Source organism: Pseudoalteromonas sp. 2CM39R (assembly GCF_023161845.1).
This window is the reverse complement of the sequence record NZ_JALNTM010000005.1, coordinates 186,878-244,548: the sequence shown is the minus strand read 5'-3', so window position 1 is coordinate 244,548 and position 57,671 is coordinate 186,878. Positions and strand designations below refer to the sequence as shown.

At 41.1% G+C, this 57,671-nt stretch carries 38 protein-coding genes (2 of these 38 running past the window's edge); 26 read left to right on the top strand and 12 right to left on the bottom strand.

Features of this window, described 5'->3' with window-relative positions; all coding sequences use genetic code 11:
• From MTF66_RS13550 to MTF66_RS13525, 6 genes are all read left to right on the top strand, one after another.
• Positions 1-1,618, top strand: the 3' portion of a protein-coding gene (locus MTF66_RS13550) for a poly-gamma-glutamate biosynthesis protein PgsC/CapC (protein WP_248527463.1). The gene continues 1,496 nt to the left of window position 1, outside the view; the window shows 1,618 of its 3,114 coding nt (coding positions 1,497-3,114); its start codon lies off the left edge, out of view; the stop codon is at positions 1,616-1,618.
• Entirely contained in the window at positions 1,605-3,869 is a 2,265-nt protein-coding gene (locus tag MTF66_RS13545; RefSeq protein ID WP_248527462.1) for a hypothetical protein, read from the top strand. The genes MTF66_RS13550 and MTF66_RS13545 overlap by 14 nt, the downstream gene beginning before the upstream one ends.
• Positions 3,859-4,602, top strand: coding sequence for a hypothetical protein (locus MTF66_RS13540; RefSeq protein ID WP_248527461.1), 744 nt, complete (start codon positions 3,859-3,861; stop codon positions 4,600-4,602). Before MTF66_RS13545 ends, MTF66_RS13540 begins: the two co-directional genes overlap by 11 nt.
• Entirely contained in the window at positions 4,587-8,861 is a 4,275-nt protein-coding gene (locus tag MTF66_RS13535; protein ID WP_248527460.1) for a hypothetical protein, read from the top strand. Before MTF66_RS13540 ends, MTF66_RS13535 begins: the two co-directional genes overlap by 16 nt.
• A complete protein-coding gene (locus tag MTF66_RS13530; RefSeq protein WP_248527459.1) occupies positions 8,851-12,930 on the top strand; it encodes a poly-gamma-glutamate synthase PgsB in 4,080 nt (1,359 codons plus the stop codon). The genes MTF66_RS13535 and MTF66_RS13530 overlap by 11 nt, the downstream gene beginning before the upstream one ends.
• 246 nt (positions 12,931-13,176) lie before the next feature.
• Positions 13,177-14,421: a DUF642 domain-containing protein gene (locus tag MTF66_RS13525; RefSeq protein ID WP_248527458.1), complete on the top strand. Its 1,245-nt coding sequence runs from the start codon at positions 13,177-13,179 to the stop codon at positions 14,419-14,421.
• Positions 14,422-14,482: 61 nt separating this feature from the next.
• On the opposite strand, the gene MTF66_RS13520 is transcribed toward MTF66_RS13525, so the two are convergent.
• On the bottom strand, positions 14,483-15,013 hold the full coding sequence (locus tag MTF66_RS13520) for a thioesterase family protein (RefSeq protein WP_058585488.1): 531 nt from the start codon (positions 15,011-15,013) through the stop codon (positions 14,483-14,485).
• A gap of 109 nt (positions 15,014-15,122) precedes the next feature.
• Between MTF66_RS13520 and MTF66_RS13515 the strand changes: the two genes are divergently transcribed.
• On the top strand, positions 15,123-15,611 hold the full coding sequence (locus MTF66_RS13515; protein ID WP_248527457.1) for a hypothetical protein: 489 nt from the start codon (positions 15,123-15,125) through the stop codon (positions 15,609-15,611).
• Between the two features lie 66 nt (positions 15,612-15,677).
• Here the strand turns inward: MTF66_RS13515 and tyrR are convergent, their stop codons facing one another.
• The 3 genes from tyrR to bcsE form a co-directional block, all read right to left on the bottom strand.
• Positions 15,678-17,234 carry a transcriptional regulator TyrR gene (gene tyrR, locus MTF66_RS13510; protein WP_054561931.1) on the bottom strand — a complete coding sequence of 519 codons (1,557 nt, stop codon included), beginning with the start codon at positions 17,232-17,234 and terminating at the stop codon, positions 15,678-15,680.
• Positions 17,235-17,328: 94 nt separating this feature from the next.
• Positions 17,329-18,909: a cellulose biosynthesis protein BcsG gene (gene bcsG, locus MTF66_RS13505; RefSeq protein WP_248527456.1), complete on the bottom strand. Its 1,581-nt coding sequence runs from the start codon at positions 18,907-18,909 to the stop codon at positions 17,329-17,331.
• A gap of 169 nt (positions 18,910-19,078) precedes the next feature.
• Positions 19,079-20,704 (bottom strand): cellulose biosynthesis protein BcsE, encoded by a 1,626-nt coding sequence (bcsE, locus tag MTF66_RS13500; protein WP_248527455.1) that lies wholly within the window; start codon positions 20,702-20,704, stop codon positions 19,079-19,081.
• Between the two features lie 122 nt (positions 20,705-20,826).
• Between bcsE and bcsR the strand changes: the two genes are divergently transcribed.
• The 12 genes from bcsR (at position 20,827) to MTF66_RS13440 (ending at position 40,699) form a co-directional block, all read left to right on the top strand.
• The gene (bcsR, locus tag MTF66_RS13495) at positions 20,827-21,039 is read left to right on the top strand and encodes a BcsR/BcsP family cellulose biosynthesis protein (RefSeq protein WP_055021463.1); all 213 of its coding nucleotides are present in this window, start codon (positions 20,827-20,829) and stop codon (positions 21,037-21,039) included.
• A 10-nt stretch (positions 21,040-21,049) separates the two neighbouring features.
• Positions 21,050-21,772, top strand: a complete 723-nt coding sequence (gene bcsQ, locus MTF66_RS13490; protein ID WP_248527454.1) for a cellulose biosynthesis protein BcsQ — start codon at positions 21,050-21,052, stop codon at positions 21,770-21,772.
• Complete coding sequence (gene bcsA / locus MTF66_RS13485; RefSeq protein WP_248527453.1) at positions 21,762-24,428, top strand: UDP-forming cellulose synthase catalytic subunit; 2,667 nt, start codon at positions 21,762-21,764, stop codon at positions 24,426-24,428. The genes bcsQ and bcsA overlap by 11 nt, the downstream gene beginning before the upstream one ends.
• A complete protein-coding gene (bcsB, locus tag MTF66_RS13480) occupies positions 24,425-26,674 on the top strand; it encodes a cellulose biosynthesis cyclic di-GMP-binding regulatory protein BcsB (RefSeq protein WP_248527452.1) in 2,250 nt (749 codons plus the stop codon). The genes bcsA and bcsB overlap by 4 nt, the downstream gene beginning before the upstream one ends.
• Positions 26,674-27,789 carry a cellulose synthase complex periplasmic endoglucanase BcsZ gene (gene bcsZ / locus MTF66_RS13475; protein WP_248527451.1) on the top strand — a complete coding sequence of 372 codons (1,116 nt, stop codon included), beginning with the start codon at positions 26,674-26,676 and terminating at the stop codon, positions 27,787-27,789. The genes bcsB and bcsZ overlap by 1 nt, the downstream gene beginning before the upstream one ends.
• Entirely contained in the window at positions 27,780-31,592 is a 3,813-nt protein-coding gene (locus MTF66_RS13470; RefSeq protein WP_248527450.1) for a cellulose synthase subunit BcsC-related outer membrane protein, read from the top strand. The genes bcsZ and MTF66_RS13470 overlap by 10 nt, the downstream gene beginning before the upstream one ends.
• A gap of 244 nt (positions 31,593-31,836) precedes the next feature.
• A complete protein-coding gene (locus MTF66_RS13465; protein WP_058585497.1) occupies positions 31,837-33,267 on the top strand; it encodes a peptide MFS transporter in 1,431 nt (476 codons plus the stop codon).
• A 115-nt stretch (positions 33,268-33,382) separates the two neighbouring features.
• The gene (locus tag MTF66_RS13460; RefSeq protein ID WP_248527449.1) at positions 33,383-36,106 is read left to right on the top strand and encodes a metallophosphoesterase; all 2,724 of its coding nucleotides are present in this window, start codon (positions 33,383-33,385) and stop codon (positions 36,104-36,106) included.
• A 315-nt stretch (positions 36,107-36,421) separates the two neighbouring features.
• Positions 36,422-37,468, top strand: a complete 1,047-nt coding sequence (hppD, locus tag MTF66_RS13455) for a 4-hydroxyphenylpyruvate dioxygenase (RefSeq protein WP_055021474.1) — start codon at positions 36,422-36,424, stop codon at positions 37,466-37,468.
• A 142-nt stretch (positions 37,469-37,610) separates the two neighbouring features.
• Positions 37,611-38,924, top strand: coding sequence for a fumarylacetoacetase (gene fahA, locus MTF66_RS13450; RefSeq protein ID WP_058585499.1), 1,314 nt, complete (start codon positions 37,611-37,613; stop codon positions 38,922-38,924).
• 151 nt (positions 38,925-39,075) lie between these two features.
• Entirely contained in the window at positions 39,076-40,227 is a 1,152-nt protein-coding gene (locus tag MTF66_RS13445; RefSeq protein WP_248527448.1) for a M23 family metallopeptidase, read from the top strand.
• The gene (locus MTF66_RS13440; protein ID WP_054561944.1) at positions 40,217-40,699 is read left to right on the top strand and encodes a polymer-forming cytoskeletal protein; all 483 of its coding nucleotides are present in this window, start codon (positions 40,217-40,219) and stop codon (positions 40,697-40,699) included. Before MTF66_RS13445 ends, MTF66_RS13440 begins: the two co-directional genes overlap by 11 nt.
• Here the strand turns inward: MTF66_RS13440 and MTF66_RS13435 are convergent.
• Positions 40,696-41,172 carry a hotdog fold domain-containing protein gene (locus MTF66_RS13435; protein ID WP_248527447.1) on the bottom strand — a complete coding sequence of 159 codons (477 nt, stop codon included), beginning with the start codon at positions 41,170-41,172 and terminating at the stop codon, positions 40,696-40,698. The genes MTF66_RS13440 and MTF66_RS13435 overlap by 4 nt on opposite strands.
• A 177-nt stretch (positions 41,173-41,349) precedes the next feature.
• Between MTF66_RS13435 and MTF66_RS13430 the strand changes: the two genes are divergently transcribed.
• From MTF66_RS13430 to MTF66_RS13415, 4 genes are all read left to right on the top strand, one after another.
• Positions 41,350-42,522, top strand: a complete 1,173-nt coding sequence (locus MTF66_RS13430; protein WP_248527446.1) for a multidrug effflux MFS transporter — start codon at positions 41,350-41,352, stop codon at positions 42,520-42,522.
• 222 nt (positions 42,523-42,744) lie between these two features.
• The gene (locus MTF66_RS13425) at positions 42,745-44,586 is read left to right on the top strand and encodes a S8 family serine peptidase (RefSeq protein WP_248527445.1); all 1,842 of its coding nucleotides are present in this window, start codon (positions 42,745-42,747) and stop codon (positions 44,584-44,586) included.
• A 98-nt stretch (positions 44,587-44,684) separates the two neighbouring features.
• Positions 44,685-45,317 (top strand): LysE family translocator, encoded by a 633-nt coding sequence (locus MTF66_RS13420; protein ID WP_248527444.1) that lies wholly within the window; start codon positions 44,685-44,687, stop codon positions 45,315-45,317.
• 8 nt (positions 45,318-45,325) lie between these two features.
• Entirely contained in the window at positions 45,326-45,790 is a 465-nt protein-coding gene (locus MTF66_RS13415) for a methylglyoxal synthase (protein ID WP_054551787.1), read from the top strand.
• A gap of 32 nt (positions 45,791-45,822) precedes the next feature.
• On the opposite strand, the gene yegD is transcribed toward MTF66_RS13415, so the two are convergent.
• The 6 genes from yegD to MTF66_RS13385 form a co-directional block, all read right to left on the bottom strand.
• The gene (gene yegD, locus MTF66_RS13410) at positions 45,823-47,190 is read right to left on the bottom strand and encodes a molecular chaperone (protein WP_248527443.1); all 1,368 of its coding nucleotides are present in this window, start codon (positions 47,188-47,190) and stop codon (positions 45,823-45,825) included.
• 67 nt (positions 47,191-47,257) lie between these two features.
• Entirely contained in the window at positions 47,258-48,097 is an 840-nt protein-coding gene (locus MTF66_RS13405; protein ID WP_248527442.1) for a DNA ligase, read from the bottom strand.
• A 77-nt stretch (positions 48,098-48,174) separates the two neighbouring features.
• On the bottom strand, positions 48,175-48,831 hold the full coding sequence (locus MTF66_RS13400; protein ID WP_062564252.1) for an HAD family phosphatase: 657 nt from the start codon (positions 48,829-48,831) through the stop codon (positions 48,175-48,177).
• A 48-nt stretch (positions 48,832-48,879) separates the two neighbouring features.
• The gene (locus tag MTF66_RS13395; protein ID WP_054561952.1) at positions 48,880-49,179 is read right to left on the bottom strand and encodes a hypothetical protein; all 300 of its coding nucleotides are present in this window, start codon (positions 49,177-49,179) and stop codon (positions 48,880-48,882) included.
• A gap of 110 nt (positions 49,180-49,289) precedes the next feature.
• Entirely contained in the window at positions 49,290-51,551 is a 2,262-nt protein-coding gene (locus tag MTF66_RS13390; protein WP_248527441.1) for a TonB-dependent receptor, read from the bottom strand.
• A 368-nt stretch (positions 51,552-51,919) separates the two neighbouring features.
• On the bottom strand, positions 51,920-53,614 hold the full coding sequence (locus tag MTF66_RS13385; RefSeq protein ID WP_248527440.1) for a mechanosensitive ion channel family protein: 1,695 nt from the start codon (positions 53,612-53,614) through the stop codon (positions 51,920-51,922).
• Positions 53,615-53,769: 155 nt separating this feature from the next.
• Between MTF66_RS13385 and MTF66_RS13380 the strand changes: the two genes are divergently transcribed.
• On the top strand, positions 53,770-54,318 hold the full coding sequence (locus MTF66_RS13380) for an HdeD family acid-resistance protein (RefSeq protein ID WP_062564249.1): 549 nt from the start codon (positions 53,770-53,772) through the stop codon (positions 54,316-54,318).
• A 23-nt stretch (positions 54,319-54,341) separates the two neighbouring features.
• Here the strand turns inward: MTF66_RS13380 and MTF66_RS13375 are convergent, their stop codons facing one another.
• Positions 54,342-55,214: a mechanosensitive ion channel family protein gene (locus MTF66_RS13375; RefSeq protein ID WP_248527439.1), complete on the bottom strand. Its 873-nt coding sequence runs from the start codon at positions 55,212-55,214 to the stop codon at positions 54,342-54,344.
• A gap of 197 nt (positions 55,215-55,411) precedes the next feature.
• Here MTF66_RS13375 and MTF66_RS13370 point away from each other — a divergent pair, with 197 nt between their 5' ends.
• Together MTF66_RS13370 and MTF66_RS13365 are read left to right on the top strand one after the other, a co-directional pair.
• Positions 55,412-55,621 carry a hypothetical protein gene (locus tag MTF66_RS13370; RefSeq protein WP_054561957.1) on the top strand — a complete coding sequence of 70 codons (210 nt, stop codon included), beginning with the start codon at positions 55,412-55,414 and terminating at the stop codon, positions 55,619-55,621.
• Between the two features lie 217 nt (positions 55,622-55,838).
• Positions 55,839-57,671 carry the 5' portion of a M3 family metallopeptidase gene (locus MTF66_RS13365; RefSeq protein WP_054561958.1) on the top strand. 306 nt of this gene lie beyond the right edge of the window, so only the first 1,833 of its 2,139 coding nucleotides appear in the window; the start codon lies at positions 55,839-55,841; its stop codon lies off the right edge, out of view.

The window sequence follows — 57,671 nt, the reverse complement described above, 5'->3', positions numbered from 1 at the left end:
ACAAAGTAAAGCTTTGGTATTTGGTACAAGTAAAACACCACAAAAGACCTTAGCGAAAGAAAATCAACAAAGCCCATTTTATCTGGCGTTTATCTCTGCATTAGAAGGTACAGAGATATTGCAAATTCGAGAGGCCAACCGCCATACTGCTACTTTGTTTTCAGACAAAACAACACATGCAAACAACCAATATTGGATCTATAACCAATTACCAAGCTCAGTAAGTCAACGCGAGTTACATGATTTTGTCGGCAGTGAAACAACCTCTTTTGGCACGGCAACGAGTAGCAGCCTACCTTCTTCAAGCTTTTCTGGTTCAATGTTCGAAATGTTTTTAGATGGTGATAATTACACCAATATTTTAGCCAGTATATACCGTGATAATTTCAATTACAGTAATCTACAGTTGAATGAATTAAATGAAGAAATTAATCAAATAGTTGATATTTATTCGACTCACATAAGCAAAAAAGGCAGTTTTGACTATCTACCACTTTCTAATAGTCAGGTCGCACTTTGGGAGTTTGAAGTCTTAACGCCACTTTACAAGCTGATTGCTCGCATTGGTAATGATGCGCTGACTGAAGATATGCTAAATCAGCTAAAACAAATTAATGGCACCGCACAGCTTTTGAGCTATCAATTAAGACTTGTGAAAAACAACAGTGGCCGTTATTTACTGCTGAGCCCGCTAGATACTCCTGCTGCATTACAACAAGGCCAAGGCATATTCCTATTTAATTTGACCGAGCACGAAGCAATTACCTTAAGTGTCCCTAGACCTTTATTTGAAAGTAATACGTTAAGCTTTGCCAGTGAGTTATTTGCTAAGTCGAACGCTGCTAACCTACTCGTTGCAGGAGCGCACCCTTATGCACATCCACAAGCAAATGTATTAGCTGCAGATAATGTTGATTCTTTATTCAATATTATTCACCAAAGCTTCTTACGATTTACACAAAACCAGCCTAGCTTGAATATTCAAATTCGCAGCCATAGCGCACCTTCATGGATACGTCCAAATGCAATCGCATTCTCAACAACACAAATAAGCGATACAGCGATCCCATTAATGAAGCAGATTGACAATGAACTCAATGCGTTAGGTGTCAATTATCAAACAGTCATGGGGCAACAAGCCACTCGCGGTCTCGAGATTGGTAGCTCTCCGCAATCCGGTTACCAGCAGTTTAATGCCAATAGTGAGCTGGCAACCTTGTGGCTCGCTTCAGACTTTAAACAACAGTTTTCGATGGATCAAAGTAGTGTATTACAGCGTTTATTAGCCATTTCGAGTAACTCTAAGGTTAAGGTAATAAACCTTGCCACTCTATCACCATTTAACTGGCAACCGTTGGATGTAAACAAGAACCAACAGCTACAAACCCTTGTAAATAACTATGTCGCTAATCAGCGTCTCACATCATTGCGAGATTTTTGCTTCCAAATCCCCGCTTGTAGTTTACAAACCATCAAGCTGGAACACCTTGATAAATTCGCACTAATGATAAAGCAGAACAATAACATCCTTGCGATCTATAACCCGACAAACAATCAACTGATTGATGTAAAAGCATTTAACCTGCTAATGGGAGGAGGTCAGCGTGTATTTAATTAAACGCTTATTCGCCCTATTACTTATTTTGACATTACTTTTAGCTATATTTTTTGCAGGGCGCAGCTTTTTAGTGTGGCTAGACTCAGCAGAGCCCGTGGATGCACGTAGCAATACCGAAACGCGATCTAATGTACAGTGGTTAAGTAGCGAAAAGCCACTGCGATTTACATTTTCTAATCAGCGAACTCATTCTTTACGAATTCTCTCGAATGCCGTGTTTGACCAATCTGTGTTTCTTGAATTACCGGTCAATTACGCAATTAAATACGTTCTTTATGACGATAAAGGTAATGTGATTTTAGATAAAATTTACCATCACGCTTCAAAGCTAGTTAACAATAGTGAAGAACAACAGATCAAACAAATAATAGAGAATAAACAATCACTAAACGTTGCTTCTGGACAGTCTTTTTATTTGCCAATCACTCATTATCCAAATGCCAAAAGCCTTGATTTAACGCTGATCCCAGAAGAAAAATCACTACAAGGCGTGGTTGTCCGTGTTCATGCAAAAACTCCTGAGAAAAATATCGACCCACTCAACAGTTGGCTTAAACGCCCTCTAGAAAGGCGAAGACGTGCCACTGACTATTTAACTATGGGTGAAAACACGCTAACCAGCGCTGAAATTAGTAATGCGATGGCATTTTGGTGGCAAAAAATTGCACCTCAAGGGATCCCTGGTATCGACTTTAAATCTGACATTTTGTATGAAACGCTACCTTACAATGTCACTACTTATGACTTTAGCATGCAGCAGCATGACTTAGGCGCTTATTACACTGAACTTGGCCTGTGTGCCAGTATTAAACTTGATGTGACTGACAGCCTTATTTTCACCGTCAACTCAGAGCAGTTATTACCATCGCTAACTTGGTATGATAAGCATCAGTTCAAGGCGCCAATACCCATTAGTGTATCTCCAACCGATAGCAAAAATAGCTATCAGACAGAGCTTATTGATGCTGGCCTAGTCACCATTTGTAGTGAAGAGCCATTACTGACTAATTGGCGAACAGCGTCAAGCACACCAATTTTAACGAGTTATGCAGGCAGCTATTTGGTGAATGAATTTGCCAGTGTAGATTTTGATATAGAGCCAAATAGCAATCTCAATATTGACGTTCGTGCATTGCAAAGTAGTCAGCTTAACGTGGTTATTTATGATGAACGTAACCTAGCAATAGAAGATTACACCGTGACTTTAAAAGGTGAAGTGTCAGACTTCGACCGATTGATCACCGATACAACTCAAAGACAGCGTGTCGGTATGCTCAATAGTTACTATTTACGTGCCCCAGATAATGCTCATCATCTGAAAATTAGCGCTGAAAAAGATGTCTACGTTCGATTAAAATCTCGGTTAGCAGATTTCAATTATCAACGAACAATTTCTCATCAATATCTACCCGAGCCAATCAATAGTTTTTACGATATTGCCGCTTGGTATGAACAAAGAGCTGCAAATCATTATGAGTTAACGCAGCTAGCACATTTTACTAATATCCGTACTTTTACTCCGCCGAAAGAGCCGGATTTAGTGACAACTTTTTATCAATCTAAAGAGCTCTTTGCAAGGCTGCCATTATCAAATGTCGCTTTAGTGTTAAGTCCTGATCGCTATTTTATGCCGAAGTTACCACCGCAGGTGTTTAACTTTGGCTTATATAACAAAAATAACTATGCACCTTATGACGACTCTGAGGACAATAGTTTAGTTTATCGCTTAACTAACAAAAGCAGCAAAGAAGTCGCGATGTCTGAGCTATCGGTTGAGGCATTACAGCAATTACAGTCACAGGCGAAAACTATTTATCAAAATTGGTATGGAGAGCGCCCATGGATAAAGCAACGTATTTACCAGCTTGATAAATACACCCCTTTGACACTTGATTTCACAAAGCAACAGCGCCCTATGAGCGTAGTATTTAAAGTGTTTCGTGCAAATAGCAGCGAACCTGTTGAGTTATCGCTTACACAAAATGCTGACTACAAGTCTGGGCTGACCAGTGAATACAGCATCGCTAAACAACGCTTTATGCTACATCAATCGGCATTACTCGATGCTTTTTTAATTCACCCAAAAAATAGTCAGTTAACAAGCTATCCTAGCGTTACTCAAACAATCACTAATGACATTGCTGAATTACATTCCCTAACACTGCAAACAACTGACACGGTGTGGGTTTCTATACTTGAGGAATATCCTTTGCAGGAGCAAAAAGTAAGGTGGTGGAACCATGAAAACTAAAATAATGATGATTATAGTTTGGCTCTTTGTATCTACATGCCACGCAACACCTAGTTTAAATGAGCTTACCTTGAGCTTAAAGTTATGGCTTGTTGATCAGCAACAGACTCCCACACACTTTAATGTCAACCAAGGTGCTCTATTTGCAAATGAATCTTTAAATTCCGGTGGTGAAATTCATTATAAACAGCAAGGTGAAAAGTGCATTGCTTATGCACCACATCGCTTTTATGACAAACACACACATACTATTGCAAAGGCACTATATGCACACTGCCAAGTATTTTTAAGCAACACTAAACACCGCAACGACCGTGATGAGCATGGAGAACTTATTGACTTTGGTAAGTATAAACCAAGCGCGAGTAATACCTTTATTCTTGCATACTCTGAACATGTTGAGTCATTTTCGATTTATCAGATCCATGGTTACGCAAAAGAAAAAAGGAAGACTCCTGAGGGTAAAAAAGCTGATGCAATTATAAGTAATGGTCATGCAATACCTAGCAAGCGGACGATTGCAATCACAGCCTGTTTAAATGAACAGCTAGATATTACAGCTATGGTTTATGGCCTTGATGTTAAAGAACTTGGAGGCACCACCAATATTCTTGTATCGCTGGCTCCTAACAACAGTCAGTTTTTCCATATCGAGTTAAGTCGCCAGTTGCGTGAGCGATTAGTTTCTAATAACCAGCTACTTAAGTTGTTTAACCAATGCCTTACTTCATAATTGCTATTATTTTACTGCTGCTTTCAATGCAGCCTGCATACGCTGTTGATACCAATAGAGGTGTTCTTGAGCCCGCAAATTGGCTGCAAACTTCGCCAAAGCTCGCGCCCTATACCACCAGCCAAGATATGAGCTTTAGTGCCAAGCAACATCGCTATCTTTGGCTTCCTAAAGGACATTGGCTAGACATTGACCCTGAGCTTCTTAATAAATTCATTATTAGTGCGGGGAATACGCAATACATACAACAACGCCTACAAGTGCATCGCGATTTATTATGCGATACGAAGCGATGCCAACTCCCCGCTATGGGCCATAACCGAATTGTCGCCATCCAAAATCACCTAGATGAGGGTGCCACGTTCAGCGCTATGATTGGCCATATACCACAAAATGTAGATAGCTTTAGACGAGCTTTGTCGCTTGCTAAGCCCTCAGTTGTAACTAAAAACCGCAATGGCAGTGAACGTTATTATCAACTAAGCAAAAATGACGAAGTCACCTTGTTTTTCTCGGCGGCAAAAAAGCTTAAATTATCTGTTCGCCAAAATATGCAACAGCCTGATGAAAAAGGTGTTGTTTATGCGTATCTCGATAAACAATTGGTTGCTAAAATCAATACCATTAATAGCCAAGCATTAGAATATAAAGAACAGTCGTTAGGCCTTGAAAATACTGAGTACCTAGCTATCGCTGCCGGACAATACTTAACGATAAAAAGTAAAACCGATGCATTTATCAAACTGGAGCAAAGTCACCGCGCAATTTATGATGATAATGCTGCAGAAAAAGAACAAGAAAAATTACTGTTACCCTACTGGTATCAAATCGCTGATGATGCCATTACAGCGGTTTATCGCGACCACTCATTGCAGGTGTTTAGTGATGATGTATTTAAAGCAAATAACTCACTTGCCCTAAAACGCCGTACCAACTTGCTATCTATGATGACTGGGCAATCTCAGCTTAAGGGTAGTTATCGCACTTTGAACGCAGTTGAGTCTCAAAATAGTATGGTTACTGAACTCGCTGAGCAACGCTTAGTAGACGATCAGTTTTATCCGCGTATAAATCAACAGCTCCGCCTTATAACCACTTTAAGCCAATCTGCACAGCTATTTGATTTATCTAGTGAAAAACGTGCAACACCTTGGTTAACTTTAATTGCAAGGAGCACTAAAGACAGCCAATTGAAACTATCTGCAGGTGAAAATAGTTGGTTAGTAAACCTAAAAGCAACAAATGACTTTCAAACATTATTTATCTCTGTGCCACTGAGCAGTCAGTCGTTAACAATTCAAAGCTTAAGTAGTCAATCAAATAAAGTTGAGTTTGCGCTGTATGCAAGAACGCTTGCTGATCTGCCCAGCGACGAAGTGATATATCAACAAGCAGTTAATGCTAAGAATATAAGCCCTGCGATATCAAAACTGATTGCAGATGACCTACACAAACAACATGCTGATTATTTAGCGGCCATCGAGCCCTACGCGCCAGCACGTAAAAACGTCTCTGCATTTAATGCCGAACAATCATTATTAACAGCGAAAGACTTAGCTAATAGCGCCCCTCTCGATGCCTTAGCATTTTTAAAACCTCTGACCCAAAATGCGAATACAACAATTGCTAAACAAGCTTGGCAACTTAGAGTCGCAATTTTACGTAAACAGCAACAGTTCCACTTAGCCAATAGTTATTTAGAGGGCCTATACAAAAGTACACAGCAATTAGAGCTGAAGCAATTTGCAGCAAAAGCCTTGATTGATAGTTATCAAACAGAACGTCAAGATATTAAACTATTTGCACTGTGTGCAGGTAACTTAACAACCATAAATGAGTGCCCGCCAGTTTTGATTAATTTAGCGGTAAAACAGCAAAAACATCGATTGGCTGCGTGGCTGGCTCACTCATCAACTGTGCCAACTAAAGTATCTGAAAGCTTTAAAGCGCTTAACTATCAAACTCTCAGTGCCCCTCCCTTCATTGATGAAGCGCGTTATTTAGTAAAAGCAGGTATGCAAGAAACCTTTATTAACAGCCAGGGGAAATATCAAAAGACTGTCATCACACAAACAATGCCATGGCACTTTACAGCCCAAACACCTATTAATTTAGTTATTAAGGCTCGCACAGCAGCCAAGCAGAACGGTGAGTATCAAACCGCTTGGCTTATGGCTGAGAGTCAATATCAGCATAAACTCATGCCTATTTTTAGTGATATACCCGCCACTACTTTGTTTGTTAAAAACCAACAAGCGGCCTCAATTGCAGCCACACTAGTAATTCGCCTTAAAGCTGGTGAAGCGCTAAAAATAACAGCTGACCATACGAGTTATCTTGATGTGAGTTTCATTCCAGACTCTATATTTAGTCAGTTCGATTATGTGTCTGATGCCGCAAATAAATCCCCATCAAATGATATTATGTCGCTTATCTACTCTGCAGACGCTACACAAGCCGAACTTTTATTAAATGGGCTTTATTTACTTAGTAAAAAGCGCCTTACCAATAACCAATACACACAACTTCTTCAGCGCTTAGAAACCTTAGATGCGGATTCTAAGTCGACCTTTTTACAAAACAGAATAGAAAGTTATGGTCAATGGCAGCCATTAGATAGTTTGCTCGACTTTGCTGGTACGCGATTATTTGACATGCAAAGTACAGCACAAAGTAGCTTTGCAGATCGTTTTACATTGCTTAATACACAGGCAGGCTCCAATAAAGGCATACTGCTGCGCCCATTCCACACATTAAACATTGATTTAGCACAAACTGAAGGGCAACAAATTCGCTTTAAATTTAACTTTTCTACTGCTGAATTGGCTCGTGCAAATGTTGCTAACCTGTCATTACAATTAGCAAATGATCAAAAGATCTGGTCAGTCACAGAGCAGCAAAGCATTCCTTTCACATTTAACAAACGTGAATTGGATAACAACATCATTTCTGTCAGGTGGCTGAACCCGTATCTATCGCAGCATCTAACAATTGAAGCTGAACAATATGTTACAGGTCGCTGGCAACACCTAGAGCTGCCGACAACGTTACTCTTTTACACAGTGACACCTGATACGCCTTTAATGGCCAAATTACCTGCTGACAGACTCATTAAGTTAGAACAGATGAATGAGTTTAAGCGAACAGAAAGACGTTTCTTCCACCCTGCGGGTAAGGTTGAAGTGACTGCAGATAAATTACAATACGTTCGTTTGTATAGCTGGCAGCTAAGTGAGCAAAGCAATAAAATTTCACCTTACTCACAGGCAAAAACCCTGTTGCCTGAACTGGTCACTTATCAAGCGCCAGAAAAGCCTTCTATTATCAATAAGCAGATAAACCTACATAGTGACGAGTTAAATTGGCAGGGATTTATTCGCTACGATCAACAAACAATTTTCCAAAGTGCCGAAGATATACCTGCCCGTGAAGAAATAGATATAGGTGCCCGCTTACGCCTCAATGATGATCACCATTGGTATCAATTAGAGGGCTATTACTCTATGAGCGATAACCAGGCTGATATTTTTGCCCTAAATGGTTACCATTCTTGGCAAGATGAAAACAGCCCATGGTATATCGACACGCAAATCAACACACGTTGGCAGCCAAGCCATGATAGTTTTGACTTACAGTATGCATTAGATGCAAGTATCAGTATTGGTCAGTCTTGGCAGCGCGATACTGTGCACCGTCACCAATGGCAAGTAACGCCTTACATTCGCTATAGCAGCGCAGACCTTGATGATTACTTAGCCGATGAGCAACTAAACTCGAGCGTTTTCAACTTCTACCGTGAAAATCATGCACCTGGCTGGTTGAGTTATTACCAGTACCGTTATCAACCTTGGGTTGATAACTACCTTAACTTTGGTGTTTCCTCTGGCTCTAACGATGACTGGATAAGTCTAGACTACTTACGTTTCAACTCAAGCTGGAATCAGTATTATCGTGGCCACATTTTTCAAGTTGGTTTAGATAGCTACTATCGCTTTGCCGATGAGCATAGAGCTACAGCCACATGGCAATACATCACTCGCTTTGCGTGGCAAAAACAAGTCAATTTAGGCAGTTTTACAAATGGCTGGCTGAAACTAAGCTGGCAGCAAGACTGGGTCTGGAACAATCATAATATTAGTCTCGAGTTTTCATCAGGTAATAACCAGCACACCGGCTTTGCACCTTTTGCTCATGATGAAATTATTTTCCCTGCACTTCAACTTAACCATTTGCTAGAGCACAGTGATTATGAGCAGTAAACAACTTAAACAACGCCTAGAAACCTTGCTATTTGCTGATATAGCTAGTTTTTGGCTAGACTTATACCGTCAGAAGTATCATGAACTTGTTGATGAATTAAGCCAATGGGAGCTGATAAAAAATCAACCTGACGATGACGATGAAGATGACTGGCTTTTATTACAAGCGATTGCTTTCCTTACTCACAAGATTGAAACCTTGCAGAATCAGTTACTTAAACTTGATACCGACCATCGCCGTTTTGTAGAGCGTTTGAGCCATGCGGAGTTAAAAGCAGAACGTGAGTTTCACATTCTTGATTACGCATACATTTTAGGGGCAGACCGACTGCAGCTAAAAAAAGATCAAGAGGCTTTTCAGCGCTGGTTTGATGAAGGTGCGATGATTAATCGCTATCAAGATAAAACCTCTGAGCTTGAACAATCACTGAAATTTTTAATTGGTAAACTTGGGGATTTAGCGAATCGCTATTTACGTAGCCACGCTGACGAAATTGCGCAATCATGGCTGACTCTAAATTTAGAAAGCTTTTTCTTGTCGTTATTAGAAAAAACTGACAATGAAGCCATTCGCAACTCAATTTTTCGCGCTTTGGCAAACCAAGTGCAGCTAATAAGTGAATATGTAGATGATCCTGAGTTTAATGCCGAATTAGTAGAAAACTTACTACAGTCTCTTGAAAAAATAACAACCCCGCATGCTGCAAAAGTCGATATCTTAGAAATTTTAATTAATTTAAGGCCAACATTCACACGCTACTATATGCGCTCTCATATTGATTTAGAGCTACCTGAAAATGAGCAAATTGACCGAAGGCAGTTATTTTTACTCAGTGCCTTTGCTGGCATCCTTAGCAAACAGCTTAACCTCAGTGAGGTTAACATTAAACTATTATTTTTACTCGCCAAACATCGCTACCCAAGAGTAAGGCAAAGTGTCTATGAGCAGTGTGCTGTGTTGCCATGGCCATGCTCGCAACAGCTTATTTTAGAAGGCTTACAAAATGAGACTCAACAAGCTGTTAGGTTAACTCTGATTAAGCAATTAGCCGATCCACGTTTCAGTGAGCATCAGCAAGGATTCAAAGTTTGGCAACAACAGTTAATAGTAACGGCTAGCTTTGCTGAAAAGCGCTTATTACTCGAGTTAAGTCCTCGCATTTTGTTTAATCTGCAAGTGGATTGCCATACAGAGCAGCAAGCTAATAGTTTATTTAAATCATTTGTGGAATTTTTAAATCAGCGCCTAGAAGATGAGCCAAGCCTCGCTATTCGTCGGATTATCAGCCGTGTACGAGAACAACTTGTCAGCTTTATGCACCAGCAGCAAGTAGCACAACTTGAAGTTGACCTGAGCGCCCAAAAAAACCTAGATTTAGCTGATTGGAATGAGCAGTTACTCGGCAGGTTATTAAGTAATCAAGCGCAAAATTATGAAGCCTACAATGTCAGTGCGCGAAAGAAATCATGGCAAGTACAATATGGCTACAAGCGAGGCTTTCGTTTTTGGCGACTTTGGCATGAATTCAAAACGCCGAGTACTGATAAACGCCAGAGTTTTAACCACATGCATGCAAGAAAACCAAGTGCATATATGCATGTACCTAGTAGTACAGTGGCTGAAATTAGTCAAACAGAAGTCCCTGGCGAACCACGCTTTGATGAACAGCAATTTAGTGCTCGTGAACACTTGCCATTACTCGACTTTCTTTTGAGCAGCCTTTCTCAAGACAACCTAAAAACGCCAGCAAAAACCTATACACCGGATGGTATTCTTATAGTGACCCCACCGAAGCGCCTATTTAAAAGGCTTTACTGCTATAGCTGGATATCGTTTAACTATGAAAAATTAAACGAACTGAGAAATGGCTCAGAAGTTGAACAAAAACAGTTTCTAGAGATACTAAAAAGTAAAGGGTTTACACTTGATTTTCAGCCGTATGGTAGCGTACTTGATACAAACTTCCCGGTAGAAACAAGTATCAGTAGTTTATATAACAAACTCGCAATTACACCATTTCTTTTTAATCTATGGTCAAGCTTTAAAGAGTATGCGTATTCAATTTACCAAAATAGCATAGGCCAGCTTATATTCTTTGTGCTCAGCTTTATTGCCTACTTTTGGGCAAGGCATTTGAAAATAAGTCGTCAAATAAAGTCTGATAGAGCACAGATCCCTGTTTCAATTGGTGGTTGGGGAACGCGAGGAAAGTCAGGAACTGAGCGCTTAAAAGCCGCACTTTTTAGTAGCCTCACGTTAAAAGTTGTTAGTAAAACCACAGGCTGTGAAGCGACCATGATCTATGCCCGAGCCAGTGGTGAACAGTTCGAAATTCCTCTATTTAGACCCTTTGATAAAGCCAGCATTTGGGAACAAAGTGACGTTTTACACTTTGCCAAAAATGTTAATGCGGATGTTTTTTTATGGGAATGCATGGGCTTAACTCCGCGTTATGTGAGAATTTTGCGCAACTGGATGCAAGATAGCTTTTCAACTATCACTAACGCCTATCCGGATCATGAAGACATTTTAGGACCAACAGGTATCGATGTTGCTAATGAAACAAGCCATTTTATTGGTGAAAACAGCTTAGTATTCACCAGCGAGCAAAACATGACCCCTATACTTGAGGCGAATGCGAAGCAAAAGAATTCAAATTTAATTCAAGTCCATTGGGCTGATGGCCTACAAATTACCGAAGATATTCGAGCTCTTTATCCATATCAAGAGCATCCTGCAAATATTGCCTTAGTTTGTAAGATGGCAAAACACATTGGCCTCAGCAAAGATTATGTCTTTAAAGAAACCTCTGCGCGAATTATTCCTGACATCGGCGTATTACAACAGTTTCCTCGGGCACCAATAGGTTCTATAGAGCAATCTTTTGTAAATAGTATGTCGGCAAATGAGCGCTTAGCAACGCTTGAGAATTGGCGCAGACTCAGTCTTTATGAGCTCAATGATTGCCCTAAGACACAAGTCATTGCATTGATTAATAACCGTAATGATCGTGTCGCTCGCTCGAAAGTATTCGCTAATATTTTGAGCAATGACTTAAGGTTTGACCGAATTGTAGTGATAGGTAGTAATGTAGATGGCTTTTATAGTTATTTTATTAATGCATTAACAGAGCGAATTGATAAGCTCATTGAAAATAATGATATTGAAGAACTTGAAAGCCTATTGATACAACTGAACTTATTAACTGCAGAGCAGCTCCATGCCCGCTTTGTCCATGCATATGGGCAAACCAATGCAGATAAATTAATGTCGCTGAGTGAAGGAACACTCAATAAAGCCTGCGTAAAAGAAATTCTCGGAGATATTTTAGACTCACAAGTAGGTGTTATTTTGAGTTATTTCCGCCACCACTTTCAACGAAATGCGCTTGCAGCTTTACAAGAAAACATAGCTGAAAATGCAAATGAAATAAAAGAGCGCCTATTAACTATTACTAAGTCTAAAATAACAGTCCATGAAAATAGTAACTTATCTGCCGATGAACTTACTATTTCAACCGCCGATTTAGCTCTGCCAAATACGCATCAAGTTATTGTAGGCATGCAAAACATAAAAGGTGCGGGTTTAAACTACGTGTACGCATGGCAACAGTGGCAGAAAATACATCAAACCATACGTCACTTATTTACTGAACAGTGTTCAGCTAAAGAGTTTCGTACCGCACTTACAAACTTAAATATGATTGTTTCGTTCAATCTCATCGAAATAGACTATATGAAACAACATTTAGCAACTTTAAAGAAAACTCACCTTGCGCAAAATGAGTTTTGCCAGGCTGAAATATCTAGCCTCTTAGAAAAACTTGAAGAAGATGAATCAAACCAAAAGCAGGAGCAACAACAAGCCTTACTTGTGAAATACTTCAATCAACTAATTGAATCATTTTTAGATGCCGGTGCTGCAGTAAAACGGAAAAAGCGCGCAAACCAAATTTATCGCGATATTGCAGATCAGCGTATCACTTTAGAAAAAGCGATTAAGCTACTCGGTAAACTTAGTCGCAATCAAAAGTCTGGATGGTTCGCGAACAAGTCAAATCAAGACTAACTTTAGGGTTAGACCCAAAACCAAACCCCAATACTTACGGGGTTGGTTTTTTTGAGCTATAAAAAAATCTTGAAAAATCAGAAATTTCCGATCAAAAAACAAGCTTTTATAAATCATAAAGTTAAACGAATAAATGTAAAATCACTATAGATTCGGCTTGTTCCTTAATTGAACAAAAGCCATTTAAAGCAGTAAAATTATACTATTCAGTATTAATTTTATGTTAACCACATAACGGAGAGTGTCATGAAAAGCTTGGTTACTAAACTAGCAATTTTACCTTTAGCTATTGCATCAGGTATTGCAATGGCTGGCACAAATTTAGTAGAAAACGGATCATTCGAAAATACAGATACAATTACCGCTAACAATGGTAAGTGGCAGTTATTTTACGAAATTCCAGGTTGGACTCGTAGCAGTAACGCTAGGTTTGAAATTCAAACGAATAAACTTGGCATTGTTCCAGCACAAGATGGTGAGCAGCACATTGAGCTTGATTCAAGATCTAATTACAGCATCACACAAGCGCTTGCTACAACTGCAGGTAAAAAGTACGAATTAAGCTTTTATTACTCTGCGCGTGTAGTTGGCAATGAAGAAACAAATAAAGCTGAAGTTTTTTGGAATGGCGAGTCATTAGCAGTTGTTAATAGCAGCACTCAAGGTTGGACTAAATACAGCTTTACTGTTGAAGCTGACAGTGCCAGCTCATTACTAAGCTTTGCAGGTGCCGGTACATCAGATTCATTAGGTGCATTTATTGACAATGTAGTTGTTACTGAAGTTGCTGAGCCTTGCGCTGTTACTACTGGTTTATACGGTATTAATAACTTTGGCTCTGAAACTGAAGGCTATGTATATCACTTCAATCCAGAATCAAGCGCTGTAACTGTAGTTGCAGGCCTGAGCAATACAGCATCAAATATTGCTAGCAATGACGGTGTGCTTTATTTCATGGAGCAACTTGATAAAAGCAGCAAAGCGTCAAAAATCTATAGCCTAGATTTAGCCAGTGATACGCAAGCTGAAGTTGCAGATGCGACATCATTCCCTATTTATCGCTCAACAGTGACTGCGGATGGTCTGTCTTTACGTGCGACAAGCAAAACATACATGTATGATTTTGACCTAACTACAGGTGAAAAAACGGTATTAGGTAAACTATCGTATGAAGGCGATACATTTGCAGACGGCGACATCGCTTATTCAAGTGATTACAACGTACTTTACGTGTTAACAGGTCAAGCACTTTACACAGTCGACGAAGGTAACCTTGAATTAACTCGAATCGGTGAGCACGGTGTTAATTGGGCGTCAGGTATTGCGATTGCTGATGACGGTACAATTTATATTTCAGGTAGAGAAAGCGGCGAGAATGCAAAAATCTACACCTTAGATCAAAACACCGCTGAAGCGACATTCGTAATGGATGGTCCAGCACATGTAAACGATTTAACGTTTGTTAGTGAAGCAGTTTGCGCAGCAGAGTAAACTGTGTTTAAAGCCATAAAATGCCAGCTTAGCTGGCATTTTTTTTAGCTAATCTTAGGTATCACTTATTAGTGAGCTTCTTTTGCTCTAACATTTCTTTCCAGTGCATCACTTCTGCTGGCAAAATAGGTGCAACTCCGCTAAAGCCTGCAACTTCAAGCATCTCTTCAACACTTACAACGCCTTTTTTACGTTTAAATACACCACGTACATAAGCAATAGCATGCAGGCCTCGTTCAGAGTGAAACCTTTGCTCAATGTAAAAGTATTTATGATCCCAACCAACTAAACGCGTACTGACTGTGTACTTTTGCATTGGTTTAATATCGCGTATGTAGGTAATTGCAGTTGCATTAACGATTGGGAACCAACGGCGTTTCATTATGTGCTTTAACAAGCCTACTCGCTCAGTCATCCAAGTACGGGCAAGATCCATCATCGCTAAATAACGAGAATTAGTTAGATGAAAATTGATATCGCAATCGGTTGGTAACGCTTTAAATTCAATATCAATCGTGTCTAACAATTGTTGATAATCACGATTACGTTTAATTTTAAAAAACAGTAGTATAAGTCGAAAATAGAGGTTCACGGCAAAGGTCTAACCAGTTGATAATGAACAAAGTGTATCACAGCATATTGCTAAGGCGAATTTTCTGCTCTAATCTGTGCATATATTAGTATAAAAAAAGAATAACCTAATGAAATTATTTAGTTTGGTAACTTTGTTCAGTGCAAGCTTATTCACCAGCTCAGCATTTGCTGACTTCAACTTTCCAGGTGACGGTACTTTAAAATACCCAACGGGTGTTGAGAAAGCATTTAAGTTTGGTTTTGCTTGGCAACAAGATGCTGAAAAGTTCACAATTGGCGATAAAAGCTATGACATGTCCCTGCCAGAATCATATTCTGTGGCTATTACACTCAGTAAAGATGAGGAACAAGTGTGGGTGCAAGAATTCAATAATGGCTTTATTGAAGGTTTCAACTGGCAAATTGCTGATCACACCCTAAAACTTGAAAAGCGCAAGTTTAGCGACTCTGTAAAAGGTGATTACATTATTAGTCTAGATAACCGCGATTACTTTTTTGCCCGTAATAACATCAGTATTGTGATCAAGTTCGACGATGAGGGTATTAAAAATATCGCTATTGATGGTGTCACCAAAGATATGGGTACCAAACAATAGTTTTTAACCGAAAAGAAAAAGGCTTAGGTTTTACCTAAGCCTTTTTTGCTTAATTGAGCTTTATAATTAAACCTTCACTGTCTTACGGTTAATACCGTAATCTCGAAGCTTATTTGCTACTGCCGTGTGGCTCAAACCTAATCGCTTAGCGAGCTGACGAGAGCTTGGATAAGCAGGATAAAGCTTACGAAGTAAAGTCGCCTCAAAACGTTTTACCGCTTGGTCTAAGGTTCCTTCAAAATCAGACTCGAGATAACCTAGATCATGAGTAAACGTTGGTAACTGCAGGTGCTCAATACGCAATTCGTTATCATCTAACAACGACACAGCACGATATATCGCATTTTCTAATTGGCGCACGTTACCCGGCCATGGGTAATCTTGTAAAAAGCGTAAACAATCCTCAGACATCACAGGCACAGAATGACCATTTTGCTGGGCATACTTTTGAATAAAGTGCTCTGCTAACGGGCCAATATCAGCTTTTCTATCACGTAATGGGGCTATTTCTAAAGTTAAAACATTAATTCGGTAATAGAGATCTTCTCTAAATGTTCCCTCTTGCACCATCGCTGGTAAATCTTTTTGTGTTGCGGCAACAATACGCACATTTACTTTTACTTCGTTTTCATCACCGACTTTTCGGAAGGTACCGTCTTGTAAAAAACGTAGTAGCTTAGTTTGTAGCTGAGTCGACATTTCACCAACTTCATCTAAAAATACTGTGCCACCATCAGCTTGCTCTAAAACGCCGCGTTTTGGTGCCGCGTTTTCTTCATAGCCTGCGTAACCAAATAGTTCAGACTCAGCGACATCATCAGGCAACGAAGCACACGACAAAGCGATAAACGGTTTTACTGAGCGGTTTGATGCGTAATGACAAGCACGAGCAAGTAGCTCTTTACCTGTACCTGTTTCACCAGTAATCAGGATTGGCGCTTCAAGTTGTGCCATTTTACGCGCTTCACGAACCACACGGCGCATTGCAGTACTAAAGTTATGTATGGTTGCAAAACTTTCTTGGCCATAACGACGGAACGCACTGACTTGTTGGCCTAAGCGACTTTGTGATTTGATATTGATAACTGCACCGGCTAATACATCTCCTTCAGCACCTTGTGGTACTGAAATAGGTAGAATATCGGCAATAAAGTCTTCGCCAGCTACTTCAACTCGGGTTGTTTGACCCAAAACTTCTTTACCTTCTAACCAACGCGTAAAGTTAAAGCCTTTGAGTAAGTTATTGATGTTAGCACCAATAACTTCGCTTTCAGATAATTGCAGGTCGCGACACGCAGCATCATTACATAAACGCACCCAGCCTTTAGCGTCAATAGATATCACACCGTCTGGCAATGCACGTAGTAATGTATTTAACTCATTATGCTCTCGCTCAGAAGGTAAAAATGCAGTTGTACGAACGTCTTTCACGCCATCTATCAAACGGATAGATGGCATAATTTTTTGGAATTGTTCAAACTCAATAGGCGGAAAGCTCACGTACATTCGACAATTAACCGAATCTACCTCGATGCCTTTTAAATCAACTTGGTAACTAACCAAGATATTGAGAATCTCTTGTGCGATACCAATTCGGTCAGCACAGTGGATATCTAAACGCATTACATCCTCAAAAAACGGGAACCTATAGTATGAGAATGATACGCTAACTCCCTGCAGCTGGGTAGTCTATTGTAAACAATTTTGGACAAATAACTTAATTAGTCGGGTACTTGGTCCATTCTCCACCATCTAATTGGATGTAAGGCTGCCCTTTTATATACATCATTACCGTATCTTCATTCTCGGCGACCTTGGCTGAAGTTGGTAAATTATCAAGCACTCGGTTAATGGGTACCGTACCTGTGAACAAATCGAGCTTCATCGTATTGTTGATTAACTCTGACAGTGAAAAGTAACTCATTGTTTCATCAACGACATTCAGCCCATCATGCTTTATATCAGGACCGATGAATTTAACCGCAGTTGGCACTGAAACTATTGAAGGGCTCGGAATTTCGCGCAAACCAGAGAATTGTAGTTTATCACCCTGTAAGGCAGCCCCATGTTCCGGCACAACCACCAGCATTACATTTCGACCTTGCGCTTTTAACTCAGTTATAAACTTATCGATGTCATTAAATAAGCGCTGTTGTCTAAGCGGATAGCTTTCAAAGCTATTCATACGTTCACGACCAGCAAGTTGATTGCCATCGTGTAAGCTAATGGTGTTGTAATAAAGAGCCCTAGGCTGCTCACTCGAACCTTGCTTTTTCAACCAATTAGTGAGTATATCCGCATCAGAATAAATCGGTTTGCCATCGAAGCCATATTGCGCAGCACTAAATTTGCTAAAATCCAGTTTTGGCACAGAGACACCACCGTATTGCCTGATCAAACCTATAAAGTCATCAAAATGTCCATCGTGGTTAAGAGCCACACTGGTTTTATAGCCAAGCTCAGCAAGGTTAGTGAATAGCTGACATTGCTCATCAACAGGTTTAAATAGTTGCTCTTGACTTGTTTGCCCGCAACTTGCTCGTAATAAACGAATTGCCGCAGGGCCACTGTACGACGTTGCTGAGTTAAATTGGCTAAACAAAATATCAAAATCAGCAAATAAGTTCCGTGGCTCAACACCAATTGCATTTAAATCAGCCGTCGCTAAAGAACAAATATTGAGCACAACAACATCAAATGGCTGACCATTAAATACGTCAGGAAACTGGCTTTGTAGTAAATTCTGTTGCTGGTAAAAGTCTTGTAACTGTTGATCCGGTGTCTTTTGTTTTGCTGTATCAGAAACTAAAACGGGCACTTGTTTTTTTGTAGTTTGGTTATTGCTTGCAACTTGAGTTGTAACCTCATCACTCGTAACAGCCCCACCTAACCAAAACGCATACATAAAGCCAATTATTGAAATACTGGTGTAACGCAACCACTTCACAGTAAACCAATAAAAAACCACTAAAGCAAAGAGCGCAAAAATCATATCGAGGCTAACAACGCGCGCTGTGATCTCAAAAAAGTAGCCGATGCTAAAGTCTTGTACATTGCCAGCTTGCTTGGTGAGCCTAGAAATCGGGGGCAACCATGAGTCGTGATACAACAAGGCCACTCCTACCACCACACTCATAGCGTGTTTGATACGAGACAACCAAACATGTTGAAAAGAGATAGCTAGAAAAGCAAAAAATGCTAAGTTTGCAAATAAATCAAAAGAAATATCACCTCGGCTATACAGAACAAACTTAACTAAAAAGTATAAATTCCAAATACCTAATCCTGAAAGCCTCACTTGTTATCCTTCTTGTGTCGTTTTGGCGTATAGGGCGTTAATAATACATGCCTAAATGTTAGTTTTCGGTAGAGCACGACTACTTTATTAAACAATACCTTACCTGTATTACTCAACAAAATGCCGATTAACATTGCGATGATAAAAGTAATAAAAAACTGGTTTAAGCTCATGATAGCTCACCTTTTAAGGTCACTTTTACTGGCTCAGATATAGGTCGAATCACTTTTTTAAATTCCGGTGTCTCTGTATTTAAATTTGCAATATCTGCTGTTTTTGTATCAAAAATATAACTTACATTTTCTTGTAATTGCTGGGTAAAGTCGGTTATTTCGGTATCAGCAAAATGACGTTGCATGCGGCGACATTCTTGCTGAATATAAAAATGATCAGCAATGACATTTTTTGACATAAAAAAGTCGCTTACCTGTAATTTAAATAAATGTTTAATCGCACTTTCCACATCGTGTTCTCGACAAGCATGTAGATAAAGGTAAACCGTGCCATCAGCAAAACTAAAAATATCCCCTTCGCGTTTTACATGAAATAAATGTAATGGGTGTATGGCATCAATACGCGGTAAAAGCTGCAACATAACAAGCACGCCACTTACACCCAGATTGGCGGCTGAGTCACTATGTTTGGCAACCTGCTGTACGAATTTATCTGGAGGCAAATAACCTTTAGCCAATACATTTTCACTATATTTTAGAACATCATCAATAGATTTCGGTAGTGGCCTTGTAAACTGAAACCCTTGAATTGACTGAATTTGTGACAGTAAACGCGAAGGCTCAGAATAACTATATAAAATAAGGTTAACCCCTAAAGTTAAAAATAAGCACTCGTCCTGGTGACGAATAATGCCATCAACATTTTGAATTACTAATTTCAGTCGGCGACCACACTTCTTTCGAAGAGAGAAGCAATCTTTGGCTAACGCTTTTAAATCAGTGTATCGGGTAACTGCAAAAACTAACGTCGCTGATTTTTTGGTAAGCCCTTTAGAAAAAAGAGCATCATTATCATCAATTATTTTATAAAACACGGGTAGCTTTGTACCCTCAGGTACAGCACTGCGAGTTAGCCATACCTCGTCTTCATCAAAGTCTTGCTCCGTTGCTTGCGACTTATCATCAGCCTCTTGCTCTACCTCAACTAATGCAAGTTGACCATCATGAAGCTGTAAATTAACCGAACGCCCAGCGATAACTCCTTCTTTATGACACCAATAATCATACTCAAGAGTGCGAATTGATGCCTCTTGAGTTATATAAATAAGGCCATCAAAGAAACGGTTTAAGGCTAATAACTGACGTCTTAATTCACTGACATAAGCACCTGACATTAAAAACACTAAAGTGACATTTTTTGATTGTGACAAAGCAACATAGAGCTTGAGTTTTTCACCAAGCTGCTGTTCGTTCAAAGAGACTAAATGTTCTGAATCGACATGCACGATAACCGTACTGTTTTTCAGTTGCTCATACTGTTTTATTTCGTTAATAACACCACGGGAAAAATGCAAACTTTTTGATACATTCTCATTATGATGTAAATGGAAAGGGCGAAGTACCCCTTGTTCGAACAAGGTAAATAATAACTCGCTTCCCTCTCCTTCGAAAAATAATTCGACTTGTTCAGAAAGCAAAAAAACCGAGTCTTTATGATTGGTTAAAAGATGCCTTGTTAACTCTAATAGCTGATTATCTAGCGGGGCAAGTAAAGCATAGTTTGCGCCTCGCTTTAGCTCAGAGAAAGCTCCGTTTAGTCCTGTAATATTTAAATGAGGCACCAACAAACCCTTAAAAAAGATACTTTAGTACTAGTTTTAAACGCTATTCTATATATAATGCAGATTATGTCCATGGATCGTAAACATTTTTAAGCTAATTTTTCTCATAACGGTTTTTTTAGATGAATGACTTTGCAGTAAAAAATTCACACACCTTAACTCAATACGATATTGAAAAGCTGTTACGCCAATTTGGCGGCAAGGAAACGGATTATGTTGAAATTGTTGATGTTGAAAAAAATCGTAAAACGATTGAAAAGTACCCCTTGCTTAACGATATCGCATTAGCAACAACACAAACACAGAGCACAAAAAAATTAACAAAAACGCAATAAAGAATCATAAATGAAGCGAATTTTTTTAAAAGGAATTAAAGGTGGCACTGGTACAACATCTATTGTGGCCAACCTTGCTTGTGCATTGAGAAAATCAAATGTGCCTGTGTATGCCATCGATTTAGATCCAAAAGGCGACTTAGGCCTACACCTTGGTCTTGCTTGGGAGCATCAGCTAGGCTGGAGTGACTACCCAGACTTTGCCTCTGCATGTGAGCAGTTTCACCAAGATAACGACGGCGTTAAGTTCTTACCCTACGGTAGCCAATCTAATTTAGGGTTAGATTTTTCAAGTATTATTAAGAGTTGTCAGCAGCTTAATGACAGCGATGACAGCTGGTTTTTATTTGACTGCCCTGCTCACGTTGATGTGCACCGCTATTCACTAAATGAAGACGATATATTCCTTGAGATTATTAATTGTGATGCAATTTGTCACAGTTTTGCTTTCAAACGTTTAAACACTCTAAAGCAGGCTGAATCATCATGGCAGCATTATTTTTTAACCAATAAATATAATTCAGCCTCTGAGCTTGAATCAGATTTATTGCAGCTTTGGCAAACTGAATTACCATTAATTGCACCTTTATATATCAACAAAGATGAAGTCATCAAAGAAGCAACTGCATTTAGAAATGTGGCAATTAACTGTGCTCCATACAGTGTTGCTAATGATGACTTTGAAACACTAGCCGGTTGGCTTGTAAGCCGCGCGAGTCAGAATGACCAATAGCATCCATTCACTCGGTATCACACACCGACTACTTAAAGGTATTTTAGGGTTGTTTTTAACGAAGCAACTTGTCCGCTTCGTATTTATAAAATTTTATAGTTATTACAACCAACACAAAATGAGCCTATTGGGAGCGATTTTACTCCCCTTCTTTGTGCTTTTTTTGTCGTTGTTTATTAAATTAGATAACAATAAAAAGCGTGAGTTAAAGCTTAAACTTAAACGCTTGTATCCTCATGTTTCTCAACCTGTACTCACACCAAGCAATTGCATTCGGATTGCATTGCAAAGTGTGTATCTCGCGCTATTCAATACCACCACAACCTCACAGCAACATATCGCCGTTGAGCAGCGTAAATCTTGGCGTAAATTAACACGATCAGCTCGCTTATTGAGACTGGCAGACAGTAAACTAGTACGCTCTTTTAAAGGGCTTTGGTTAGTTGCTAGAAAGCAAACAAAAACTAAATCATATAAAGCAGTGAGTCGCTCTCCACTTTGGAAAAACAGCACCTTAAAGGTCGCTTTTTTCACTCTCATTGTTTTTGCGGTGGCTATATTTGTAACCGTGCCATTTAGTATTGAAGCGCAAGCAGTGTTCATTAGTTTAATTTTGGTTGTTGCCTATTCACTTAGAAGTGTTGAAGGAAAAATGGCCACGATTGTGATGATCACCCTTTCTGTTACAACCTCTACACGTTATCTATGGTGGCGCTACACTGACACTCTTAACTGGGGTGACCCTTTAGCCCTTGCACTCGGTATTGGCTTATTGCTTGCTGAAAGTTACGCTTGGTTAGTACTAATATTAGGCTTTTTCCAAACCATTAATCCATTAAACCGTAAACCAATCGCGTTAGGAAAAGACACAGCAAACTGGCCAACGGTTGATATTTATATTCCTACTTACAACGAGCCGCTTGATGTTGTTAAGCCGACGACAATCGCCGCACAAAGTATTGATTGGCCAGCAGATAAGCTTAACATTTATATTTTAGATGATGGTAAACGCCCTGAATTTGCCGAATTCGCAAAGCAAATTGGTGTTGGTTATTTAACTCGCCCTGATAACAAACATGCCAAAGCCGGTAACATGAACCATGCGATGAAAGTAACTAATGGCGACTACATTGCTATTTTTGACTGTGACCATATCCCTGCTCGCTCATTCTTACAAATGACAATGGGACAATTCATCAATGACAGTAAAGTGTGTTTAGTACAAACACCTCACCACTTTTTTTCTGCCGATCCATTTGAGCGCAACCTCAAAAACCATCGTAAAATCCCAAATGAAAATATGTTGTTCTATGGCTTAATTCAAGATGGCAATGATATGTGGGATGCAACCTTCTTTTGTGGTTCGTGTGCTGTTTTAAGGCGCAGTGCCCTTGAAGAAATTGGTGGTTTTGCCGTAGAAACCGTCACTGAAGATGCCCATACCGCGCTAAGAATGCAGCGCGCAGGCTACAAAACAACATATATTAACATTCCACAAGCCGCCGGCCTGGCCACAGATAGTTTATCTGCCCACGTTGGTCAACGTATTCGCTGGGCACGCGGCATGGCACAAATATTCAGATTAGATAACCCGCTGTTTGGTAAGGGCCTAAATATCGCGCAGCGCTTGTGCTATTTAAACGCTATGTTGCACTTTTTATCAGGCATTCCGCGAATTGTATTCTTAACAGCGCCACTGGCATTAATTTATTTTAATGCGCAAATTATCTATGCACCGTTTGTTGCCATCTTTCTTTATATTGTGCCAACCCTGTTACAGGTAAAAATCACCAACTCTCGAATTCAAGGTAAATACCGCTATTCATTTTGGGGCGAAGTTTATGAGTCAGTACTTGCTTGGTATATTTTAAAACCCACGACAGTTGCGCTTATCAACCCGAATAAGGGTAAATTTAACGTGACTGAAAAAGGCGGTTTAAACAAGCAAGATCACTACGATTGGACGATTTCAAAGCCTTATATAATCTTGTTGCTTGTTAACGTTTTGGGTATGACCTACGGCGTGTTTAGATTGCTCTTCGGCGATAGTTCACAAATAGGTGTACTCGTCATTAGCATGCTGTGGGCAAGCTATAACGTGATAATTTTAGGTGCAGCTGTGGCTGTTGCCGCTGAAGCCAAACAAGTACGCAGCTCACACCGCATTAAAGCAAATTTCCCTGCAGCTATTCGCCTTGCTAATGGCCGTACTATTAAAGTAAAGATTACGGACTACTCAAATAATGGTGTTGGTCTTGAAACTGACCATAATCACCTTTGCCGTGTAAATGATAAAGTCGAGCTACTCATGAGCCGTGGCTTGAAGCAGTTTTCATTCCCAACTTATATCTGTAACACCCGCGATAAACAACTGGGTCTTACCCTCAGGGATTTAGATTTAGAAAAACAAAAAGCCTTTATTCAATGCACTTTCTCACGTGCTGATGCTTGGCTTGATTGGCAAGAAAACTTTAAACACGACAAGCCTTCATACAGCTTTTCTCACGTTTTTTATACCAGTCTTAGAGGCTTTAAGAACTTGATTTTCCATGCCCCAAATGAATTAAGACCCGCGATTGCGTTTGCATCAAGAGTCTTGTACTTTGTGGCGTCGTTATTACCTAAAAAACCAACAAAAGTACTAAAAACATCATGATAAAAACTTTTTTAACCTTGTTATTAGCTGTTGGCACACTCGGCATATCTGGCTGGGCGATAAGTGCTGAGCCTCTCTCTAATAAAGCGATTTTTGATGATGGTTACCCAGAGCAAGCACCAATTGAAAGCATGACGCTAAGCTTTGAAAAGCTTGGTTTAAGCAAGTTCAAGCTTGATGGAGTGAGTAATAGTACCCGTGTTGATTTTACAAACCGCCTCGATAAATTAGGGAAAAAACTGACTCTAGACTTTTCATACACAACTTCACCATCACTTATTGGTCGTGTCTCACATTTGAAAATTTTCTTAAATGAAAACCTTGTCACTGTGCTACCTATTGATGATAAGACAACGCCAATTGGCACAGTCTCTGAGCGCAGCATTGTTCTTAACCCTAAGCTAATTAAAGACTTTAACCAAATTCGCTTCGAACTAGTCGGTTTTTACGATCTGGTTTGTCAGGATGACTATAGTAAAACAATATGGGCCGAGCTTAGTAAAAGCAGCCGTATTTCTATTGACCGTCAGTCACTTGCTCTTGAAAGCTTACTTGAGTATTTCCCTGCACCATTTTTTGATTCGCGAGATTACAACAAGGTCAATTTACCATTTGTGTTTGCATCACAACCTGATGAAAACACACTCGAAGCAGCGGCTGCACTATCAAGCTTTTTTGGCGCTCAAGCAAAATGGCGCAAAGCACAGTTCCCTGTGCAAATTAATGCAACACCGACAGAACATAGTGTCGTATTTGCAACAAACGACAACAAGCCTGATTTTTTATTGAATTACCCTGATGTTGAAAAGCCAACTGTAGAAATTATCAGCAGCCCTACTCAGCGCTACGCCAAAGTACTGCTTGTTTTAGGTAAAGACACAGCACAATTGAAAGAAGCCGTAGTAGGTTTAGTCTTTGGCTATAAAGTCATGACTGGTCGCAGTGCAACTATTGATGCAATTAGCAACTTACCGCTTCGAGAAGCCTACGATGCGCCACTGTGGGTGCGTTCTGATCGCCCAGTAAGCTTTGATGAATTTATTGAATACCCAACTCAGCTGCAATCGGAAGGCTATCGCGGTCTACCTGTTCGCTTAGACTTGCGTTTTGCACCAGATTTATTCACTTGGCGTGAAAATGGTATTCCTATTACCTTGAATTACCGCAACACGCCTGTTGAGCAAAACATGTTGTCGCGTTTGAATATGTTGATTAACGGTAAGTTTGTGGATGGTTTTATTCTTGATAACGAAGGCGGTAAAACGATTACAACCGATACCTTGTTACCGCTTTTATCTGAATTCAATCCAACCAAAACTCGTCAAGATTTTGAGCTAACAGGGTTAGATTTAACAACAAATAACCAGCTGACTTATGATTTTAATTTTGCAGTCGTAAAAACCGGTGAGTGTAGCGCCATTCCTGCCGGCGGTGAATTTGGTGCAATTGATGGCAGCTCTACCATTGATGTAAGTGACTTCCATCACTATATCGCCATGCCAAACCTACGCGCCTTTGCAAATGGCGGTTTCCCATTCACCAAATATGCCGATTTACACCAAAGCACGCTTGTAATGGAAGCTAACAGCTCAGTTAACGCGATTAGTTTATTGCTTAATTTCACAGGTCATTTGGGTGCCATAACAGGCTACCCAGCGCACCGTTTAGACATTCAATTTCCAAGTAACCAATTGGCGCTAAACGATAAAGACATTATTATTATTGGTAAGCCTGACTCTTTCTTAACTTCACTTGCCAAAGACAGCGCCCTAAGTGTGCTTATCAACAACAACCAACGCATTGTTGATCAAGCTATCTATAATGGCGCCTACGACACTAAAGGTGCTGAAAAAATTAAAGTAAATATAAGCAGCATTGGTCGTTTAGCCGTGATGTCCGGGTTCCAGTCACCGTTTGATTCAGACCGCTCCGTAGTCTCTTTGATTGCCAGTAATGAAAATGCTTTTGCACTTCTCACTGATGCTCTACTGAATGATGATAAAACAGCTCAAATAATGGGAAGCTCAGCCATTATCAATAGCCAAGGCATCAAAACGATTAAAACCGATGAACAGTATTTTGTCGGTCACGTGCCTATTCATACCCTCATTTGGTTCCACTTTTCAGACCGCCCAGTATTGTTAGCGATTCTATCACTGCTAACCCTATTACTTATTTCATTTATGTTGTGGCGAGTGCTCGCGCTACTTACCAAAAAACGTTTATCTGAAGGAGATCAGGCATAATGAAAACTATCGCTTCTTTACTATTCGTTTTTGTTTTTTCAAGCAACGCCTTAGCTCAGTTAAGCTGCAGCGCTTGGCCGCAGTGGAATAACTTTAAAACTCACTTTATTACACCAGAAGGACGTGTAATTGATTTGGGTAGTGATTACAGTATTACCACCTCAGAGGGGCAATCTTATGCGTTATTCTTTGCTTTACTAGCCAATGATAAAGCCAGCTTCGATAAGTTACTTGAGTGGACTGAAGTACACCTTTCTGAAGGTGATTTAAGTACCCGTTTACCAGCGTGGCAATGGGGAATAAAGCAAAATCAAGGACAAATCCTTGATTCAAATCCAGCTTCTGATTCAGATTTATGGATTGCTTATACCCTGTCACAAGCAGCTATCTTATGGAATGAAAGACGCTACGCAGTGCTCAGCTCAGTGCTTGCTGAGCGAATCATTCGTGAAGAAACAGCGCAAATACCAAACCTCGGTCTGACTCTATTACCTGGGCCAACAGGCTTTGAAAAAGACAGTAGCTGGAAATTAAATCCAAGCTATGCACCGCTATTTATATTTGCGCAATTTGCACACCTATACCCGCACTCGCCTTGGCAAACATTACACGATAACTCGGCGCAGTTATTAATTGATACAGCACCAAAAGGCGTGAGCCCTGATTGGGTTAATTACAGCGTGGAAAAAGGCTTTTATCATGATAAAAGCGCCCCTGCTACAGGTAGTTACAATGCTATCCGCGTCTACCTTTGGGCCAGTATGATGGCAGAAGATGCCCCCTATAAAAATGCCCTTACAGAGCAGTTTAAACCTTTTGTTGATAGCATTGTTTCTTCAGGTAAAGTGCCATTAGAAACCAATGCATTCTCAGGCAAAACGGCAGGCAACGCCCCAAGTGGTTTTGTTGCCGCCTTATTGCCATTGCTTGCTGAAGATAATGCATCACAAACTGTGACGGCTTTACAACAGCAAATAATGATGGATACCCGCTTTACCACCAGCCGCTACTACGACAGCGTGTTGTATTTGTTTGGTAACAGCACATTGAACAAACGTTTTAGTATTGATAAAAACGGGGCTTTAACAACTAACTGGAGCAATGAATGCCGATAAAGTGGCTACTTGCTGCAGTTTTAGCAAGCTCCAGTGCATCCGCAGCAATAAAAAAAGACCTTGATAGTCAATCAATTGATTGGTTAATTAGCCAAGTACAACTTGGTGAAATTGAGCGTGATAATCAATTGATGAGCGACAGCTTAGAAAAGCTGCAAAGCATTGCACCTAAAAATACTCAAGTGCAATGCGCCGAGGTGCGTGTTTTATATAGCCTCAAAGAAACCGACAAAGCCAATGTGCGCTTAGCAGAGCTTAGTAACCTATCACATCCGTGCGTAACAAGCTTAACCCTACTTGCACGCGTCAATAACCAAGACAAAGAATCGGTTCAACAAGCCAGGCTTCGTGCCCGAGCCGGACAATACAGTGACGCGGTAAAAATCTACAATCGGCTATTTAAATCCGCCTACCCTAATATTGAATATGAGCTGGAGCACATAAACTGGCTTGCTCAAGATCCAAATCAATATCAGCAAGCACTGCGCGGTTATCGTTCTTTACTAAAACGCTACCCAAATAGTGGCCGTTTTGAGCTTGCCTATGCAAAGCACTTATTAGAACAAAACCCGAACAATAAAGAAGCTATTGAAATACTTAGCCATTATGCACACAGTAACCAATATGGTGTTGAAGCTGAGTTTGCGTGGCTTGCAGCCCTTGAGGATATGCCGCTTAATAAACAAACTGAGCGCGAATATCAGCGTTACTTTGCAGCCTACCCTAAAAGCAGTAAGGGTCAGCTACAATTTAGTGACTTTAAGAAAGCGCATTTAGCTGAGCAAAAAAAGCAAGCAGACCCTGCTTATCAGACATGGCTCAAAGGCAGTGTCGAACTTGAAAAACGCCACTTTGATGCAGCAGAAAAGCTTTTTAATAAAGCACTGCGAGGTCGTCCTCAAGATCCTGAAATATACAATAGCTTAGGTTTATTGAACTTAAGGCAAGGTCGCAATGCCAATGCTTACCAGTACTTTAGAAAAGCTCAAAAATACAGCATAGATGCAAACCGTATAACGGTGTTAAAAGGCCTAGCCAATACTGCTCGTTTTTGGCAATACATAGATGAAGCTAAATCAGCCATTAGTAGTAATGAACTCAAACAGGCTGCGCTTAAGCTGGATTTAGCTGACACCTTAAATGAAGACCCTAATACTGTATTGTTTTACCGCGCAGAACTGGCCAGACAAGCAGGGCAATACCAAAACGCGATGAACCTTTATAGGCAAGTACTAAAAGACGATCCTCTGCAACAGTCTACTTTGCGTGCCATGCTTGAATTAACCGCCTCAGATGGTAATTATGCTCGTAGTCACCGTTTTTATAATGGCTTAACTCGTCAGCAACAGGCTTTGATTGCTGAAGATTATACCCTATTACAAACACAGCAACTGCGGGCCCGTGCAGACGAGCTAACTTCACAAGGTCAACTTGATGAAGCCGTTGATGTGCTACTTATGGCAATCAAACAAAGCCCACGTCAAAGTTGGCTTTACTACGACCTTGCAAATTTATATCAACAACAAGGTTTAGTTGATCATGCCAAAGCTCTGTATAAAAAAACCTTGTGGCAATTTCCGCTAGATGCAGATTTACGTTATAGCCATGCCCTATTTTTACGTTCGCTGAATGATTACCAAGGAGCACTGGCAACCTTAGATTACATTCCTAATAACGCGCGCACTGAACAAATTAATGTGCTTACAGAGCAGCTAAGCATTAATACCAAACTAGAAAGACTCTCTGCCAACAATACAGCCACTAATAAAGCCACGGTGATTTATAAGCTCACCGAGTTAGAAGCACAGCCATTAACACCTTTAATGCAAGCTGAGCTTGCCAGTCAATGGCAACAAATTAATGAGCAGCAGTATGCAATTAGGCAACTGAAAAAAGCTCTTACTCGTGACCCAAGTTTGAGCCCATATTGGCACATGACATATGCAAATTGGCTAATTGAAAGCAACAATAAAAACGCTGCTGATAGCTGGTTTGCAGACTATCAACTGCCGAGTAACGCAACCGATGCAGAGCAATCACAATGGTTAGCACTACAAGTTAATTACGTTAATCGCTTTAGTGATAGTAACCAACGAGTTGCTAAGCTCTCAGAGCTTGCAACACGTTACCCTGATAACCCAGAACTGTCAGAGGCGCTGATCAATGCTCATATCGAGCAAGGCAATAGTAACCAGGCCATTATCCGCTTTGAGCAGCACGTTGCAAAAGGACAAACTGTGTCAACGGATACTGCTTTAGCTATTGCGACACTTGCTCGTCAGCAGCAAAGAGATGATTTAGCAGATCGCATCATTGCTGGGCAAATTAATCAAGTTTCGAGTGAGCAAAGCTATCGTCAGCAGCAATTGATGACTGCCCTTGAACAATTTGAAGATAAACAGAGCGCAATAAATCTAGCTGAGCAATTGCTAGCTAAATCAAACAACAACCAAGAGCTTTATTATCAAGCAGCAGCGGTTGCGCAAGCTAAGCAACAAACTACGCTTGCTCAAAGCTGGTACCGTGCTGCAGTTGATCCAGATACGGCAACGAGCACCTTAAGCGATGAGCAGAACTATGAACTGTATGCCCTTGATGAAAATGAAGCTTGGTATGTAAATAATGCCAAGCGTCAATTGCAAGGTATTGAGCGCGATGAGCAAGCGTATATCACTGCTGCAATCAACTTAAGTAGCCAAACCAGCACACAAAATGAGTCCACACTGGGCGCTGGTGCAACGCCTATTGAAGCAGGTTTCCCGCTATGGGGTGGCACTGGGATTGTGAAATTAGACCCAATGACAATATCGAGCCAAGAAACCCGCTTTGATGAAACCTTTGCTGGTAGCCGCTATGGTCAAGGAGCCCTGTGTATTTTTGACTGCCCACTTTTAAGTATAAAACCAAAGCAACAAGGTATGGATATTGGCCTTGCTTGGCAAAACGAGCAATGGCGAATTGATGTTGGTACCACTCCACTTGGCTTTTTAGTCGAAGATATCGTGTGGGGCGTTAATTACAATGGTGATTTAGGCGACTTTGGGTATGGCGTCACGTTTAATAAACGCCCGGTTACCAGCTCTGTATTATCTTACGCCGGACTTGAAGATGTCTTTACCAACCAAGTATGGGGCGGTGTTAGAGCTACGCAATTACAACTTAGTCTATCTCATGACCTTGGCCTAGATTGGGGTTTTTGGGGCAGTACTAACTATCAAATCTTGCAAGGTAAAAACGTAAAAGACAATCAAAGCTACAGCCTAATGGGTGGCAGTTATTATCGTTATATTCGCGAAAGAGACACCGAATTAAGTCTAGGCCTTAACTTATTACACTGGTCGTATAAGTATAATTTAAGTGAAGAAACCTGGGGACATGGTGGCTATTACAGTCCACAAAACTACTTGGGCGCTTCATTACCTGTAATTTTTGATAAGCGAGTTGGTCATAATTTTGTATACCGACTGCGTGCTGGCGTATCTTGGTCAACCACCACGACAGACGACATCGCATTTTTTCCTAACGACCCTATTTTGCAAGGCCAAGCAGAGGCTCAAACAGCTGTAACGGGTGTTGTGCCTTACTTTGAAGGCGATACCAGCAGTGGTTTATCGTATAACTTAGGGGCAAGTTTTGAGTATCGATTCACGCCTCATTGGTTCTTTGGTGGTTACGTAAACTTAGATAGAGCCGATTTTTACGAGCCGAATTATGCTCAGTTGTACTTCCGTTATTACTTTAATCCGGTGTATAGCGAACTGGCCTTCCCGGGTAAACCTGTTGTGCCTTATGCAAGCTACTAACTATCGCATCACAAGGGGCAAGTGTCGCAAGTTCTTCCCCTCTCCATAAGGTCTATGTATACTGTAGCGCACTTGTAGCTAGGATAAGGGTGTGTCCCTTTCCTTCAAGTACAAAACTTGAGCAACAAACCATTATCTTAGCTGCATCAAAAAACATGGCCGCCCGTTCACTAAATAAATACATAGAACGACCAAAGCAAAAACAATAAGGCCTCAAATAAAAACTTAGAGTTAGGAAGTAAATATGAGTTCATTACCTAAAGCAGGTGACTTTTTAGGGCATCCTAAAGGGTTATTCCTGTTGTTCGGCACAGAAATGTGGGAACGATTCGGTTATTACGGCATGCGCGCCATCTTAGTTTTATACTTAGTAGCGCTTGTACAAGAAGGTGGTTTTGGTTGGTCAAATGCAGACGCATTAAGCCTTTATGGTACCTTCACAATGGCTGTATACATCACCCCACTATTTGGTGGTTGGTTAGCCGATAACGTATTAGGACAACGTAAAGCAATTATCCTTGGTGGTTTATTGATGGCTGCAGGCCATTTCACTATGGGTATCCCACACAGCTACTTAGCTGGCCAAGAAGAAAATGTATTCTACATTGGTTTAACACTTCTTTGTGTGGGTAACGGTTTATTTAAGCCAAACATCTCAACTATGGTAGGTGATCTATACAAAGAAGGTGACCAACGTCGTGATGGCGCGTTCACTATCTTCTATATGGGTATCAACCTAGGTGGTGCATTAGGTCCTCTAGTTGCGGGTTATGCTGCAGCTGCAATGGGCTGGCAATGGGGCTTCATCGTAGCCGGTATTGGTATGGTGTTATCTGTACTTTTACAGCTTGCATTAAGCAACAAATACTTAGGCGATATCGGTGTTGTGCCTTCTGCTAAGCTTTCTCAAGCACAGTCTGAATCAAACACTAAAGAGCCACTAACTAAAGTAGAAACTGACCGTATTAAAGTTATCTTTACTATGAGTGTATTCAGCATCATCTTCTGGATGGGCTTTGAACAAGCGGGTGGTTTAATGAACCTTTTCGCTAACGATTACACAGACCGTATGTTACTTGGTTTTGAAGTACCAGCTTCTTGGTTCCAATCTTTAAACTCAATTTTCATCATTGTTTTTGCACCTTTAGTTGCCATTATTTGGTTAAAGCTTGATAAACGTGAACCAAATTCACCGGTTAAGTTTGCTATTGCACTTATCTTCTTAGCACTTGGTTTCATCACTATGATCCTAGCGCTAATGACACAAGGTCAAGGTGAGCACCTACAAATCAGCATGATGTGGTTAGTTTTATTCTACTTATTCCACACGCTAGGTGAGTTATGTTTATCTCCAATTGGCCTATCTATGGTAAGTAAACTTGCACCTCTACGTTTAGCTTCAATGCTTATGGGTATTTGGTTCCTATGTACAGCGGTTGCAAACAAGATTGCAGGTTTCGTAGGTTCTTTCCTAGGTGAAGGTGAAGAAGCGTTAGACAACGCGATGGGTATCTTCATTGGTTTAGGCGCAACAGCGGTTCTTTCTGCTGTGATCATGTACTTACTAAGTGACAAGCTAGTCGCTTGGATGCATGGTGCTGAAGGTCAACACGAGCCACAAACTACTGAGCACATCCTAGCTGAAGAGCTAGAAGTGACAGCTGAAAAGCAATAATACTTATTCCCCGTAGCACCCGCTGCGGGGAATTTCTCTCTCCCCTATTCCCTCAGCGTCCTTAAAACTGATACTATATTCTGATATTAATTTGGTTTGCAAAGGAACTGAGTAAGTGCGCTCTAACACTCAACTACTGGTCATTATTCTGACCAGCTTATTACTAACAGCATGCGGTGGCGATAAAACAACAAAAGAAGTCGCAACAGCTCCTGATCAGTCTGGTTTGATTATTACTGTCGAAAATGGCGTATCAGCTGAATTCGCACAAGGCGATGTCACACTTAATGCAATAAGTAACACAGTCACAACAGACACTACATTTACCTACACTGAGACGAGCGCTTCAAGCACGGATATAGAGCTAGGTATTGTCTCAAGTATTCATACCTTTCGCCCTAATAACCTGATATTTGCTGAGCCATTAAGTTTAGCGATTAAATTACCAGATGAACAAACCAACCTTGCTTTTAGCATAGTGCAGTTAGTCGATGAACAATGGCAAACTCTCAGTACAGAACAAAGCAATGATGGATTTGCAGTCAGTGCTATTACAGAATTTGGTAGCTTTGCTTTAATGTCTCGCACCGTTCCTACAGCCAGTAAAACCATTGGCGAGCAATGTAATGACACAGCCAGTAACCAAACAGTACGCTTTATTCATGTTGCTGACTTACACGCGCGCTTTGGCTTTAAAGAGCAGTTATTCAGCCGTATTCGCAGTTACTACGACAATGCAAAACTTGAAAACCCTAACACCTTATTCACCAATGGCGGTGACGATTATGAAAAAGGCACCGTAGCTGAACAAACATCACAAGGGTTAGCCACTGTTGAAGCAATAAAAGCGATGGCTTTTGACGTACGTGTGATTGGTAACCACGACTATGCGTGGGGACCTGAGCAACTGTTGGACTTTGCCGATGACGATAATGCCATCGTGCTTTCAAGTAACACCGAATATGATGGTAGCAGCGAGACGCCGTTTGCCGGTGTCGATTTTTCCGTTGTCCAAGTAGGTTGCCTACGTATCGGCTTTTTTGGCATGACTTCTGTGCCTTGGAATGAACTCGATGAACCAGTTGAAGACGAGCCAATTCCTGATTTTATCGCTAATTTCAAAATGAATTGGCAGTGGCAAGAAGTGGCTGAGCAGATTGTTAACCAATATCGTCAAGATGTTGATTACATGGTCATGGTGAGTCACTTAGGTGAAGGCACTGACACCCGCATTGCACAAAATGTTACGGGAATTGATTTAGTGCTTGGCGGGCATACCCATGGCGGTGAAAGTTATCAAACCTTAAATAACGGCAGTATTGTTATTCAGCCAAACTTTTTTGCACAAGGGCTAACGGATCTTACCCTAACCTTCAACCTTGAAGACAAGACACTTGCGGATGTTGATTACAATACAGTTCCAACCGCCAACATTACGACCCTAGATGAAAGCACTAAAACCGCCATCGATGAAATCATGGGACGTTATGCTCCAGATGCAAACACAGAAATTGCCGTTTCAGAAAACTACCCCACTGCAGAAGAACTCACCACGATTACAGCCAAAGCGACTATGCAGCAGTTTCCCGAGATTGATGCCGCCTTGCTTGATGCAAGCCAAGTACAAGATCGCTGGCTACCGGGTACGTTAACCCAAGAAGACTTCCATGCTGCATTTAAGGTTGAACGCCAACCATCAAACACCCCAGGCTTTAATTCAATTTATCAAGTCGCAGTGACTGGCAGCCAGTTGAAAAGCATGCGCGAAAGCCAGCCTGAATGGGTCTTGGTTGTGCCAGATAACATTGACGATGCAAGCACTTACCAGGTTGCTTTATTTAAAGGCCCAGCGCTAAATAGCGAATTGTTCTTCCCTGCTCTGCCAAACTTAGAAGCACAATTGGTCGCTGAAAGTTGGTGGCTGCTTGATAACTACGCGCGAGCACGCACCAGCCAATGTTTATATATCGATACCGATAACATGCTAAATGCCTGTAAAGCAGATGATGCGGTCACAGTATGGAATTTTAACAACCCTGAGCAAGGCTTTAGCAGTGACTTTGGCCCTGCAACACTCAGCTTTTATGACCCTGAAGACAAAAATTGGGGACCAGAAGATAGCCAATTTGCCACCACCACTGAGCTTGAAATTGCTGATTTACCAAGTGGCTCCTCTGGCGTGCTCGCCTTTGCTCGCCATAGCCCAACGCAAGGCTTAACCTTAACGGCTAATAGTGCTGCAAACGGTGATTACCAAACTGAAGGGCTTATCGCTGATTACACCTTAGTGATGGATATTATGTGGCCAGAACAAAGCACCAATGAGTGGCGCTCATTACTACAAACCGATATCACTAACAGTGATGACGCAGACCTTTACGTTAGCCGAGATAACGCCATCGGTATTGCCACCAGTGACAGTGGTTACTTTGGCGAGCTTACAGCAAACACCTGGCACCGTATTGCTTTTGTGTTTTATGCTGCTCCAAACAACGGGGCACTAAAAATTTATCTTGATGGCGAGCTGATTGGTATTAAAGATGAAGGTGAAATCAATGAGCGCTGGGCAATCAACGATGCGGCCTTACTCTTAACCGATAATGACTACGAAACTAAGCCGGGTTACTTAAACGCCTTGTTATTTGCTGGTCGTGCAATGACAGATGCCGAGATTGCTAATATGGGTGCTGCACAGCAGCAACTTAATTTTACGCAATCAACCCGTACCTTAAACCAAGTGGTTGAGCGCCATTATCAAGCTGCGCCACAAATTATGAATAACCCTTGGTTACAACAACGCAGCAAGTTTTTTAACAAAGCGCGCCAAACTGTAAACTAAGCTATACAATCAACTTAATAAAAAAGGCCATTTCAGGCCTTTTTTATTGCCTGACAAATACTTTAATTTACCTTTAAATACATATAGATAACCACAAAATAGAATAGTAGATATTAGTCAACCTAGTGGCTTACTCATTGCCTTTGAAACTGCAATTGCTGAAATTAAAATCATTGTCCCATTTAATTTACAAAAGAGGCTTTGGCTAAATAGTGCGGGGATCTTCCCCTTATTGAGATTCTGGTTAATCATCCGCTCATTACAGAACAATAATTCTTTTTTAGCGCAGTGCTTATAATTGCGGGAGTAATGACAATGAGCGAAGTAAATAATCCATTAGGCCTAATGGGCATTGAATTCACTGAATACGCAACACCAGATGCAGATTACATGGACAAAGTGTTTACTGATTTTGGCTTCTCAAAGCTAAAAAAATTCAAAGGTAAAGACATTGTTTACTACAACCAACATGACATTCATTTCTTACTAAACAATGAACGTGAAGGTTTCTCTGCTGAATTTGCTAAAAGCCACGGTCCAGCAATCTGTTCTATGGGTTGGCGTGTAGAGAATGCACAAAAAGCATTCGAAGTTGCTGTTGAGCGCGGTGCAAAACCTGCGACAGACTCAACTCACAAAAACTTACCATACCCTGCTATTTACGGTATCGGCGACAGCTTAATTTATTTCATCGAGCAATTTGGCGACAAAGGTTCTATCTATGAGTCAGATTTTGAAGATTTAAGCGAGCAAAACATTGTTGAAGACAAAGGCTTCATCCGTATCGACCATTTAACCAATAACGTTTATAAAGGCACAATGGAAACATGGGCTAACTTCTATAAAGACGTATTTGGTTTTACTGAAGTTCGTTACTTCGACATCAAAGGTCAAAAAACTGCGTTATTATCTTACGCACTTAAATCTCCGTGCGGTACTTTCTCGATTCCAATCAACGAAGGTAAAGATAACAACAATAACCAAATCGATGAGTACTTAAATGAGTACAATGGTCCGGGTGTACAACATTTAGCATTCCTAACGAATGACTTAGTAAGTTCACTTGATAAGCTTGACCAATCAACGATTGCCACGCTTGATATCATCCCTGAGTACTACGACACTATTTTTGACCGTGTGCCTTGGGTTAAAGAAGATAAAGAGAAGATCCGTAAGCATCAGATCCTAGTAGATAGCCAAAGCGAAAATTGTTACCTACTACAAATCTTCTCGAAGAACCTATTCGGTCCTATCTTCATCGAGATGATCCAACGTGTAGATGACGGCGGTTTCGGTGAAGGTAACTTCCAAGCGCTTTTCGAATCAATCGAACGTGATCAAGAGCGTCGTGGTGTAATCTAAATCATCATCATGAATAAAAAGCAGCGTTATTCACACGCTGCTTTTTGTCGTTTTAAATTCTGTTTTAAACTACTGTTTAAATTGCGTTGATTGCCTCCATATAGATAACTAATAAATCAGCGCGAACCAATAAGGAAAGAGTATGAGCCTAATTAACGAAACCCACGATATTAATCTAAAAAGCTGGGTTGCATCTGCTAACGAAGCGAACTGTGACTTCCCAATTCAAAATCTTCCTTTTGCAGAAGTACGTCGTAAAAATTCAGACGAAGCGTTCCGTGGCGCTGTCGCAATTGGTGATCAAGTTATCGACTTAGCAAAAGTAAATGAACTTGGTTTATTCTCTGGTGATGCACAGGTTGCCGTTAAAGCAGCAAGCCAAACTACACTCAATGAATTTATGGGTCTTGGTCAGCAGTATTGGTCTGCACTTCGTCTAGCGTTATCAAAAGCACTCCGTGAAGGTGCGAGTGAGCAAGCGCAATTAAGCGAAGCGCTTATCGCTCAGGCAGACATCGAATTTGCGCTACCGTGCCGTATTGGTGATTACACTGACTTTTATACCTCTATTTACCACGCAACAGCGGTAGGTAGTCTATTCCGCCCTGATAACCCACTTCTACCTAACTACAAATGGGTACCAATTGGTTATCACGGCCGTTCTTCGTCAATTGATGTTTCAGGTCAAACGTTTCACCGCCCTAACGGTCAAACTAAAGCGCCAGATGCAGAAGTACCATCGTTCGGCCCTTGTAAACGCCTAGACTACGAACTTGAACTAGGTATTTACCTTGGTAAAGGTAATGAATTAGGCGATGCTATTGCCATCGAAAATGCTGAAAACCACGTATTTGGTTTCTGTGTATTTAATGACTGGTCTGCACGTGATTTACAAGCGTGGGAATACCAGCCTCTTGGTCCATTCCTTGCGAAGAACTTCGCTTCGACTGTATCTCCTTGGATTGTTACGACAGAAGCACTGGCACCATTTAGAACAAACTGGACACGTGACGAGAACGATCCACAACCAATGGACTATTTAGAGTCAGCTCATAACCGTGAGTTTGGTGCATTCGATATCAAAATGGATGTACAAATCGAAACTGAAAAGATGCGTGCAGCTGGCGAAGCACCAACACAAGTATCTAAATCAAGCTTCAAGCACTCTTACTGGACAGTCGCGCAAATGGTGACTCACCACACTGTAAATGGCTGTAACTTCCAACCAGGCGACATGTTAGGTTCAGGTACGCAATCAGGTCCTGAGCACGAAGAAGCAGGCTCATTATTAGAACTATCACGCGGTGGTAAAGAAAAGATCACCCTAGCTAATGGCGAACAACGTGCTTTCTTAGAAGATGGCGACAACGTAATCATGCGTGGTTGGTGTGAAAAAGACGGTTTTGCACGTATTGGTTTTGGTTCAGTCGAAGGTACAGTACTACCTGCCAAATAAAAATAACTAGCTATTTTTATTTCCAGAACAACGATTAAGGGCATTTTTTGCCCTTTTTTTTGCATTTTTTTCAGTTGAGTTACAATTTTTTGCTGGCTTTTTTAAATCAGATTGCTATCTTAGCTCGGTTATTAGTCAAATTTTGTACGCCATGTTAGTTAAACTTAAGTCTTTTTATCGCACGTTTTTTCCAGCTCGTCAGCTGTTGATCCGTCAAAATGGCGAGGTAAAACACTTAGTATTAGCCCCTTGGGTGCAATTAACGACTTTACTAGTCATTTTAACCGCTATTGTTTGGTTAAGCATTTCGACACTACAAATCATTTCTCAAGCTGACAAGATCACCAGCATTGAACAAACCCAGCTTACGAAACAGCAAGAATGGCAAAAACAGCATTATCAGCAACAAGCTGTCTATGAAAAACAGCTCGAGCAATTAGCCGTACTTGAACAAAAACAAGCGCTATTGCAAAGCATGATCGAGTCATTACCAGAATCAATGAACAAACCGGCACTGCCAAGCGACGCAGAGCCATTGCTTTTACCTGTTCAGGAGCACGCTGAAGAGTTTCACGCACCTTTAGAAGATGAACAGCAACCAAAACAAGTTAAACGCTTAGAGAGCATTTCTGAGCGCCTAGCTCGCCTTGATGCAGCTTATAACAACAGCTTTGTTGTATTAGATGAGCAAATTAAACTTCGCCACCAAGAAATTGTTGCTATGTTAGAGGGCGCAGGCCTTGATAGTAGCCTTGCCAATGGTTCGGTATTAGAAGGTACAGATACCGCACAGGGTGGTCCATTAGACTTATTCGACGAATCAAAAATCCCTCTTGAGTTTTTAGCAATTGCCGACAAATTGCTGGCATTAAATAACCTCGAAAACTTACTGAGCGAATTACCACAAACACTTCCTGCTGCCGATTACTACATTTCAAGTAGTTATGGTCTACGAAAAGATCCAATGAATGGCCGCCGCGCTTTTCACAAAGGCGTTGATTTAGCAGGTTGGCATAAAACCGAAATTTTTGCTCCCGCTGACGGCACCGTTTTGCGTGCTGGTCGTAATGGCGGTTATGGCAACTTTATCGAACTACAACACAAAAATGGCTTCGTTACTCGCTTCGGTCACCTTAATAAAATTAAGGTTAAAAAAGGCCAAACAGTGACTAAAGACGATGTCATCGGCTTAATGGGTAGTACTGGCCGTAGTACCAGCACTCACCTACATTACGAAGTTTTAGTGAATGGCAAACATGTCAACCCGGTTAAAATAACAAAGGCGCTTTCTCGTGTTCGGTAAAAAAAAACAATCAGCAGCTAGCTCGTCTGGCTCATCTTTAAAAAGAACCAACCATACTCCTTCAATTATTTCTGAAGACGTTCGTTTAACTGGCGGCCTCAGCAGTCAAGGTGAAGTTCAGCTTGACGGTCGTATCGAAGGCGATTTACGTGTTAAACATTTAGTGATTGGTCACACTGGCATGATTGAAGGTGTTATTGAAGCTGACAGTGTCATCGTCAAAGGTAAAATTATTGGTTCGCTTATTGCCAATAAAGTGACAATTGAAAGCACTGCAGAAGTTCATGGCGATGTATTTCATGACACACTGAGCATCGAAGCCGGCGCAATCATTGAAGGCAGCTTAAAACATCGTAATGAAGAAGATAATGTGGCGCCTATTAAGCCTGAAGAACAAAACAGCTCTTCAATACTGGCTGATGATGACAACGACCTGTCGTTTGTAAACAAACAAGCCGCTGATAAGTCTTAACGTTTTTTGGCGGTTACATACATTGTGATATCCGCGGTGAAAACGAGTTCATCGCGGCTGTTATAAACCTTAACTGGTACTAGCAAGTCTTGCTTTTCTAACCACTCACTCGGCACTTCAACCTTTGCAACAGCACGCATGTCTGTATCAATTTTTGCTAAATAATTCACTGTCATGCCTTTTGGGATCCAGCGATGTGTTTTTGCTGGTACAGTTGCATCAACCATTAAACCTGCGCATAGCTCTGCTACATTACACTGTGCAATTGCATGGATAGTACCAATGTGATTATGGATTGCTCGGCGATTTTTAACAGTTGCGCTGCAATGCCCAGCGGTTAAATGTGTGATCAATGGCTTAATTGAACCAAAGTAAGGGGCTTTAAAACACACGGCCTTACTAAACAACCAGTTACCCTTCGGCAGTGACTGACATTTAGTCCATATTTTTAATAATGATGATTGTGAGCTCACGACGTTTATCCATTATTTTTATGATGAGAGATAAAAAACTAACACATCAGACCAGATAGCGAAATGGAAAATTATTGTAAGCAGTTTTGATGATTACGTATGTATTACACTTTTAACTACCTGAACGCTTTTCTTTTCCTTTAGGGGCACATAAAATACCGTTTTAAAGGAGAGCGAATGCAGTCACGCCAGCACAAAAACCTCAGCTTACTATTTATTCTTGGCCTTCTGGTTATCTTTAGCCCGTTAGCAATTGATATTTACTTACCCGCATTTCCGACCATTGCAGAACAATTCAGTGCTTCAGAAAAGCAAATTCAGCAAACCGTTGCTATTTTTATGCTTACCGTTGGGCTTGGACAGCTCATTGCAGGGCCATTAGCAGATAAATTTGGTCGTAAGCCTGTGGCAATCACCGGTGTGACAATTTATGGTTTAGCGGCTTTTGGCGCGTATCTGGCACCTGATTTTGCAAGCCTGATGATTGCAAGAGCACTACAAGGATTGGGGGCCTGTGCCACATTTGTAGTAGCATTTGCGATTGTAAGAGATAGATTTGGTAGTGAACGCAGCGGCCAAATCATTACTTATCTTAATGGTATCGTCTGCTTTATCCCTGCCCTCGCGCCTATTTTAGGCGCTTGGCTCACAGTACAGTTTGGCTGGCGCATGAACTTTTTATTCATGGCTGTATTTGCACTCATTGGTTTATTCATAACCTTGTTAATGTATAAAGAAACCCGCCCTGCAGATAGTGTATATAGTGGTCATATTCTTGACTTACGCCGTTTTATGCCAATTATCCGCACACCATTGTTTTTATTTCATAGCTTAATTTGCTTAGTAACTATGTCGGCTATTTTAGTATTCGTTACCTTAGCCCCTGGTTGGCTTATTACTGAATTAGGTGGCAGTGTTACCGACTTTACTTTCTGGTTTACCTGTAATGCGGTCTTGAGCATTGTTGCAAGCTTTATTATGCCACTGTACATCAAACGCCAACCAAAACGCGCGTTAAAAGCAGGACTCTTGTTGCTTGTAATCGCAGGTGCCTTAATGATGGCCTTTAGCCAACAACGAACGGCCCTTGCGTTGATGTTTCCGATGTTTATTGCTGCGTTTGGTTTTGCACTGACACTTGGCTCATCAGCAGGCCGTGCATTAAGTTTGTTTCCTAAACAAGCAGGCACAGCATCAGCACTTATAGGCTTAATGCAAATGAGTGGTGCAAGCTTATTAGTGTTTATAACGCAATTGTTAAATTTGACTACACCAGTATTAATTGGCGTGCACTTTTTAATGCTCATCCCATTTACCTATTTATTGTTCAAACATAAGCACTTGTCATAAAAAAGTTTTATCATACTTTTGTTATAACGGGTAAATGAGAATCGTTATATTCTATTTACCCGTTTAGACATCCTGTTATTTCCTACCGTAATAAAAAGCATCTTTCTAGAATGATTTGTTCCAGTTTTATGGATTATTTTGCTTGTACCTATAGCGCCATTAAACTATTGTTTACTCACGTTAACATTTGGTTAACTCAACAACATGTTTGGGATACGAATTATGAAAAAGAATAAATTAGCATTAGCACTGATCATCAGTGGATTATGTGCAGCAGGAACTGCAAACGCAGCAAATGACCGTTACATCATTCAAGTAGACAACAATAAAAAAGGCGTAGTTAAAGCACTCGCTAAAAAGCTTGGTGGTGATATTAAAGTTGATGGTAATGGCTTTATTGCAGCGCAATTTACAGGTCATGACCTTGCAAGTGTAAAAGGCTTACTAAACAACCCTCACATCAAACTGATTGAAGAAGACCAAAAGCGTGTACCCATGGCGCTTTATAACGATGACGCTGGTAATGCAATGCAGCAGCAATTAACGCCTTACGCAGTTTACCAATCACAAGCTGATCAAGTTACCTTCGATGCGAATGCTGGCATGAAAGTCTGTGTGATTGACTCTGGTTTAGATGCTACAAACCCTGATTTCATTTGGGGTAACATTACAGGTGATAATGACAGTGGCACAGGCAACTGGTACGACAATGGTGGCCCACATGGTACTCATGTAGCAGGTACAATTGGCGCCGCAGACAACAATGTTGGTGTTGTTGGTATGGCACCCGGTGTGGCAATGCACATCATCAAAGTATTCAATGCTGAAGGCTGGGGTTACTCTTCAGACTTAGCACACGCAGCAGATTTATGTTCTCAAGCAGGTGCAAATATCATCAGCATGAGCCTTGGTGGCGGTGGTTCAAATAGCACCGAGTCTAACGCATTTGCTAATTTCACAAGCGCTGGCGGTTTAGTTGTTGCTGCAGCGGGTAACGATGGTAACAACGTACGTTCATACCCTGCAGGCTATCCATCAGTAATGATGGTTGGTGCAAATGATGCGGACAACCAAATTGCAGATTTCTCGCAATTCCCTAGCTGTACAACGGGTCGCGGTAAACGCGCTACTACAGATGAAACTATCTGTGTTGAAGTAACAGCAGGTGGTGTTGATACTCTTTCTACTTACCCTGCTGGTATGGCAACGTCAGCTAGCTTAGCAGCTGATGGCGCAGGCTTTGCTACTTCATCAATGGAAAACTCAGGTAATGCATCAGGCACAGCGTATTACATGGGTACTGCTGAAAGCGTAGATGCTGGCGCAGCTGGCAAAATTTGTATGATTGATCGCGGTAATATCTCGTTCTATGACAAGGTAAATAACTGCGAGAACTCAGGCGGTATCGGGGCTGTTATAATCAATAACGAAGCAGGCATGTTATACGCTACACTAGGCGAAACTAACGATACAACAATTCCAGCTGTCGGTGCGGCACTTGAAGACCGTTCAGCTCTTCTTTCAAGCACAACTATTGATATCGCAATTGGTACCAGTGATTATGGTTTCATGAGCGGTACATCAATGGCAACACCAGCTGTTTCAGGTATCGCAGCCCTAGTATGGTCAAATCACCCTGAGTGTACGGGTACAGAAATCCGTGATGCACTAAAAGCAACGGCAGACGATCAAGGTGCTTCTGGTCACGATGTTTACTTCGGTCACGGTATTGTTAAAGCAGCTGACGCAGATGCATACCTAACAGCCAATGGCTGTGCAGGTGGTGGCGATAATGGCGGTGGCACAACACCAGGTGGTGATGATATTAGTCTTTCTACTTCAGGTTATAAGTCAAAAGGCACTAAATACATTGATTTAAGCTGGAGTGGCGCAGCTACAAGCACTGTAGATGTTTACCGTAATGGTAGCAAAGTAGGCTCAGTGGCAAACACTAACAGCTATACTGACACTATCACAACAAAAGGTGGTGGCACTTACACTTACCAAGTATGTGAAGCACAAAGCACAACTGTTTGTTCAAACAACAGCACTGTGACGTTCTAATACTTTCCCCAACCCAAATCAGCGGGCATTGATTGCCCGCTTTTTCTTTTTCTAGAAGCTTGTTAAAATCAACTACCTAGCTTTTTATCTTTGTGCCGATGATCAATCCAGAATTTCTACTGTCGTTTTTAGGCGCCAGCTTTTTAATTGCCGTGGCCCCCGGCCCTTCTAATGCATTTTTAATGGCACAAACCTTTGCCAATGGCCGTAAAGCCGGAATGCAAAGTGCCTTTGGTTTTGCCTTAGGTGGTGTGGTGCATACTTTTTTTGCGGTGGTAGGTTTAACGGCAATTTTAAAAGCGTCGACTGTTGCCTATACCACAGTTCAGTATTTAGGTGCGGCGTACCTGTGCTATTTGGGCATAATGACGCTAAAAGACACCTTTACACAGGCTGAGTCAGAGTGCGAAGAAAAACCCCATGTAAGTACCAGTAAAAAGCAAAATGTGATGTTTCAAGCAATGATGACCGAGGTACTTAATCCAAAAGTCGCTCTATTCTTTATTGCGTTTATTCCGCAGTTCGTCGATCCGAGCTTGTCTTCAACGACCTTTCAGCTCGCTTTTTTTGGTTTACTCTACCCGCTTTTTGCTTTTCCTATCGACTGCACGTATATTTATTTCGGCGATAAGATAGCCAGTTATTTTCGTGAGCACCCACAAACCCAAATTTGGATTGATCGGATCACGGGGCTGGTGTTTATTGCACTAGCAATTAACCTATTGATATAAGAGCACTTATGGAACAAAAACAACAAGCCTTACCAGCCAAAAAGAATATTGCCCTCGTAGCCCATGATGGTAAAAAAGCAGCCCTACAGGCGTGGTGTGAAAAGCACCAAGACATTTTAAGTAAGCACACACTATACGGTACGGGCACAACAGGTCATTTAATCGAGCGTACAACAGGGCTTGAAGTAATTAAGCTGCTAAGCGGCCCTATGGGTGGCGATCAACAACTCGGTGCTAAAATTGCTGAACATGAAGTGCACATGCTGGTGTTTTTCTGGGATCCACTTGCATCGCAGCCACACGACCCTGATGTAAAAGCATTACTACGTTTAGCTGCGGTTTGGAATATTCCTGTTGCCTGTAATGAAGTCAGTGCCGATATGCTATTAAGCTCACCTATGATGGAAACTGAGCTGTGCCGCACGTTGCCAGATTACGAAAAATACCTCGCAACGCGCCAAGTGACTCTTTAGTTCTATTAGTCGATATATCAAAGTGGGGGCTATTAGCTATAAAGCTTGTGCGCCCACTTAGTTAAACCTGCAGTAACACTACCAAAGTGATCCCCGTTCAGCATATTTATATCGCCTAAATGGGATTTTAACGCGGCCTTGATCAGCGGTGATTGAGCGCTACCGCCTGTTAAGTAAATGACATCAGGCGTTGTGCCAGCTTCTTGAATCGCTTGTTTAGCTAGGCTCACTATCTGATTTATTGAGTCATCAACAGCTAAAGCTAGATCTTTTAGCGTTAAGCACTGTATTAAGTCTGAATCTAAGAAGCGTAAATCTGTAGTAAATTCATTGGCTGACGAGAGCGCAATTTTTGCCGCCTCGCCTTGCTGCACTAATTGATGACCTTGCTTATTTTGCTGCAATTGAATTAAGCGTTTAAAAAGCGCAGGCTCTTTAACTTCTCGAAGTTGAGTCAGTAACTCACGATGATGGGCATCGCTATAAAACTGGCTTTGCAGATTTACATCATTGATTTTACAGGCTTGCCAAAACGGTTGATTCGGTAGTGGAAGACCCGATTTAAACTCAGTGCCTAAACCTAGTAATGGCATTAAACCATGAAAGCTCAGCGCAATATCTAAATCATTTCCACCCACACGCTTACCACTGTGAGCTAAAAAGTCATTATCACGGCATTGCTTATCACGAAAGCTCGGCCCCATTTGTACAAATGAGCAATCGCTAGTACCCCCGCCAATATCGACAACCAACACTTTTTGGTCTTGCTGCAATGAGGTTTCATAATCAATCCCCGCCGCTAATGGCTCATACAAAAACGACACCTCTTCAAAGCCTGCGCGTTTTGCTGCTCGCTCTAATATACCGAGCGCTTGTTGATTAGACTCTTCACCACCGACTGATTGAAAGTTTACCGGTCGTCCAATTACCGTTTCTGTTAATGTGTCTTGCAATGATTGCTCGGCGCGTTGTTTAATTTTTAAAATCATCGCCGTGGCAATGTCTTCAAAGAAGTTTATTTGCCCTTGCTTTAAGCCTACTGCACCAAAGAATGACTTAGGTGATTTTACAAAGTAACCTTCTTCAGGAAATTGCACATACTCGCTAATTGCTTCGCGACCTATAAATAAGGTCTCATCACCAGCTTGTATATCAAGATCAGATTTAATACGAGGAATGGTATTTAAAAGCGCTTGTCGCTCAGTTTTAAAGTCGTGCTCAAATGGGCTACCCGTAAGGTGTTTTGTCACAAAATCGACAACTAATGCACTGTGATGAGTATAAAGTGTTGAGGGTAAATATTGCTTGCCCTGCTCAAGCGGCACTAAAGAGACTTGTTGCTCGTTATTCATTACACCGATTGCACAATTTGAGCTACCGTAATCAAAGCCTGCAAACATTCTAACACCTATACATCAATAAAAAGGCCGCGAAATTTACCATAGTCGCAGCCGTTTTTGAATGACGCTATGGCGTTTCATGTAAAAAGCTTGCAAAACGTGGTAGGCCATTCTTAGTAAAGCCATGATATTTGTAGGTAATAGTACTACCTATCGCTGGGGGCGATGATCTTTGTTGATCGGTAAACCCCGAGCCAATTTTAAACTCGGTACCATCACTGCTGCGCACCTTGAGTGCACCAAGCATATTTTTATACTTACCCTTTCCTGCGATATAACCGATTACAACCGCTTCAGCGTCAAAATAAGGCTTTAACTTTAGCAATGCATCACTTCGCCCTGCACTATGCTTTGCAGCTGCTAGATGCAACATGACGCCCTCAGCTCCTTGTGCGATTAGTTCATCCATAAACAAACTAAGTTGCTTGTTATCATTAAAGTGCATTTGCGCAACGGCTTTAATATGCTCACTTTGCAGCTGGTTTACTAACCTTGTGTAGTTTTCATAGCGTTGACTAAATGGCGTTGTCGCATCCGGCATATCAAATATCATATAACTGACGGTTTGCCATTCTGATTCTACAGGTGTGACTTTTCGAACGATCCCGCTCACATTGGCAAAATCTTGGCGCTTAGTCCAAAGCTCTCCATCAAGCCAGACACCTGGCAGTGGATCTGTGAACCACTTGGGGGCATAAATTGGGTTCCCATTTCGGGTTACTAATTGACTCCCTGTCCAAATAGCTCGAACGCCATCATATTTTTCACTAACTAAATAGTCAGATACATTTACCTTTTCGGCTTGATAGACGTTTGCTAAAAGGACTGAAGGAGCTTGTTGCGTTTGGGCTGAAAAGCCTATAAATAACGTGATTGCGCACAAAAGCGCACGAGTGAATTTAACCATTATTGCTTCCTTGCAAATTTGTGAGTATTAACTGGCTTTGACTACTTAACAAAAGCAGCTTAGCAACAGTCAGCTAATTATAGTTTAGTTTGTAGCCATTTGAAAAATTCGTTCAAATCAGCAAACACACCCGCGGCTTTACTAAAATCATGCTCTAACGTGAAATGATTTGGCACCGCATACACAGCAACACCGGCATTGCTTGCTGCAGTGACACCGGTAAAGGTATCTTCGACGGCTACAGCCTCATTAGCCTTTATATCTAGCGTATCTAGAGCTAATTGATAAGGGTCACCAGCAGGTTTAGGATTATTAACATCATCTTTGGTAACCACACAGTCAAACCAATCGAAAATGCCATAGCCTTTTAAAATAGGATAGGCTTCATCTTTTGCACTACCTGTTACTAATGCCATTTTTAAACCACTGGCTTTGACTTGCTCAAGCACCGCTTTTGCATGTGGCATAAAGGCGGGCAAATTAGTACTAACAAAACGGCCAAATGCAGCGTACTTATCATCCGTTAACTGTTCTGGGCTGATAGTAAGCCCATAATTTGTCACAACCTCTTTAGCGGCTTCAAGTGTTGGTCTTCCTGAGAAGCGCTGACAAAACGTAGCTTCATCATACTGCACGCCAAAAGGAGCTAACAAATCATTCCAAATATTAAAATGCACACTTTCAGAGTCAACCAAGGTGCCATCCATATCAAACAATACTGCTTTTAAAGTCATCCTCATTCCTTCAAAGTAAAAAGGTGCCATAGGCACCTTTAAATATGATTATTCAGTTAAGCCCGCAGGTGGCTCAGCAAACGCTTCTTCGCCTGTTTCTACATCAACCAGCTCGTAGCCACGTTGCTTTCTTACCACTTTTAAAACCGGCTTAGAAAACGCTGTTTTTAAACGATCTGCATCTGCTTCAAGTTCTTCGACTGTATTACCAAATGGTGCTGCACCGGTTTCTGACCAGTTAGTCACTTTACCATTTAAGTTATATTCAACTTCATGAATTTGATATTGTGCCGCTTCATCTTTTGTTGCTTCACAAAAAATTACACGGTAGTTCCAAAATCCAGCCATAGTTATTCTCTTTCTCTTCAATTAATCCTGCCACTTTAGCAGTTACCAACGCGATTATAAACGAAAAAACCCGCTATACAGCGGGTTTTAATAGGACTTATTATTTCAGCTTAGAAGAAGCTTACTTTGAACTCAGCACCGATGTAACGCTCTTCGTTCACCATTGCTGTGTTGTTATTGAAGTCGATAGCACCGATTGATTGTTGCTCGTCGAACATGTTACGAACGAATGCTGATACTTCATATTCGTTGTCGCCTTCAGCCCAAGCATAACCTGCACGTAAACCTACTTCAGTTAATGGCTTGCCTTCAAACTCAACTGACTCGTATAAGAAGTAGTTGATTTCGCTGCGGTAAGACACGTCAGCGTAAGTGAAGAATTCACCGTCAGCTACTTCGCGGCTATAGCGTAATGTAAGGTTAGAGATCCACTCAGGTGCGTGCGGTAAGCTGTTACCATCAAGGATAGCTTGACCTGCGCTGTTTAATGAGTTTGTTACAGTACACTGCGCACATACGTCAACGGCTAGGTCTTTATCATCAAGCTCAGTGTTGTTGTAGCTTAAGTTAAATGTAGCGTTTAGGTTGTCAGTTAATACCCACTCAGTGTCTAACTCAAAACCGTAACCAGTTGTCTTATCAGCATTAACTAAACGGTTGAAGTTTGCACCACCACCTACAGCTGTTAATTGTTGGTCATCCATTGTGTAGTAGAACACAGTTGCGTTTACACGACCTTGGCCGTCAAGTACGTCTGATTTGATACCTGTTTCGAAAGACGTCACAGTTTCAGACTCAGCAACAGTTACTTCATCACCGAATAAAATACGACCTTGGATACTTGGTGCACGGAAGCTGTTAGCAACACGCGCGTACCAGTTTACGTCGTCGTTGATCTTGTAGTTAGCAGATAAATCCCAGCTAACGTGATCGTCACTTGGGTTTTCTGTTAGGAATAACGCACCGCCACCTGCTGGGCTTAAAGTACGGTTTGCAGAGAACTCTTTTTCGTCATCTGAGTAACGTAGACCTGCAGTGATTTTTAAGTCGTCAGTGATTGTGTAATCTAATGAACCGAATAACGCCCATGCTTTTGTATCTTGCTGCTGGATAACATAGCCGTTTAACTCACCTGGTGTTGAACCATAAGTGTCGTAGCTGAAGTTTTCGATTGTTAGCGCTTCATCAAAGTAGAAAACACCTACTTGGAAGTTTACGTCGCCAGCATAGTTGCTAGATAAACGAAGTTCTTGCGTGTATTGGTCTTGATCTGGAATACCGTCAGCACTTTCAGAATAGAACGGGATAAAACCTGGGCCCATATCTGGTAAGTAGCTTGCACCGTAACCACCGTCGATGTCAGCGCGAGAATAGATTTCAGCGCTTTCCCATGCAGAGATTGACGTAAGAGTTAAATCATTGATATCCCACTCAAGCTTTAAGCTTGCGCCTTGAGATTCAACTTGCTGTGTCGCACGAGAAGCAGCATCGTGGTAAACCACATCATGTTCGTAGTTATCAGCTAAATCGTTTGTGCCTGCTTTAATAGCGTTACCACGGAATGCGATTGGCGTACCGTCCATATCACGAACGTGGTAGTTGAAAAGACCAGTGAAATCGTCACCTTCATATAAGAACTGAACACGTGCCGCTTTTTCAGTGTAACCACCTAATACGTCATCTTGTTCAAAACCCGGTGCACGGTTATCGATGTAATCGTCTTTTTCTTGCCAAAGTACAGAAACACGCGTTGATAAACGGTCTGTTAGGCCACCGCCAACAGCACCTTCAAAATCAACTGCGCCACGGCTACCGTAAGATACTGAGCCATAGCCTTCAAATTCTTGTGATGGTTTAACTGTATCAAATTTAACAAGGCCAGCCGGTGTGTTACGACCGAATAAAGTACCTTGTGGGCCACGTAGAACTTCTACACGTGCTACGTCAAATACAGGGAAACCTTTTAAGATTGCGTTCTCTTGAACAACTTCGTCTACAACTAACGAAACTGGTTGAGAAGCATTTAGGTCAAAGTCAGTGTTACCTAGACCACGAACATAAAAGCGTGGGAAAGAACGACCAAACGAAGATTCGATTGATAAACTTGGGATCTTCGCATTCATAAAACGAATATCCATACCAGCTGAGCTGTAAGCGTCTAAGCTGTCACCTTGTAATGCAGATACAGCTACAGGTACTTCCTGTGCGTTTTCTACACGTTTACGAGCGGTGATTTGAATAACTTCTAGTTGGTTGTTTTTTTCTGCTGTCGCTTCGTCGGCAGCAAGAGTTGAAAATGAAGTACCTGCTACGGCAGAGAACAACGTTGCATTGATAAGTGTTGCTAACGTAGATCTTTTCATTGCTTTCATGTCGGGTTTTAACCTTTTTTATGCACTCTTATTCAACGGTGATGATGTTGCGTCAATTCATTTGACGGGCTCGGCCAATTTTTCGCGCCTTGTAATAAGCTGCGCGGACCTCTAGTTCGAGAGTGCAAAACGAAGTAAAGAGGCTGAACGAACGCTGACGATTATAACACTTTATGACACTTTTACTGCATTAAAAATTAGAAATATACAATTTTTTTACAACAATTAGCGGCAACATCGCCGCATTTAGAAGATTTTATGCAATTATTTTTCACCAAAGCGGACATATGTCCTGTGCATCTAATTGCAACAATGTGTAGACATTATGTACAAATGAGAGCCGCTTTCATTTACCCCTTTTTTAGCAACTAATCAGCCACACGTGCGAATTCTGGGTTGGCTAATTCACATTCATGCTCATTTAATAAGCCTAAGATTGCTAAGTTTAACTCTTCGATTACTTCCATATAAAAAGCAAAGTCGACGGTCTCTACGTAGCTTAGTACATCCACTTGTAAAGCCCAAGGCGTGAAGCCTTTAAAGCGAACACGGCAAGGCTCAAAGGCAATGTGCTTATGTTGCTCTAAAAGCTCTCTTAGGGCTTGCATAAACGACATTAGGTTTTGTTGCTTAGTATTGGCACTGAGCATCAATTTAGGTCGATAAGAAATACGCTCTCGTTCAGAAACATTCTCAAGCTGCATATCAACAAACTTTGCATTCGCTACATAGATAACTGAACGATCAAGCGTTCGAATTCGCGTTGCTCTTAGTCCTATTTCTTCTACCGTGCCTAACTGGCTGCCAAACTTACATAAGCTACCTATTTTTACTGGTGCAGAAATATATAAAGTGATTGCTGCAATGATATTCTCAACCGTTTTTTGCGCTGCAAGGGCAATTGCAAGGCCACCAATACCTAAACCTGCCAGTAAGGTAGTGGCATTAAAGCCTAAGTTTTCAAACCACATGAATAGCAACGAAATGACAATCAGGGTTTTTGCTACATTACTTATAGGGCGTAATAAGAAAATCGCTTGTGGTTTATCTTGTCTAATAAAGCGCTGGCTTAATCTGTGTTTGGCAAGATCAACTGCCCGTAGGCAAATCCAGCCCCAAGCGATCAATAACACGGTCGCGCCATGGAATAGCGCCATCACAGCAATAGTTACATTAGATTGGTCGTTCAATGAACGCGCCATAAATACCGCAAGTAACAGGCTAACCGGCCCATTAATAAAACCAATAACGTCTTTTTCTACAGGGACTTTTAAGTGTGCGAGAATAAACGTGATTATGCGGGTAATGATAATCGCGACCGCTAAAAACAGTACAAATGTGAAGGCAAAGTAAATCCACTGCCAAAGCATCACACCCAAAAATTCAATGTCTGGTAGGTTATCGTAAAGCCACTCACCAACTCGGTTATAGCCATACTCTTTGGTGAGTAGAGGGATTTGACTTACGGTGGCATTCGATATTTTCCAGATCCGGTTACCTGTTTTATCATCAGGTACACTTTGCAATAAAATTTGCACCTTACCTTGTGAAGTGCTGATTTCTCCAACCAAATCACGATAACTAGGCACGCTTTCTTTTTGTTTTCCTTTAGGCTTATTGCTCAAGTTATCAACATCGACCCACAAGGTACGATCAAGTACCACTGATAGATTTTCAGCAAGCTGAATTTTTCCTAATGCCTCAACTTCTTTGGGTAAGTTACGATAATCAAGATAATGGCTGGCACGCTCAAAATCTCGGTCCCGGGCCGCTTTTAAGTACCCCTGCATGGAGCTGCGTGGTGTAATTCGGTCAAAGGCATCATAGGGTAAGTCATCTTCAAGAGGCTCCTGCACTTTTTCCGTTGTAGCAGGTGTATTCGTTTCAGATTCTTGTTTGGCCGGCTTTTGTTCGGCTTGCTCTTCCTTGTTGTCTTTATCAATTAAGGATTTAACGGTCACTTCAGGTGTAGTTGTTGCCCATAATGGCGCATTAAACAACAGTAAAAAACACACTAATAACTTACTAAATTGTAATGAAAACTTGGTATTACAACGGCTCACACTCTATTCCTTGTTCGATAAACATTAAATCGCTGAAATAATCAGCTAATTAAATTAGAGCATGGTTTGTGTAACTGTACAAAAAATAATTAAAAATCTTTGCAAGCAAGCACTGAAATGTTAGTTATATAGAGACTTAAGCAAAGGATACTATTATGCAAATCTCAAGTTCACTTATCCCCCATTGGTCATCATTAATGATCCATGGTGCCATTGCCATCGTTTTTGGCTTATGTGGTTGGTTTGCCCCAGAAGCCTCATTAGCGATTCTGATGTTTATTTTCGCCGCTTACTTTTTTGTCGATGGTGCCATTAGAACTTGGTTAGCTATTGCTTCAAAAAATGAAAATCCACTTTGGTGGATGCTATTAGTTGGTGGTTTAATTTCAATTGCTGCTGCACTTGTAACCCTGTTTGCTCCCAACGTAACGGCTATCTTAATGCTGTACTTTATTGCCGCATGGGCCATTGCTATCGGAGTGATTGAAATATTGATTGCGAGTAAGCTACGCAAAGAGATCAGTAATGAATGGCTGTTAATTGGTAGCGGTATTATTTCGATTATCTTTGGTGGTTATCTGATATTTAACCCTGGCGCGGGCATAATCACCCTACTTTGGCTAGTTGCAACCTATGCCATCGTATTTGGCATAATGATGGTGTTGCTTGCTATGAAGCTAAAAAAACTCAATGAACAAGCATAAAAAAAGCGGCTAAGCCGCTTTTTTTATTTTTGGTTATTACGCCTTGTTAAAGCAATCTCACCATCGATATGAATATCGCGCTGCGGGAATGCAATGGTAATGTTATTTTCGGCAAATACTTTATAAATGCTAAAACGCAGCTCACTGCGCACTTGGCGAAGCGGTGCTTCTGATTCAGCACATACCCAGAAAATAGCACTAAAAGTTAAAGAGCTATCAGCAAAGTCATCAAATAACACGGATGATGCTGGTGTTTTTAAAATGGCTGGGTGATCATCAAGAATTTGCTTCATCAGCTTCTCTACAAGCACCACGTCTGAACCATAAGCAACGCCAACATTCACAAATGAACGGGCATTACGGTCAATTAAGGTCCAGTTAGTTACTGTGTTTTCTAATAACTGGCTATTTGGTACCAGCATATGCACACCATCGTTACGGCGGATACGAGTTGAGCGAGTATTAATTGTCTCAACGACTCCTTTAGCTGTGCCCACTTCTAAAAAATCACCAATACGAATTGGTCGCTCCCACATTAAAATCCAACCACTAATAAAGTTATTGATAATATTTTGCGCACCAAAACCAACACCAATTGCAATGGCACCAGAAACAAATGCAAACGCCGTTAGAGGAATGTTGAGTACCTCTAGCGAGGTAAACACAAGTACTGCGATAGTCACAACAAGGTAAATACGAGTAAATAAATGAACCGCGTCAGGGCCTAGGTTTTTTGCCAGTAATGCTTTTTTTATTAATCGACCAATCCAGGTAACCACAAACCACATTAAAAACAGCACCAAAGGCACTTGAATTACTTTTAGTACAGTAATCTGCACATCGTTGTAGGTGAACAATACAAACGATAATGCAGATTGCAGCTCAGCAAGAGACATAAATTAACATTCCTAGTAAAAATCAGTGTGGTTCAGTTGTGACTAAGTTTAGCACGGCATAATAGGTGAAAACTTGGTAAATACTAAGTTCTTTATGCGCAATATGCGCTAATTATTAACTATTTTAGACTACAGCTGCTATATACATAGAGAGAGCTTGAGGTTTCACAGGCTTTGAATAGCACGAGGAGAACACAATGTCACAAATGACACTCACACAAAAACTTGCCACTTTACAGCCCCTAGTTGATCTAAACTTATTTGAATCAAGTTTGGAGTATCGTAACCGCATCTTAAACTTACTTGCTGAGCAAGAGCACTCACTGAATTTAATTAATAAAGAGTTTGGCAACGCCATGCCAGAAAGCTTTGGCTCAGAGAAAAAGTTTGTGTTGGGTTACAACTAATCTATGGTGATTTATTACCAACAAGATTTAAACTGGCAGCTAGTGCCACTTTTTACTTAAGTGAGCCATTAATACACAATTGATGGCTTTTTACACACATTTATCCTCTCAATCACATTATTTGCGTTCAAATTCCCTAATCAAACGACAAACTTGATTGTTTCTAGCCAAAAATTTGATAAGTTAGAAAAGATTTATCCACATTTTTGGAGCTCTCATGCGTAAGACCTTAGTAGCAACTACGATTGCTAGTGTGCTTTTATTATCAGCTTGTAGTTCACAACAAGCCGACACTCAAACTCAAGTTGAAACTGCCGCTGAAACACAAACAGCTAATGTTGAAAACGTTCTTTTCAAGCCAAGCCCTTTACAATACATGGCCCCTGAGTTTGATAAAATTTCGACCAAAGACTACGAGCCAGCGTTTGAAGCAGGCATCGCACAGCAAAAAGCTGAAATTGCAAAGATTGCAAACAACCCAGAACCAGCAACATTTGAAAATACCCTTGTTGCAATGGAGTTCTCTGGTGAGCTATTAGACCGCACGTCTGCGGCATTTTTTAATCTATCGGGTTTAATCTCTGACAGTGAGTACCAACGTATCGCGGCTAAAATGGCGCCGATTATGTCAGCTCACACTGATGACATTTACCTAAACAAAGCTTTATTTGCTCGCGTACAAAGCATTTACGACAACAAAGCATCTTTAAATGCTGAAGATCAACGCCTTGTTGATTACTACTACAAAAAGTTCGTTAACGCGGGTGCAAAACTAACTGAAGCTGAAAAGGCAAAAATGCGTGAAATCAACGCAGAGCTTGCCAAGCTTTCAACTGAGTTTTCACAAAATATCTTAAAATCATTTAAAGAAGATGTGATTTTAGTTAAAGATAAAAGTGAGTTAGCTGGCTTATCTGAAGGTGAAATTGCAAGCCTTGCAGCTGCTGCTAAAAAAGCAGGTAAAGAAGGTTACATGATCACATTGGTGAACACGACTCGCCAACCTATCTTACAAAGCCTTGAAAACCGCAAGCTTCGTGAAAAGATTTGGACAACTTCTTCAACGCGTGCACAAGCAACAAACAGCCCTATCATCATCAAAGAAACTAAGCTACGTGCAGAAAAAGCGGCATTACTTGGTTATAAAGATTGGGCTTCGTATGTAATGACTAATCGTATGGCGCAAACAACTGAAAATGTTTACGGCATCCTTGATGACTTAGCACCGAAAGCGGTTGCTAAAGCAGAAGCTGAAGCAGAGCAAATCCAACAAGTAATTAAAAAGTCAGGTGAAACGTTTGCGCTTCAACCTTGGGACTGGGCGTTTTACGCTGAAAAAGTTCGCCAAGAGAAGTACGACTTAGACCCTGCTTTAGTTAAGCCTTACTTTGAAATGCAGTCAGTAATCCACGACGGTTTATTCTTTGCGATGAATAAACTTTACGGCATTACCTTTAAAGAGCGTAAAGACCTACCGGTTTATCACGAAGACGTCATGGTGTTTGAAGTATTTAACGAAGACGGTAGCGCTATTGGCCTATTCTACATGGACCCTTACGCACGTGAAGGTAAACGTGGTGGTGCATGGATGAGTGCTTATGTTAGCCAAAGCGGCCTTAAAGACACTATGCCTGTGATCTACAACGCACAGAACATTCCTAAGCCAGCTGAAGGTCAACCTACACTTATGACTTTCTCTGAAGTAACGACTATGTTCCATGAGTTTGGTCACGCTGCACACGGTTTATTCTCTGATGTTAAATACCCAAGCTTAGCGGGTACAGCAACTGCTCGTGACTTCGTTGAGTTCCCTTCACAAGCACATGAAGACTGGAATATTGAACCAACAGTACTTGCAAACTATGCCAAGCACTACAAAACAGGTGAGCCAATTCCACAAGCGCTTTTAAATAAAGTACTTGAGTCACAAAAATTCAACCAAGGCTTTGATACAACTGAGTATTTAGCTGCGGCACTGCTTGATATGGAATGGCACTCATTTGGTGTTGATGCTGACATTACAGACGTCCAAAAGTTTGAACATGATGCA

What these genes read in the sequence shown, in the direction of transcription:
- MTF66_RS13425 (WP_248527445.1), top strand. Translation starts at nt 42,745, where the DNA reads ATGAAAAAGAATAAATTAGCATTAGCACTGATCATCAGTGGATTATGT.
- MTF66_RS13415 (WP_054551787.1), top strand. Translation starts at nt 45,326, where the DNA reads ATGGAACAAAAACAACAAGCCTTACCAGCCAAAAAGAATATTGCCCTC.
- yegD (WP_248527443.1), bottom strand. Translation starts at nt 47,190, where the DNA reads ATGTTTGCAGGCTTTGATTACGGTAGCTCAAATTGTGCAATCGGTGTA.
- bcsZ (WP_248527451.1), top strand. Translation starts at nt 26,674, where the DNA reads ATGAAAACTATCGCTTCTTTACTATTCGTTTTTGTTTTTTCAAGCAAC.
- MTF66_RS13400 (WP_062564252.1), bottom strand. Translation starts at nt 48,831, where the DNA reads ATGACTTTAAAAGCAGTATTGTTTGATATGGATGGCACCTTGGTTGAC.
- MTF66_RS13445 (WP_248527448.1), top strand. Translation starts at nt 39,076, where the DNA reads ATGTTAGTTAAACTTAAGTCTTTTTATCGCACGTTTTTTCCAGCTCGT.
- tyrR (WP_054561931.1), bottom strand. Translation starts at nt 17,234, where the DNA reads ATGCGTTTAGATATCCACTGTGCTGACCGAATTGGTATCGCACAAGAG.
- hppD (WP_055021474.1), top strand. Translation starts at nt 36,422, where the DNA reads ATGAGCGAAGTAAATAATCCATTAGGCCTAATGGGCATTGAATTCACT.
- MTF66_RS13470 (WP_248527450.1), top strand. Translation starts at nt 27,780, where the DNA reads ATGCCGATAAAGTGGCTACTTGCTGCAGTTTTAGCAAGCTCCAGTGCA.
- MTF66_RS13420 (WP_248527444.1), top strand. Translation starts at nt 44,685, where the DNA reads ATGATCAATCCAGAATTTCTACTGTCGTTTTTAGGCGCCAGCTTTTTA.
- MTF66_RS13375 (WP_248527439.1), bottom strand. Translation starts at nt 55,214, where the DNA reads ATGTCTCTTGCTGAGCTGCAATCTGCATTATCGTTTGTATTGTTCACC.
- MTF66_RS13390 (WP_248527441.1), bottom strand. Translation starts at nt 51,551, where the DNA reads ATGAAAGCAATGAAAAGATCTACGTTAGCAACACTTATCAATGCAACG.
- MTF66_RS13370 (WP_054561957.1), top strand. Translation starts at nt 55,412, where the DNA reads ATGTCACAAATGACACTCACACAAAAACTTGCCACTTTACAGCCCCTA.
- MTF66_RS13430 (WP_248527446.1), top strand. Translation starts at nt 41,350, where the DNA reads ATGCAGTCACGCCAGCACAAAAACCTCAGCTTACTATTTATTCTTGGC.
- MTF66_RS13540 (WP_248527461.1), top strand. Translation starts at nt 3,859, where the DNA reads ATGAAAACTAAAATAATGATGATTATAGTTTGGCTCTTTGTATCTACA.
- MTF66_RS13380 (WP_062564249.1), top strand. Translation starts at nt 53,770, where the DNA reads ATGCAAATCTCAAGTTCACTTATCCCCCATTGGTCATCATTAATGATC.
- bcsA (WP_248527453.1), top strand. Translation starts at nt 21,762, where the DNA reads ATGACCAATAGCATCCATTCACTCGGTATCACACACCGACTACTTAAA.
- MTF66_RS13525 (WP_248527458.1), top strand. Translation starts at nt 13,177, where the DNA reads ATGAAAAGCTTGGTTACTAAACTAGCAATTTTACCTTTAGCTATTGCA.
- MTF66_RS13405 (WP_248527442.1), bottom strand. Translation starts at nt 48,097, where the DNA reads ATGGTTAAATTCACTCGTGCGCTTTTGTGCGCAATCACGTTATTTATA.
- MTF66_RS13395 (WP_054561952.1), bottom strand. Translation starts at nt 49,179, where the DNA reads ATGGCTGGATTTTGGAACTACCGTGTAATTTTTTGTGAAGCAACAAAA.
- MTF66_RS13535 (WP_248527460.1), top strand. Translation starts at nt 4,587, where the DNA reads ATGCCTTACTTCATAATTGCTATTATTTTACTGCTGCTTTCAATGCAG.
- fahA (WP_058585499.1), top strand. Translation starts at nt 37,611, where the DNA reads ATGAGCCTAATTAACGAAACCCACGATATTAATCTAAAAAGCTGGGTT.
- MTF66_RS13515 (WP_248527457.1), top strand. Translation starts at nt 15,123, where the DNA reads ATGAAATTATTTAGTTTGGTAACTTTGTTCAGTGCAAGCTTATTCACC.
- bcsQ (WP_248527454.1), top strand. Translation starts at nt 21,050, where the DNA reads ATGAAGCGAATTTTTTTAAAAGGAATTAAAGGTGGCACTGGTACAACA.
- MTF66_RS13465 (WP_058585497.1), top strand. Translation starts at nt 31,837, where the DNA reads ATGAGTTCATTACCTAAAGCAGGTGACTTTTTAGGGCATCCTAAAGGG.
- bcsR (WP_055021463.1), top strand. Translation starts at nt 20,827, where the DNA reads ATGAATGACTTTGCAGTAAAAAATTCACACACCTTAACTCAATACGAT.
- MTF66_RS13530 (WP_248527459.1), top strand. Translation starts at nt 8,851, where the DNA reads ATGAGCAGTAAACAACTTAAACAACGCCTAGAAACCTTGCTATTTGCT.
- bcsB (WP_248527452.1), top strand. Translation starts at nt 24,425, where the DNA reads ATGATAAAAACTTTTTTAACCTTGTTATTAGCTGTTGGCACACTCGGC.